The organism is Terriglobus aquaticus (assembly GCF_025685415.1).
GTDB classification, from domain to species: Bacteria; Acidobacteriota; Terriglobia; order Terriglobales; family Acidobacteriaceae; genus Terriglobus; species Terriglobus aquaticus.
On record NZ_JAGSYB010000001.1, the window covers coordinates 2,297,173 to 2,354,843 of the forward strand.

Sequence of the window (57,671 nt, forward strand, 5' to 3'; positions counted from 1 at the left end):
TTCAGCCTGCCACTCGTGTTCATAGAGCTGTAGACGAGCTGATTCCCGCGCCACTCCAGAGAGTTGAGTCGGCCCGGCAGGAAGTTTTTCGCACGCAGAGAGAAAAAGGCGTGGGTGGGTGCGACTGTGCCAGTGCTGGCAGAGGCGATCCACCAATCCAGGCAATCGGGAAGAAGGCCCGGCGCCAAACAGCCTGTCAGCAGAATCGCCCGCCCGTTCGAATTCCAAACGGGGTACCGTGCATCCTGGAACTGGGCTGCCACGAGCTGGGGAGCACCACCGGCCAAGGGCAGCAGAAATGCCCTTCCGGAAGGCGTGCTGGAATCCGGATCGCCGGTCCAGTAGAGGAGGCTCTTGCCGTCGGGTGAAAACTTGGGATCGCGGCCACCCCTGATCAGAAGACGAGGAGACTGTTCTGGCGCTTGTGTCGATGCCAGATAGATGCCGCCGCCGTCACGCTCCGATCGAAACGCCACCTGGCTTCCATCGGGAGAGATGCTTGGAACGGTGTCTCGTGCGCCGTCGCGGGTCAGCCGAATGACGGGTCCGGAGGGAAGCTTCTGCACAAAGATGTCCAGGTTGCCAGGCTCGGCGCGATCTGAGGAATATGCCACGAAGCGGCCGTCCTGCGAGAGGGAGGGTGTCTCCGACTTATCCACGTCTGGAGTTATCTGCACCGTATTGCAAATCACGCAGGCGACGGGAGGCACCCTGGCGTGACGTTTCCAGAGCAGTAGTCCTAAGCCCGCCGCTAGCAGGATTGCCGCCGCTTCAACCCAGATCATGCGCGTGCGCACGGGTGCGGGCAGAAGCGAGGACCTGACCGCAGCCATGTCGGGGAAGCGGTCGTCGGGTGCGGGTGCGGTGCAGCGTTGAATCACCCGCAGCCACGTCTTTGGATACGCGATGTTCCGTGAGTCGATGGACAGGTTACCCGTTGCTGGCGGCGTCTGACCCGTCATCATCTCCCACAGCACCACGCCGAATGCGTACTGGTCCGCCGCAGGTCCAACCACCTCACCGCGCTTCTGCTCGGGCGACATGTACCCCGGAGTTCCGCGTGCGATCAGGTCGCTTCCGTTCGTGACGCCCGGCGAATTCATAATGGCCAGACCGAAGTCGGTGATCACGGCGCGCACCGGAGAGCCAGGCATGTCGAGCAGCATGACATTACCCGATTTGAAGTCCCGGTGAACCAGACCACGCGTGTGGGCGGCCTGCAGCCCCGAGAGCATGGCAACGGCAAGGTGCTCTGCAGCAGTGCGCAACAGCGGGCCGTGCTCACGAATGTGGGCCAGAAGAGTAGTCCCACGTAGCAGTTCCATGCTCAGGAACCAGATGGGTGGTCCCTCAGCCGGCTCCTCGCAGAAGAGCTCGTGCACGCGGCAAATGTTGGGGTGGGACACCTCGCGGGCAAGCCGCACCTCCTGCTTGAAGCGCTCAATGACCGCAGGATTCGCTGAGATGTGAGGAAGGATGGTTTTGAGGGCAACGGCTTGGTTCAGCTGGCTGTCCCACGCTTCGTATACCTCGCCCATACCGCCGCGGTTGATGTAGGACCGTATTTCAAAGCGTCGAGCCAGAACGGCGCCCACCACGAATGCAGGTGAGCTGGAAGGCTGCTCCAGTAACTCGCCAAATAAGTTGCTGGCACCCGCTTCCAGGAAGTCGCTTAAAGCAGGGACAGCCCCCAGGAGGCGCAGTACTTCCGCTTCCAAGGCCAGGTCGCCGTCGCAGGCCGCATGCACAAGCGCCATGTGGCGAGATGCCGGCTCATCCGCGATCGAATCGAAGATTTCTTTGACCCGACTCCACCGGTCCGGGCTCATGTCTCAGCGGAGCCGCGCGCCAATTCCGTGTAGAGCCAGCTTTTTGCCAAGACCCAGTCGCGCTTCGCGGTTCGGAGCGAAATACCTTGCGCTTGCGCGATCTCTTCAAACGAAAGCCCGCCGAAAAATCGCATCTCCACGGCTTGCGCCAGACGCGGATCAAAGGCGGCCAGCTTGTCCATCGCTTCGTTCAGAGAGAGGACATCGATCTGCTGTTCGAACACCTGCACGCGCGAGTTGAGTTCCACCTGCTCATGCCCGCCGGGACGTTTCTGAGCTTTCGCCGCCCTCGCATGGTCGACCAGCACACGCCGCATCGTGTTTGCGGCAAGAGCAAGAAAATGGGCTGTGCTCTGCCAATCGATCCGTTCTGTTTGCAACAGTTGCAGGTAGGCTTCGTGCACCAGAACCGTCGGCTGCAACGTATGACCTGGGCGCTCGCGGCGCATGGCGGCCTCTGCCAGGCGGTGCAGCTCGCGATAGAGGAGAGGCACCAGTTCTGACGCAGCATGCTGGTCACCCGCATGCACCTGATGAAGGAGCTGCGTAACCAGATGCTGTTCCGCACCGAATTGCGATTGAGGGGACGACAAAGCCATATCGTTCAGCCTTTGCGTGTCGGCAACAGTTTAGCCGGTGAGTTCGTGTTCATGGCAGCACAAATTCTTTTTTTGTGATGGCACTTTGTCCGGCGCGTTTCCGCCTTATCCAGTGAGGGCTGAAAAAGCCCCAAACCAAGGACAAAGTATGAACAACTCTCTTCTCCCAGGTCTGATGGCGCGCCGAAACATGGCACGCCTTGGTTCTCTCGTTCTAAAACTCGCGATTTTCCTTCCGCTGCCGGCATTTTGCCAGGGCAGGACGGTTTCCGTCGCGAAAATCCCCTTCCGATTTGCGGCGAATGGCCACATTCTGCCTGCTGGCGAATACTTCCTTCACCGCGACAGCGAAAACATCTACTCCCTGCGAACGCGAAGCGGCGCAACGGCCAGCAGGTTCATGGTCTATGGGGATACCTCTTCCACAAGCCAGCAGAGGAGCAAGCTCGTCTTTCGCGTCAGCGCGACCGGCTACTACCTCGATAGCGCATGGACCGAGGGCTCACGCGATGGCATTCGAGTGGTGAATCCGCGGCCCAAGAAAGAAGTGGCCGCCGTGCCAACCGGGAACGATACCGCCATGGTCGCCTCGGAAGTACAAATCCCGCTGGAAAAGTGATCGCATCTGCATTGCCGGCATCGCCGGCAGGTTAGGTCGCGGCGCCACCCAAACTCTATCGGGCGAACGCCTTCCCCGCATCCGCGCCACAGAAAGAGGGGCTCCACATGTACATGTCAATGAAGGAAGGTATTCGGCAAGGGATTCCGCCGTTTGCGTTGTGTCGGTTGCTTGCCCGCCAGAAGCGCATTCTTCACGCCTGTTCGCGAGAGGTCAGGGCCTCCCAGCGGATTGTCGGGAGCCGCGGCTTTACTCAGCCATATGGGGCGCGAGTTCCAAGGTTCGAACTTCTGTCGAGTGGGCCGGGGAGGTTGCTGGAGAATGCTTCACCTGCGGCAACGCTAAGTTCGGCTACCCAGCCCTTGTCCCAAGCTGAAGTGAGCAGATCACTGGACCTTGTCGCTATGCCGAATATTTCGAACTGAAGTAAGCGAAGCTTCGAAAGAACAGGCAAGGCAAGCGCGTGCGCACCCTGGCTGTCCCCACCAGGGTGAAGCACGGCGTCGGCGCCCGGCACACTGCAGCGGAGATAGAAGAGGCTGTGAGCCAGATCAGTCACTAGGGCTCGAGTGCATACGGCGCGTCAATCAAAAGTTGGAGGAGGCCGAAGGCGCCCTTGGTCTCCTGCTGCATTGGGCAGTCTTGAACAGCGTGCTGCCTCGGCTCTACGCACGGATAATCAGTAGCTTCCGGGCAGATGTGACCTCACGGCGCTCGCGAGTTCATTCGACTCCAAAATCTTGTCAGGATCAGAACGAGATGTCAGCGACCAACTTCCACAACGTCTCGGTCTCAGCTTGCACTGCATGCTGTGTTGACGATTGCTGTATACGGCATTGATACTCGCTCGCAACTCAAACTAACTGCTTCGGGGCGCTCTGAAATCTCCGGGCAGCATTGCTTTTTGCGAGGCTTATGCGTCGATCGTTACTGTGCATTGCGGCACTCACAGCTATTCCGGCTGCGGTGCTCGTCCATCCGTTGGCGGCACAAACCATTTTTGGCCAGATCTCCGGCACCATTTCGGACCCGAGTGGGGCAGCTGTTCCGAACGCGACCGTAACCTTGACCAACACGGGCAAGCAGTTGACGCGCACGGTCACGACTGACAGCAGCGGCAACTACACTGCAACAACCCTGCCGCTGGGCACGTACACCGTTGCGGTCACCGCGCCTGGCTTCAGCACGGCTCAGCAGCAGAACGTGGAAGTGACGGCCGACGCCAGAGTCACCTCGAACCTGACGCTGCAGGTAGGCCAGAGCAGCGAAGTGGTCGAGGTGCAGGGCGGTGCCGTTGAATCGCTGAACACGACCAATGGTTCTCTGGAACGCGTGATCGATGCACGGCAGGTTGATAATCTGGCCCTGAACGGCCGCAATTACACGCAGTTGCTGACGCTGGTGCCGGGCGCGGTGGTGACCAATCCGGACATCTTCTCTGTTACCACCTCGCTTGCCTCGAACAACCAGACCATCAACGGTAATCGCAGCGACACCAACAACCTGACCGTGGACGGCGCCTACAACCAGGTAGCCGGTTCTAACGGCTCGCTGATGAACAACGTGGGGCCGGACTTCATCGCCGAGGTAAAGATTGATACTTCGAACGCTTCGGCAGAATTTGGCCGCACTTCGGGGCCGACCTTCAATATCGTCACCAAAAGCGGCACCAACCAATTCCATGGCGGCGCATTCGAGTTCCTGCGCAACAGCTACCTGGACGCGACGAACTACATTGCGCGCCGCAAGACCCAGTTGATCTACAACGACTTCGGCTTCTTCGTTGGCGGCCCGATCATCAAGGAGAAGCTGTTCTTCTTCGTTGGTGAAGAGTGGAAGCGGCTGCGCCAGCAGGCAACGGCCCAGACCTTTACGGTGCCTACGAGCGCGATGCTGGCGGGTGACTTCTCTGGCCTCTGCACGGCAGGCTTCGTCAACGGTGTGTGCACCAACGCCACACAGCAGTTGTATATCCCGGGCACCAGCACCCCCATCGCCAACAACAACATCGCCAGCCGCATTACACCTGACGGTCGCGCGATCGCGAACGTTTACCAGACGATCATCAAGGGTGGCCTGAGCTATCGCGATGGGCAAACGGGTACACCCAGCAACAACCTGACCCTGGCGCCCTCGAACCCGCTGAACTTTCATCAGGACCTGGTGCGCTTCGATTATGTCATCAATCAGAAGCATTCTCTGTTCGGTCGCTGGATTCACGATCAGAACTCACTCATCGATCCTTTCGGCACCTTCTCCAACAGCGGCATCCTGAACACGACGCCAACGCAGCGCAACCGTCCCGGACAGAGCTATCTGCTCTCGGAGACCTGGCTGATCCACCCCAACCTGATCAACCAGGTACAGGGCAATGCAAGCTGGGCAGCGCAGCGCATTCCACCCGTTGGAAACAACTGGAAGCGTGAGACCTACAACTTCCAGTACCAGAAGCTGTACCCGGGCGTGGGTACGTACCCGAACGGCATTCCGATCGTGAACGTCACGAATTTCGCCGGCTTCCAGGGACCGAACTTCGGGCTGCTGTCGCCGTCGACGGACATCCAGGTCGCGGACAACATCACCTGGGTCAAGGGTGACCACAACTTCAAGTTTGGCGCTGCGTACATCCGCGATCGCGTGGACCAGAACGGTCGCTCGAACTACACGGGTACTGCGACTTTCAACTCTCTGCCGACAACCAGTAACTGCCGCAGCGCTACGGGCAACACCACCTGCTACTCACTGGCCGACGCGTTCCTGGGTAACTTCCAGAGCTACTCGGAAGCGAGCGCCGATCCTGTGGGTCACTTCCGCTTCAACCAGATTGAAGGGTACGCGCAGGATAGCTGGCGCGCCACGCGCAAGCTGAGCCTGGAGTACGGTCTGCGCTACCAGTGGATCCAGCCGTTCTACCTGCAGGGAAACAACGCGACCAACTTTGACCCATCGGTTTACAACGCGGCAAACGCGGTGACCGTGACGCCGAGCGGCGGCCTGGTGGCTAACTCCGGCAACCTGTACACCGGTCTGATCCGTGCCGGCAACGGCGTTCCGAGCGATCAGCAGATCCGGGTGCCGAACGTGAACACGGCGCTGTTCCCGCTGATTCCAACTGGCGCACCGCGCGGCTTTTACAAGATGAACGGAGCCGTTGGACCACGCTTCGGCTTCGCCTATGCTGCCAATGACAAGACGTCCGTGCGCGGCGGCATCGGTATGTACTACTACCGTCCACAGGGCAACCTGATCTTCAGCCAGTTGAACCTGCCGCCCTTCCTGAACAACACCCAGCTCGGCATCGGCAACCTGGGCACCATCTCAACGCAGGCTGCCGCGGCTCCGGGACTGCAGGGAGGAATCAGCGCGATCGATCCGCGAAACAAGAACCCCTATACGCTGCAGTACAGCTTCGGATTCCAGCGCCAGTTGCCATCGAGCGTGCTGCTTGAGGTGAACTACGTCGGCAACGTAGCGCACCACCAGTTGCGCCAGCCCAACATCAACTTCCCTGACCTGGTCAGCACCGTCACCAATCAGAACTCGGCAACTCCGTACTCGTCCACGGCCATCTTCAACCCGTACCGCGGCTATAACGCGATCAGCAGCAACCGGTTTGATTCCAACTACAACTACAACGCTCTGCAAGTCTTCGCTTCCAAGCGCAAAGGCGTAGTGACGGCGACCCTGGCATACACCTATTCCAAGGCGCTTGGTGATTCGTCCGTGAACAACATCACGCTCGAGAACTGGCAGAACCTGCAGTACAACTACGGTCCCCTTTCGAACGACCGACGCCACGCCTTTGTAGCCAGCTTCGTCATCCAGGCACCGGAACTTCGCGGCCACAACTTCGCTGTCCGCGAAGGCATCGGTGGCTGGCAGGTGAGTGGTGTAGCCCGGCTGCAGAGCGGTGCCTACTACAACGTTCAGGCAAGCTCGCCAGTGCAGTTCGGAACCGTTCGCGCGGATCAACTGCCTGGCACGAAGATCTACGGCAACGGCCACGCCGGTCTGAACGGGTACCTGAACAACACGGCGGGTAATGTGCAGACCATCAACCCGGTCACGGGCGCGGTGGTCAACACGCCGACGCGCGGCGCGTTCCTTGCACCGCCGAAGACGGTGTACCGGTTCGGCAACTCGGGCTATGGCGCAATCGTCGGCCCGGGGCTCGCACAGACGGACATGACCCTGTCGAAGTTCTTCCCAATCCACGAGAGCGTCCGGCTCAAGTTCCAGTGGGATGTCTTCAACGTCCTCAACCGCACCAACTTCAACGGCATCAACCTGAACGCAAGCAACAGCAACTTCGGCACCTTCTCCTCGGCCTTCCCACCGCGGCAGATGCAGTTCGGTCTGAAGCTGCTGTTCTAACCACCAGCAAGCAAGCGGGCCCACCTTCTCGCATTGAGAGGGTGGGCCGTTTCTTTGCTAGCCACGAGGATGGGTTGTGCGGATCAGCTACTCCGCTTTGACCGGCGGGTTCTCGGTATACGTCTTGCGGACCAGCTCCACACTTTGCTTCGGCTGCATCGTTTCAGAAAACAGGCCTTTGCGGTTATACCCGTTCTGCAGCTTAGGAATGTTCCGCGTGGACGACCGGAAATCCATCAACACCCATGGCGTGGTTCCCCGCATCTGCGGAATGCGACGGATCATGGCGAACTGATGCTGTAGAACGTTCACTTGCTGCTCTTCCGTCCAGCGATCGTGCGCTCCGCCGTGATTGCCGGGCGTCGCCTCGGCGCCGAACTCCGACATGATGAACGGCTTTTGTGGTAGCACCCAGGTCTTCCGGTCGGCGTCTTCCGCCGTGCCTTCGTACCAGCCGATGTATTCGTTCTGACCTACAACATCCAGCGCCGGCATCAACGGATCATCCTGCACGATGCGATCTTCACTTACGCGCGGACCGATCAGAGCGCTGGTGATCAGGCGCGTGGAATCGGTGTGGCGCGCTTCGTTCGCAAGGTTCGTCAGAAAGCGTGTCCGGTCGGCGTTGTTCGGCGTTTCGTTCGACACAGACCAGAAGATTACCGACGCTTTGTTCTGATCGCGACGGATCATCTCGTGCAGCATGGTCACGGCCTTGGCGTAGACCTCCGGACTGCTGAAGGTGATGCGCTGCCACAGTGGGATCTCCGACCACGCCAGGATGCCTGCAGCGTCCGTCGCGCGGGTCATCCGCTCGTCATGCGGATAGTGGCACAGCCGCACGAAATTCGCGTTGATGGCATGCAGCATCTTGACGATGTTCTGCATATCGGCATCGCTGTATGCTCGGCCACCGCGCACAGGAGCCTCCGCGTGCATGTTGGCACCGAGCAGCGCTATCGGTTTGCCGTTGAGCAGGATGCGTGTGCCGTCCACACGAACGTCGCGGAAGCCGATCTGGTCTGCCACGTGATCAGCCCCCGCGCTGATCTGAACGGCATACAGCTTTGGATTGGTGGTGGACCACAGGTCGAGGCGTTTCGCCTCTGCCTGGAAGGACGCCTGACCGTTGCCGTCTGTCGTCGCCGTGGCGTCAACACCCGCTTCCGGAATGCGGATATTCACCTTGGTTCCGGCTGCGGCGCCTTCCACGTGAACATAACCGGCAACGGTGCGCGCCGCGGCAGATCCAGGAGCGAAGCTGGCTCCGTGCTGCAGTTGAACGCGGTAGTCGTCGATGAACTCCGTTGGCACCGTGATCAGCGACACGTCACGTGTGAGGCCGCCATAGTCGTAGAAGTCGTAGAGCAGCGATGGAATGTCGTCCTGGTGACGCGTTGAGTCCACCGCCGCCACGACGAAGTTGCTGCCCGGGTGCAGCAGCGCGGTCGCGTCACAATCGAATGGCGTGAAGCCACCCTCGTGCTCACACAGGCGCTTGCCGTTCACCCAGAACACCGAACGGTAGTTGGCCGCGCCAATGTGCAGGAAAGTGCGCTGGCCCGGCTGTGGCGTGTAGTCGAAGTCGCGCTGATACCAGACCACGCCTTCAAAGCGCAGCAGCGTCGGATCCTGCGTGTTCCAGTCGCCCGGCACTTTCAGCGTAGGCGCGGTGCTGAAGTCATACTCGGAGTTGTGCGGTCCACTGCTGATGTTGGGATGCGTGTTCAGGGCATAGCCCGTGTCGCGAATCTTGCCTTGCGAGTCATAGAGCTCACGCGCGGGCGGCTGCTCCACCAGGTAGTGCCAGTCTCCATCTAGAGACTGTGCCGGCCGGCGGTCGGCACCCACCAGCAACGTTCGAAGTGGTGTCTGTTGAGCGGCGGCACTGGCGGTCAACACAAGGCAGGCAACGGCGGCAAGCGGCTTGCTGCAGGAACGAAGGCGCACTGGCAGAATCCTCGCGACAACTCTATCGCACGCACAATACCTTCGGCTTAGGACTGCGGTCCCATTCGTTAGCGCCAGGCGTCATCCTTGCAAGAAAAGGCCGTGCGAATCTCCCCCAATCTCAGGCGGCGACCTTGCTCACCAGGCCACTGGCATGCACGTGCTGCGGGTTCGTGGATCGGTCGGCCAGACGTTCTGCGAGCAGGATGATGCACACCGCCGTGTAAGGGCATAGCTCTCCGTAGATCCGCGTCTCCAGAATGACGCCCGTATAGAACATGATGGCAAACCACGGAACGACGATCCAGATGTAGTTACCGAAGCGGACCGGCTCGATGCGTCGCCAGAAAAGAAGCACGATCGGGAACAGGTAGCCGCAGATGTTGAGCAGAGCCGGAACCAACCGGATTTTAAGCCTGCCCGCGTTCTCGGCGATGCGAATGTAGTTCTCGGATTCGTCGTTGCCGTTGAAGTGGTAGGACAGCCACAGCTTGATGGCGAGCCAAACCGCACAGAGCAATCCTGCCCGCAGCCACGGGATGCGACGCCAGTCGAATCGCTCCTGCAAGGGCGCGTCCGCTTCCGGGTTCCTGCTTACAGCATCCAGCACAAAGATGCCCGCAAGAAACAGCGTCGTTTCACGGTTCCACGTCCCGACGGCAACAGTCAGCAGCAGTGGGAGAAAACGCCTGGTGTAGACGCAGACCAGGCCCACGGTGAAAAACGCGAGGCTGATCATGTCATACGGGTAGGAGTAGTTCGCTTCCACGTGAATGGTGTACGTCCACATCACCGTGAACAGAAAGAATGGGAAGACGAACATCGACAGGGAGCGCCGGGGGCTGACGGCTCGGTACAGCAGTTGGGTAAAGACGGCGGCCACTGCGAACGCGACCAGGCTGACAAGAAAGAACGGAGCGCGCGACCACGGGATAACGCCGTTTGCATGCGAAAGACGATGCATCAGCCACGGCGATGCATAGATAGGTTTCAGTAGAAAGATCGGCAGGACCCGCTCCTGAAACGGCAAGCGTTCGTGACCGGAGAGATAAGCCGGCAATCGAAGATAGAAGTCCGTGCTTCGCGCATAGAACCGCACGAACTGCAGACCCGCGCAGGCGTACAGCAGCACAATAACTGCGCGAGAGATGCGGTGGCGAACAGCGGTCATTGCGGAAAGTATGAGCGACGAAGCGGACCTCGACACGCTACACATCGACTGGCAGCGACAGCATCGGCACAAGTGGCAGAGAACGACATCCGAACGTTAGGGACGGCAGCGGCGGGCAACGAACTTTGCCGGGCGCGGCAGGAGAGCTTCGGTCTTAACTACGTAGAGGAGAAACATGCCACGCCTGCCGTTCATGCAGCACAATGCGCTTTCTGAAATCATTCGTGGTCTTCTGCTGTGTCTCGCAAGTTCCGCCGGGCCGCTGTTTGCGCAGGACGGGTTGCGGATCACGTATGGCCAGCAAGGCATACAGACCCTGGCTTACCGCGGCCAGGTACTCGAAGACGTAGGCCGCTATCCCGAAGACGCTTTTCACATCTGGCACATGAAGAGCACGGACCTGGCGGGCCGCCCATTGAGCGACGGCGAGCATGGCTGGGGAGAAGCGACCAAGCGGCGCACCTGGAATGCAGCCACGCACACCTCCACCTATGAGTTCGGCTGGGGAACCATCGTTACTGAGTTCAACCAACAGGGCGACACGCTCAACGTGACCGTAACGGAGGTGAACCACACCGGGAGTGGCATCCGCTTCGCCGGCGCCACGCTGTATCCGTTTGCGTTGCATTTTCCGCGGCTGCCGGCGGGCTTTGCAGACGCACGCAGTCACCAGTTCGCATTCAACACGACAGGTCCGAGCGTCACCGTCGCGGACTTCGGTGACGGTGAGGTTGCCGCCGTTGTTCCCGAGGTGACGAAGCCCCTGTACAGCGGCTTTCAGCCCCTTGCTACACCCAACGCATACACCGCGCTTGTCAGTTCCACCGCCCCGGATTCGTTGGCTGTGTTTGAACCTCACCGGGACAGGTCCATCGAACCCGGGCAGACGGATCGGTTCACCGTTTCGTTCCGCTTCGCACCCTCGGGAACGCCCCGGGCGACGATCGGTGCTGACGCGTATGCGGCATGGGCGGCGCATTGGCCAGCCCGCCTGCACTGGAGCGATCGCCGCATCGTTGGAACGGCGTACTTGGCAAGCTCAGCGCCCGGCGACCGCAGTCGACCGGCTGGGTACGCCAACAACCCCCGTCGCTACTTCAACACCGGCGACAGTCATGACTTCGACATTCGATCTGCTGACGGCATCGTCAAGTTTCAGCGCAGAGTTCTGCAACAGGCGGCCGACATCGTCACCAATCTCCGCCGGCTACACGCACAAGGTGTCATCACCTGGGACGTGGAGGGCGAAGAGTACCCCATGAACACTAGCTATGTGTGCGCTCCCGATCAGATCGCGACGATCGCGCCGGAGATGGAAGCCGTCGTCCAGGATCCACAATCGAAGTTCCAGGGTATGCGGCTGGACGATGCCTACTTCCGAACCATTCGAGACGCAGGCTTCCGAGTGGGTGTGTGCGTTCGACCGCAGAACTTTGTGCGGAGCGCTGCCGGTTCGGCGGAACAGGTCTCGCTTTCGAGCCGGGCAGACATTGCTGCTTTGCTGATCCGCAAAATGCGCTTCGCCCACGATCGCTGGGGTGCGACGCTCTTCTATCTCGACTCCACGGTGGATCCGCGTGGAGCTGTACTAGACGCGTCCATTGTGCAGCAAGCCGCGGCGGCCATGCCCGATTCCCTGCTGATTCCGGAAGAAAGCACGCCTGCCTTCTACGCGGACACCGCGCCGTTTCAGAGCTTTTTGTTCCACGGCGACCTGGGCACACCCGCGGACATTTACGCGATGTATCCATCGGCGTTCAGTGCCAACCTGGTGAACGACGTTGGCGCCGCGCAGCTCGAGGCACATCGCGCGGAGCTAACCGAAGCGATCCGCCGCGGCGACATCCTCATGGTGCACGCGGACTCCTGGCACCCCAACAACGATGTGGTGCTCCGCATGGTTGCGGACGCGGCGGACAGCGGAAAGCGGCATCGCGCAGGAGCGGCACCACACAGCACCGGCGCGCCTGCGAAATGAACGGAACGCACGCGTCACTTAGCGTTCCGGCACGGCTGGCAATCGCCGTTCCAGAGCGGTCTGCATGGTCTGCGCGCGAACCTGCCACGTGTTGCGGTAGCTCTCTTTCCACCGCAGCGCCTCGTGGCCGTCGCAGAATCCAGATGCACGCAACACTTGCAATGCAGCGACCAGGTCGTTCGCATCAGAGACGAGCCGAACCAGCGGTTCCTTGCGCAGCAGTTCCGCGAATCCGCGAGTGGCAATAATGGGCCGACACGACGCCAGGTGCTCGTAAAAGCGCGTGCTGGAGCCAGAGAAGGTAGGTTCCCGCTGAAAGTATGGCAGGACGGCAACGTCTATGGCGCGCGCGTAGTGCACCAGATCGCCATACGGCTTAGCCCCGACAAAGCACGCGTTGCGGCAGTACTGCACCTCCTGCCGAGCGTGCAGGTGCTCCGGGTCGTCCACGTCGTTGCCCACCGGACCCACAAAGAGCCACGTGAGCCAAGGCGTTCGCTGCACGGCTTGCAACAGCAGCAGCCAATTCACATTGCTTCCCATGTTGCCCAGCACACCAGCCACTGGCCGCTTGCGATGCGATGCCGCCTGTGGCAGCTCGCGAGCCTGCAGCAAGGGTGCAGGCAGCAGGTGGGCCGCACGCACTCCGTTGGGCAGCACCTGGATTTTAGCGGTGTCGCATCCAGCGTCCTCCACCAGGTAATCCCGCAGCCGATCGGAATTAGGGCAGACAAGGTCGGCCCTGCGGCACAGCCGTCGATCCAGACCGCGAACATCAATGCGACCCGCACTGGTGTAATCGGCGATGCGGTCAGTGAGCCAGTACACCACTGGCCCTTGCCAGCGCTCCGCCACGGGTGCCAGGAACGGTGTGGTGCAGACAAGAACGTCACGCTGCGCATCGGTGGCGTGTGAAGCGATTCTGCGGCACACGCTGGGTCCGAGCCGTGCCAGCGCGGACAGATGGGGCCTCGCATAGCCGGGCATGCGGCCGAAGTGTTGAATGTGGAACGTCGGTGTACGGCGCACCGCGGGCTTTTTGGGCAAGTCGATCCATCCCGCCAGCCAGCGCGCTTCAGGCTTCCACCCAAGAACCGGGACATACTCCGAAAGCGCACACGCGAGTTCCTCGTCCAACGCCGCGGAGAGTTGCAGCAGGTGCCAGGTGCGGCATGCCTGCCGGGGCGCAAGCGTTTCAAGCTGCATCGCGATACGCCACCGGCTCTGCATCCAGTTGCAGGCGTTGCGTGTCGTACCTGCGAAGTGGCGCCAGCGCCCTGGTCAGGGCCTCGGGTGCAATATTGATTGACCCGATGAGCACGATCCAGCACTCTTCGCCCAATCGCACGTGCATGGTGCACCCCGGATCATTCAGGACGCGAAAGCGATGCGTTGCGAAGCGGCGTTCTCCCAGCTTCAACTGCACGCTCGCGATGTCGAGCTGATCGCACGCTCGGCGAACCAGCTTCCAGCAATCTTCGGCGTTCGCAGCACGCATCAGACCCCGGTGCATGTCTTCCAGGTGAATCTGCTGACGAACCGCGCGGCGTATTAGCGTGTGCGAGAGCATGCGCTGCGCTACGCGAAACTCCACGTATTTCAACTGGTGCACACCGGCCCCGACCATGGCCACGAACAGCACCAGAAAGACAAGCGCGGGCCAGTGCGGCAGTTGAGACTGGACGACTGCAAGGCATGCGAACAAGGCGCAGCAGCCGTACAGCAGAAGCGCGGCATGCCGCGTAGAAAGGCCCAGGTCCTGCACGCGGTGATGGATGTGGCCATGATCACCCTGCGTGATCGGGGCTTCGCGCAGCAGCCGCCGGCCAATGGCAAGTGTTACGTCCACCAGCGGCAGACCCAGCGTGAACAGCGGCCCCAGCATGCCCCAGCCGCCTAGATGCCCGCTCCACACCAGCCCCAGACATCCCAGCAGAAAGCCGATCGTCAGGCTGCCGCTGTCGCCAAGAAATACCGATGCCGGCGCAAAGTTGAATCGCAAGAACGCCAGCAGCGCTCCGGCAAGTGGTGCGGTCGCAATGGCAAGCCCGGTGTTTCCGGTCAGTAGCGCCACGCTCAGCGTCGTGAATGTAGCGGTCAGGCCAACGCCGGTCGCCAGACCGTCCATGCCGTCAATCAGGTTCACGGCGTTGGTGCAGGCCAAGAGCCAGATCACGCTCAGGACCCATCCGATCCACACCGGTCCGTGGTGCAGCGTGAGCCGCGCACCCAGGCTGACGGCAAGCACCGCAGCCACCGTCTGCCCCATGAACTTCTGCCGCGCCCTCAGGTTCAGCAGGTCATCTGCCAGCCCCACCAGGAAAATGAGCAGGGTTGCGGGAAGCAGTGCCGTGAACAACGGCCGATGCTGCACATACAGCGAATAGCCACGCGGCAGCAGCAGGTACGCAGCACCCAACGCCGCAAAGTAGGAAAGGACCACGCCGATGCCTCCGCACCGCGGCACCGGAACCGCGTGCAGCTTGCGGTCCGTATCAGGCTCGTCGACCAGACCCTTGCGCAAGAACAGGTCCCGGCACGACGGTGTGAGCACGATACAGAAGACAAAGGCGAGCACAGCGAGCACAACGAGCATTCCGAAATTCATGCATGCTCTCCTTCGCAGGCGCGCGCCACCGCAGGCAAGGAAACCTCAGACAGGCTTACCTCAGACAGGCGAGAGTTCTTTGCCTTGCTGGTGGCCGTCGCTTTGACAGGCTGTTGTTCCAGAATGCGCGCGATGCGTTCCGTCCCCTGCGGCAGGTCATAGTGCTGCAGTAGCGCGGCCCGTGCACGCCTGCCTGCTTCGAGTACTTCGTCGCGATGTTCCGCCAAGTGAAGCAGGAGGCGTGTCAGCCCGGCGTGGTCGCCGCCGTCCACCTGCCAACCGCAGCCATGTTCGCGAATGTGCAGCGCCGGTGTGGCATCAGGCGGTCCCACAAACAGGATGGGCCGCCCGGACGCCATGATGCCGTACACCTTGCTCGGCACCACCAGGCCCGAACATGCGCTGTCCTGTAGCACCAGCCCGATGTCGCCCAGCGCAAGGCCTTCGCTCAGCCGGTCGCGCGGCACATAGCCGCGTTCCTCCAGCGAGTGAATGTCGTACACCGCGAGGTATTGCTTCAGCTCTTGGCGACGTCCTCCACCACCGACAAAGATGAAGCGAAAACGCGGATCCCCGCTCAGCGTCAACATGCTTTGCTGCAGCGTCTTCACTTCGTGCGCCAGGCCCAGATTTCCTGAGTACAGCAGGACCAGTTCCCGCGACGACCCGGGCCGTTCCATGGGCATAATCGCCGCGCTGTTGGACCAGTTCTCTGCGATGTGGATGTGCTCGGCAGGAATGCCACGGCGCACCAGCCGCAGCTTCATGCACCGGCCCAGGGAAACAATGCCGTCCGCGTGCCTGCGCGCGCTGTCCGCGACCGCTCCCACAACGCGGTCGATCACGCCGCCTGGCGCTACCTTGCCCAGCTCGGTTGCAACATCGGGATAGATGTCCTGCTCCCAGATGTAGTGCCGCGATCCACGCAGGGTCTTGGTCACCTGCCCGACCATTGCGATCAGCGGCGGTGTCGTCAGCGATACCACTACGTCCATGCGCGGCAGGCTGAGAACGCGAAGAAAGGCGAGCGGATAAAAGCTGACGTAAGAGAAGAAGCGCTGCAGCTTTCCGCGCGAAAACGCCAGGCTGCTCAACCGGTGGACCGTTACGGGAGGCGCGTCCGTCGCAGCCGCCTCGGCATACCCGCCACGGCTGGAGACCACGTGGACCTCGTGCCCGCGATGCGCCAGCGCGGTAGTCAGATCGGTGAGCTGCTGGCTCGTCGCGGAGGAGTCGGGCCAGAAGAATTGATTGATGAACAGCATCTTCATCGCGCCACCTCGTTTCGGGCCGGAACGGTTTGCTTCAGCACACGCCGCCGGACAAACGTAGCTGGGTTGCCGGCAAAGATTTGGTAATCCGGCACAACGCCAGTGACCACTGCTCCGGCAGCAGCCACGGCACACACACCGAGCGTTGCGCCGGGACCGAGAACGCTCTTCGCCCCTGCCCACGACCCATCCATACAGAGCACAGGAGCGATACGCAGGCCAAACGCCGGGTCGCTCCAGTCGTGATTGCCGGTGCAAAGATACGTGCCCTGCGATAGGCAAACGTTGCTGCCGATGCGCACCGTGGTCAGATTGTCGATCCAGCAGTCCTCGCCGATCCAGGTGTGGTCTCCGACCACCAGAAACCAGGGATACTTCACGCGCACGCCTGGCTTGATCACCACGCCGTTGCCGATCACCGCACCGAATAGGCGCAGCAGACTTACCCGGAGTCCGGAGCTCGGCAGGCCCGATCGAGTAGCTCGATAGCCCACCATCAACCACAGAGCGCGCTTCCAAAACGGTCCAGGCTCGTACCAGGCGTTGTCGTAGCTCGAGAGTCGAACATCGCAAAGGTTCACTGCAGCACCTCCACGCTGGCCGGCAGGGAGGCCCCGCCCAGCCACAGGTACACTTCGGCCATCTGGCGCGCGATCGCAGACCACGCGTACCGCCGCAGCACCAGGTCACGGCCGCGTTGACCGGCTTGCGCGTTCATCGATCTCGTCTGGCTAAGCACGGATCTCAGGACGTCGCTCAAGACGTCTTTACGCGGCTCTGTCAGCCATCCACACTGGCCGGTTTCGATCTCCGGCATGTTGCACTGCGGAGTTGCAATCACGGGCGTGCCAGAGCCCAACGCTTCCAGGATAGCCACGCTGAAGCCTTCGGAATGCGACGGCAGAACGAAGCATTCCGCGGCGCAGAGAGCCGCCCACTTCAGCCGGCCCTGCAGCATGCCGGTGAACGTGACGGAACCGCGCGCGCACTGTGCCGCCGCAAGAGCGTGCAGCGCGAGTTCATATCCGGGCTCGCCCGCACCAGCGATCACCAGGTGAGCGTCGGGACATTCGGCCTGCACCCGCGGCCACGCACGCAGCAACACGTCCGCGGCTTTCTTCGGGTGCAGCCGGCTTAGAAAGAGCACAATGCGCCTGTCCCGCAGTTCCGGATAAATCGCGAAAAAGTGCGCTGCCGCAACATCGCCTGGAACTTCCACTCCATTGGGCACAACGATAACCGGCACATCTCGGGTGATGGCGCGGTAGCTTTCCGCCTCAGACCGTGTCAGCGCATGCAGGCACGCGGCTCCTCGCAGCACGCGGTGTTCGATCAGCGCGGCATAGCACTGTTTGCGGAATCGATGCTGCCGCAGCGACCACGGCTCCAGCATGCCGTGCGCGGCCACACACAACGGTTTGCCGGCGTAGCGGGCTGCACGCAATGCAACGTGCGACGCCGCAGTCCACAAGCCGTGTACGTGCGCACCGTCGCAGAATCGCATCAGCTCCCGCATGTCCGCGTCGTGCCTGCCGCCCGGCAACCACGCTCCGCGCGCCCGGGGAAAGAAGTGGATCTGATCCGGTTCTGTCTGCCAAGGCACGGTTTGCTCATCCGCCCGGCACAGCGCGGCGATGGGAGCGTCCAGCCCGCTCCAGCGCAACGCGCGCGACAGCTCCGGAACGGCCGCGCTCACACCGCCATAGCGAGGATGGATATCGGTGAGCACCTGCAGCCATGTGGCAGCTGTCGGGGCCGCGTCCGGAGCTTCGCAGGCATGGAGCCCGGTCTCGACCACGGCGTTCATAGCGCCTCCTCCTGCGGCCAGCGCTGAGCGTGTGCCTGGATGCGATCGACCACGCTCGCAACTTCAAGCCCAAAACGCCATGGGCTGAAGTCCCGGATACGCTCGCGCGCTGCCCGCGCCATCGCTGCACGGGTTGCCGGCGTATGCTGCGCCATGCGGTGCAACGCCAGGGTGAGCGCAGGCTCGTTCCCGACGGGAACGATCTCGCCACATCCGCTATCCCGCAGCAGGTCGTTAGCGCATCCGCAATGGTCGGTCGCGATCACCGGCAGCCCGGATGCCATCGCCTCGTTGACAACCAGTCCCCACGGCTCGCGCGTGCTTGCCAGAACGAATGCACTCGCAAACGCATACAGCGGCAGGAGCTGCTTTGCAGTACAAAGTCCGGTGATGCGGACAGAGTCCCCGATCTCCGAACGGGAGAGCGTCTCTTCCAGCAAGAGGCGCTCCGGCCCATCACCCGCCAACACCAGGTCCCACGTGCCGCCCTCTGCACGGTACTGCAGCCACGCTCGCAACAGGCCCGCCACGTTCTTCTCGGGTGCGAGCCGGCCGACGTAGAGAAAGTAGCGTTCCCGCAGATTGTGCTGCTGCGCGGACGAGGCACGGCGTGCCTCCGCCGCTCCCGCTGCGAAGTAGTCGTTGTCCACTACGTCATAGAAGCGTGAAACACTCTCCGGCGCGAAGCCAAGCTGCCGCAGGTATTCCGCGTGGTCGCGCCCTCCAACCACGGCACGATCAAACAGGGCGCGCAGCATAAGGCGTTTCAGCAGTTCCCGACCCGGACGCCGCGCGTGGTCATAGGCCGCACTCTCCGTCATCAGGATGCTGATACGACCGTGCAGGCGCGCCCACAGCGCCGCTGCGATGCCAGGCAGCGTGTAGTATCCGGGCACCAACACCGCCTCCGGGTTCAGCCGGTCCAGTTGACGCCACAGCATCCACGCCAGCTTCCAGTGGTTCGCGGTCGACCAGTTCCCTTCCGGCATCAGTGTGGTCACCGGCAGGTCGCCGGGCAGATCGGCGCGGAACTTCAATCCCGCATGCACACCTACGCCACCGACCAGTTCCACTCCACTCACGCGTCCGCTGAGGGTAGGTGCAGAACACAGGCCCTGCATTCGCGCCACGTGGTAGGGGTACCAATCGATCCAGATCACCGCGACGCGGCACGCCCCGCCACCGCCGCTCTGTTTGAGATCAGGCATGCTGGACCTCCTCATGCCTGATCGCCGCAAGGCGACTGCGAGTTCCCGGGGCGGGTTCGCCGGCGGAGCGGTCTTCGCGAGCTGCCCAGCGCCACGCCAGCCATGAAGGAATGACCAATTCCAGCGTGCGAAAGATCACGGCTTCCATCGTTTGCATCACCAGGTAAATCGACAACGCGGCAAGCGCGGTGTAGAACCCCATCCAAGGTCCCTGCTCCGTGATCGATTTATGCCAGACCGCACCGTAGCACCAGCCGATCAGGCCAAAGAGCGGAACCGCCAGCCACCAAACCTCCAGCCACAGATCGGCGATGATGCCGGGTGCCGAACCCGGAGCGCCATTCCATCCCAGCGCATCGCCGAAGCCTTCGCCTGTGCCGGCGTTGTACAACAGTTCCGGCACACCGAAATCCGCGTACTTGTTGGGCCAGATCGAGGTAGGCACCGGACGCACAAAGATTTGTGCAAGATACCGGCGCATCCAGAAGTAGTGGTCGCGCTGCTCCGCGCTCAACACGGCACCGCTGCCGTAGATGTACTCGTTCCCGGACTGCGGCTTTTCGAGGATGTCACTGACATCGCTGGTCATCTCGCGATCCGACCCGAGATAGATGTTCTGGCGATTGGTGACCAGCAGAAGCACAAAGAAAGCAAGAGTTCCTGCAATCGCAGCGGACGCCAGAATGGGCGGTCGCGTGCCGCGTGGAAGATACCAACTGAGCAGCGCAATGACCGCCAGGCCAAACGTGGGGCCGCGCCGCCCCATCAGCAGCGCGCTCGCCAACCATGGCAGGGCGAAGCCGGCGATCAGCAGGAACGACGGCAGCCGTGGAGCTCCGCTCGCTCGCGCCATCACCGCTAACGAAACACCGATCAGCAGCAGCATTGCGCCATCGCGCACATACCCGTTGTCATCCCAGCCGCCGCTGTAGGCCGCACTGAAGGCATTGCGAAAGCCGCCCACGTTGATGATCGTGACCATCCAGCACGACAGGCCGACCGTCCCCAGCACCCCAGAGGAAATGAGTAACCGCTTCTGCATGCGAGTTGGTATCGGCGCCGATGCAGGATCCGCTGGCCGTGCGCGCGTGCCGGCCAGCAGACATCCGCATATGCACGCCACGGTGCCCAGCAGGTACAGCGTTTGCACATGGACCAACTGGTCGCGGTCAAAGAACGCATCCAGGCCGCCGCTGCTCAGCAGCTTGAACGGCATCCACGCATACAGCACGCCCATCATCGGCGCCAGCAGAAACATGGGGTGCAGGATGTCGCGACTACCGTCGTAGGCAACGGCCATGCCGAGCACCAGCACAACTGCGGTACAGCACAGCAGAAGCTCAAACATGCGCGCGCTCCTTCTGCCGGATGCGAAACACGCGATCCCGCACTTCCAGCAGTGCCGACCGGGATGGAATCCAGTGATGCCGTTTGCCTAGTGCCGCCAGCCATAACAGTTGCATTGCCGCCAGCAGGATCATGCAAACCGTGAGCGGACCGGTGTACCGCGGCTGCCACGCGCGAAGCAGCGCCAAGCCTGCTAGAACGCTGGCGCCAAGAGACCCGAGATAATACGCGGTACGCATCCCCGCTGGAACATGATCCTTGCGCTGCAGCGAAGTGAGAACCAGCGTGGCCGAAATCAGGTGCGCCGCCAGCAGGATCGCCAAGCCTTGCCACGCTCCGCCTCCATGGAAGAGCAGCAGCGTCGCAGCAGCTCCCACGCACACCGCCCAAGCCGTGTTGATCAGGCCGGCCCACCGAATGTCCACAATGGTCAGCCGCGCCGAAGCGGGAGCGTTGCTCATGTGTGCCACCGCCAAGGCCAGCGCCACCGCCAACGCACCCTGCGCGGAAACATACGTGCGGCCATACAACAGCCGGAGCGCCCACGGAGCGATCACAATTCCAACACACGCGATGCCGAGCCCGACCGCACTGGAAGCGAAGCTGGCCAGCGCCATGACGCGATGCTGTGATCGCTGCTGCGCCGCAGAATCCATCTCTTCCGGCGCAGCCATCACGGCATAGCTGCCCTCGGTGAGCAGGCCCGGCACCACGCCTGCCAGGTTGCGCATCTGGCTGGCAATGGCGAAGAACCCCACCTGCACCAGAGTGCGGTCCGAGCGCGCGATCAGCGTAGTCAGCCACCAGCCCGCCAGGTTCGCCGCGACCATGCCGGAAAGCTGCACCGTGCCGAAGCCCCACACCTCCCGCAGCATAGTGCATAGCCGGCCTCGCCGGCTCACTTTGCCACGCAAAGCGAGCGTTCTGTTCAGCAAGAGGCACACGGCAACCGCCGCGAAACATACACCTGCCTGCAACAGCACCATGCGTGCAGCGCTGCCCTGCCGCGCAGCCATCGGCAGAGCCAACAGAAGGCCTGCCCCTACCAGTACCGACAGCAGCAGCAGCGCGGCCACACGCCGCTGGCCTACAAAGAAACCCCGCGCGCACTCCAGAACAATCATGCCCGCGGCAGACAACGAAGCCCACCGCAACAGCCCCGCAAGGCCGGGCTTTTGCAACAGGTGTGCCAACGGCACCGCGCCCGCCCACAATGCAGCGGTCGCCATCGCGGCCGAAACCAGCGCCACAACCGCCAGCGCGCGAGCGAGCGATCCGTACTCGTGCGAGCTATGGGGATATTTGCCGGAGAAACGCGTCGCGGTGGCACCTATGCCGCCCGCCGCATAGGTGCTCACGTTATTCGCTGTGCTGATCGCCAGCGAGTACGAACCGAACACCGCCGCGCCGCCCAGGCGTGCCGCCAACACGTTGGCTAGCAGACCGGTTCCGCGCTCGACCATCAAGGCGGTGGTCAGAGCTGCTGTGCCTTCTACCCAGTGCTGCTTGGTAGCTGCCGACAGCGCGGGCACTGCCGGCATGGCAGCCGCCGGTTGCACAGCGCCGATCGCCACGCCCGGACCCAACAACGGCTCGCTGACCGTTGCCTCCGCTACCGCTGCGCCGCCGATCATGCGGCCGCCACCTTGCTGCCGTCCTCGTCACCTTGATAGCGCTCGTAGGACTTGTAATAGTCACGAAGACCTTCGCGCGTCGGCGTAAAGCTATTCAGGATGGTGCCCACGATCGGGATGCCGTCGCTGTCGAAGATGTCGCGAGCCGCCTGCGCTTGATCCACATCAGTTTCATGCGCGCGTACCACCAAGATGCCTCCGTCGCAACGGACCGCAAGCACGCGCGCATCGGCCATGTGCAGCATCGGCGGCGTGTCGACCAGGATGATGTCAAATTCAGTCCTTAGCCGGTTCAGCAGCTTCTCCACATTGGGCGAGTGCAACAGCTCCACGCTGTCTTCCGAGCCGCCGCCCGCCGGAATGATCGAGAGATTGTGGATCGGTGTTTGCCGGTACAAACTTCCTGGCGCGGCCTCCGTAACATCGATCTCGCCGCGCAAGAGGTTCCGCAGACCAAAGTCCATGCGCATGCCGAAGGACGCGTGCAACCTGGGCTTACGCAGATCGCCATCGATCAGCAGAATGCGCAGCCGTGTGCGACTCAACGCAACGCCCAGGTTCGACACCACGGTCGTTTTTCCTTCACCATCGCTTGCGCTGGACACCGCGTAGACCTTGCTCTTCTTCTGTGCGTCCGCCAGCAGCAGCGAGAATCCCGTGCTGCGGTAAGCCTCCGCGGTGATGGACGAGCGGTCCTCCCATCGTGTCAGCGCGACCGCTTCGCCCACCTGCGGCATAGCTGTGTCCGCAGTGCGCAGCGATGGCACTAGGCCGTACGACGGGCGCGTTCCCGCCACCGTGGTCCGCGTCGCGTGCGGAATCACGCCCAGTTCCTGCACCTGCAGCAGGGCCTGGGTTTCGCCCGGCAACCGGAACACGCGGCGTGTCCGGTCTCGGTACAGAAACATGCCCGCGCCCAACACACCCGCCAAGGCGAACCCGGCTGCTCCATCTGCGGTACGGTTCGGCGAAGCAGGATTTAAGGACGGGCGCGCCGGATCCACGATACGCACCGTAGAGCCCTGCATCGCCGAAGCGAAACCTGCCTCTTTCGCGCGCTGCAGCATGGTCTGGTACAACTGCTGCTCGCTCTCGAGCTCCCGCCGCAGCAGGCTCACTTGCGCAGCCTTTTGCAGGTCTGTCGAAACCGTCGCGAGTTGTGCGTTGTAGGCGGCCCTCAGCAGGTTCTCCCGATGCTGTGCCGCGGTCAGCTCGCTGCTTTCGCGGCTGGTGCTGCTGGACCGCGACGCCGCAAGGCCTTCCTCCGCTTCCTGGATCTGCGACCGCAAATGAATCACCTTCGGATTCTGTTCGGTCAAGGGCGGAACGATCTCCGCCAGCTTTCCGCGCAGCTCTGCCAAGCGCGTTTCGTATTGCCGATAGGTAGGGCTGTCCTGCACGCCGGGCAGGCTGTCGATGGCTGCCGTGTGTGCAACCGCGATGTTCGCTTCGCGCTGCATACGATCTGCCTGCGCCTTGACCAGCTCCTCTTGCAGCTCGCGCAGCCGCTCTTCACCTGTGCTGGAAGTCTCCTGGCTTAACATCAGGCCGTTGCCGCCCACGGCTGCTTGCAGCTTGCGTTGCGATTCCTCTGCCTTTGCTTTCACGTCAGCCAGTTGACGGGTCAGCCACGCGCTGGTCTTCTGTGCCTCCTCGGCCCGGGTCTCGATGTCTTCGGTCTCGAATTCGCGGATCATCTGGTTGCAGAAACGCGCAGCAATATCGGGCCGGGTGGATTCACAGGAGAGCTCGACCAATCGCGTCATGCCCAGCGGCTTCACCTTGACCCGTTTGGAGGTGTCGCGAACCACATCTTCAAACCGCAGTTGCGAATGTCCAGGTACGTGCAGGCGCTGCGCCGTTCGTTGCAGCACATCGGAGTTGGTTGGCGTGACACTCTCACCCTGCGCGAGCAGACTCTGAATGGTGCTGTCGATCAGCGTGTCGCTCTGCAGCAGCTTGATCTCCGTCTGCTGCTTCACCTCATTCGGCTCAGCGGTGCTTCCATCCGTGCGCGCCACGGCACGCATGTTCATAAAGTCGCCGTTCAATCCCTCGATGTCGACCGATGCGCGTGTGCGGTAGAGCGGCCGCTGCAGAAGCGAAAGCGCGAGCGCCACCACGCACCCGGCGACTGCGCAGCTGAGAATCGCCATCCAGTGGCGACGCAGCACCTGCACGTACTCCATCAGAAGGCTCGACTTAGGATCTGCCGAGGGTACCGGGATTGCGCGTGCCGGTGCGGCGTCGCGGATCCGCGACGTGGGCGACAGAACAACGTGATTGGATTCTGAGGTAATGATCTCGCCCATCCTTGAGTTCCGCTTCAATGTGTCGTCAGTTCAACGCCGTCTGTGCAACACCGCAAGGCGCATCAGCGGTAAATCAGCATGCCCGTCGAGATTCCGATTGCCGCTTCGATCACCCGCTTGGACGAAGCCTTCATCGCGCTGTTCGGAATGAACAGAATGTCGTTTGCCATGAGTGGCTGATCCGCAGCTTTGCCAGCCAGAATGCGGTTCGCGTCCACTTTGATTTCGAGCGGCGTTGCATTGTTCTCCACGCGTCGGAGAATGCGGGCGTGGCTGGCCGCGGCATCCGGCGTAAACCCCTGGGCCAGTGACACAGCCTGCGCCACCGTGAGCGCACTGTTCTGGTTCAGCGCAAACGCGCCGGCGTGGCGAACATTGCCGACGACATATACCAATTCGGCACGGGGCACTGCGATCACATCGTCCGGCATCACCAGGATGTTGTCGCCCGGAACCTTCCCGGACATGATGTTGTTGATCGGGATCGAAACGCTGCTGTCGCCACCGGCGAGCGAGGTACTGGCACCCGGCGCGCTCACCTTACCCCACTGCTGTTTTCGGGTCACCACCACATCTGGCCCCGCATCCACCGCGGCGCCTCCCGCCAGCGACAACACCTCTGCGAGTCGTTTCGGACCCTGCATCTGGTACACGCCCGCGTGAGCCACAGATCCCAGCACCGAAACCGGGCGGCTCTGGTACTCCGTCACGTTCAGCGTGACCTCTGGCGACTGGATGTACTTGCTATAAGCCGCGGTCAGCTTTGCCTTGATCTCTGTAGCGGTCATACCGGCCACATGAGTTGTGCCGATCATGGGCAGATCCAGGTTGCCGTTCGGGTCGATGCGGATCGGCTCTTTAGGCAGCTCGTCCAATTCACTCACGCGCAGCACAATCTGATCTCCCGAACCTAACGCCACTTCGGGCTCAGGAGCATCGCGGCGTTGCAGCGCCGGCTGCGCCATCGCACTAGGCAACAAGCACAGGAGAAGGAGTGAAGCAGAGATGCGGAGCAGCCTGGTAGTTATCCCAGGTAGGTTTCTATCCTGCATATGGTCCTTATACCTACATCGGCTTTCTACTTATGTCGCCCACGTCCATCGTGCGTGTGGCCATCAGCGACAGCGTTGTAGGCACACACCGCGCATAGTTATGGATAAGTTGTGCACTTCACTCTGGAGCGGGAATGATCGGATCGACCCTGGAGTTATCTGGTGACGACAGAACCTCGACCGGCACACTATCACCGTCGGTCCAGCCGGATCACACGAGGCCGCTGAAGCTGCTCGCGTACGTACACCTCCGCAACATTCACGGGTCTACCGGCGCCGGACGCACCGCGCGACAGATCGTGGAGCACCTGGCCGTGCGCAACGACACAGAGTTGCGCGTGCTGGCAGACGCAAATGACGCGAAGCGCATTCTGCCGCTGGTGCAGAAGCCCTGGACCGAATACAGCTATTCCCTCTTTTCCGCGGACACTAGCCGTCAACAGGCGCGTTGGTTCTTCCTGGACCGCCCGAGAGCCGAGGCGTACTGGCCCGATGCCGACGTGGTGTTCTGCACAGGCGAATCGTATGTGCCGGCCACAAAGACTAAGCTCGCCATGACCGCGCACGATGCCGGATACTTCGAATCGGCAGCGCACATCCGCGACTGGACTTACTGGAAGACACGCCTCAAATGGGAACTGCTGTACAAGAAGCTCGAGCGGCGGGTCGATATGTTTCACACCGTGTCCGCTTTCTCAGCGGAGCGACTGGCGCACTATTTTCCCCAGATCAAGTCACGCATCCGCTGGGTTTACAACGGTGTAACTCCTCACTTCTTCGAGCCGGTGACCTCCGCTGGCCGCGCCTACATGGAACAGAGCGGGCTGCTTGATGACACCTATTTGCTTATCCCTGGCGGACTGCATTTTCGCAAGAACGCCGAGCTGATTCTGCAAGCTGCTCCGCTTCTGCTCAAGCGCTTTCCTCGCCTGACGATCGCGGTGGTGAACCACACCAACCCCGTCTACGCACAACGCAGCCAGAGCCTAGGACCTCGCTTCCGCCTGCTCGGCTTCGTTTCCGACGACGCTCTGAAGGCGCTGTATTCGTGTGCCGGCGCAGTCTGGTACCCCTCGCGGTACGAGGGTTTCGGGTTGCCCATTGTGGAGGCCATGGCATGCGGCGCGCCGGTGGTTGCCAGCAACAGCACGTGCATCCCAGAGATTGCTGGCGACGCCGCGTTACTTGCCGACCCGGCCTCTCCGGCAGCGCATGTGAAATCTATCAGCCAACTGCTCACCGACGAACGGGCACGTCTCCAGTTTGCGCACGCGGGCATTGCACGCGCTCAGCAGTTCACCTGGCAGAAGTGTGCGCGTGAACTTCGGGGCCACTTCGCGTCGCTTCTCTAATTCGAGCCATGCAAACTCACCCATCCAACCAGTGGCAGTTCGTACTTGTCCACGGCGGCGCCCGCGACAGCTACCAGGTCGCCCTCGCGCTCCATGAGGCAGGCCTGCTGCGAACGCTCGTTACCGATCTGTTTGCTTCAGAAACGGCTCTGCAGCGTTGGTCCAGGTTCATCCCTCCAGGACTCCGCTCGCTGCTGGAGGCGCGCTCCGCTCCGCTGCCGTCCACACACGTTCAGCAGCACGCGATCGCAGGGCTGCTGGCGGTCGCGCTCGAACGTTGGCGGCACGTTCCGTTCGCATTGCGGCGTTCGGCTCGCCGGCTCTCAGACCGCCGTCTTGGAAGAGCGGCGGGTCACCTCGCCGCCAGCACCGGGTCTCGCCTGCTGGCGTACAGCTACTTTGCCGCGCCCGCCTTTAGCGCGGCTGGCAGCGCCCCCTTGCTGTTCCAGGTGCATCCGCATCCACTCACCGTCCGTCGCATCCTGCACGACGAACGCGCGCTGCATCCGCAATGTGCATCCTCGCTAGATCAGGAGTGGGAGCTTGCATTACCCGAGCACGATCTAAAAACTCTGATTCGCGAATCGGAAACGGCGCACGCGTATATCGTTGCCTCCAGCTTCACCCAGAACAGCCTGATTGAGCACGGCGTACCAGCACACCGCATCACGGTCGTGCCCTACGGTGTCGATCTGCAACGCTTCCATCCCCGGCCCGCGCCTCGACTGCACGACGGTATCCTGCGCCTGCTCTTCGTCGGGCGCATAAATCAACGCAAGGGCCTGCTGTACCTTCTGCAAGCGCTGTCTCAACTGAGCGATGTCAATCTGCACCTGACCATCTGTGGCCGCGTCGTAGATGATCTTCAGCTCTTCCGCCCCTTCGCCGACCGCATCACCCTGCGTCCGTCCGTTTCGGCAAAAGAGCTCGCGGCCGCCTACCAGCAGGCGGACCTCTTCGTTTTCCCCTCTCTTGCAGAGGGCTTCGGCCAGGTGCTTCTGGAAGCGCTCGCCAGCGGCCTGCCCATCCTTTCCACTACTCACACCGCAGCTCCCGATCTGATCGAAGACGGTGTACATGGATGGATCGTTCCACCTCGTGACGTCGATCAACTGGCCCATCGGATCCGCTGGGCAAGCGAACATCGTGACGATCTTCATACCATGGCTGCGGCCGCGCGGAGCCGAGCGGAACTCTACACCTGGCAGCGCTTTCGCGCGGGCGTAGTTCAGTTCGCCCTGCAGCATGCAAGGGCAACGGTCGCCACATCTCCTGCTTCCGATGCGGAACTGGTGCAAGTATGATCTACGACCTGCTGCAGCAATCGCCGGCAGCAGCGCCGCACCGCAGCGACGTGTGCATCGTGGGTGCCGGCGCGGCGGGCATCAGCCTCGCCGTGCTGCTGAGCCGCGCTGGCAAACAGGTCACCCTTCTGGAAGGAGGCGGCATAGCGCCAGACTCCGAGAACGACTGCTTCCAAGCAGGCGTGAGCGGCCTAGCCTATCGCGGCATCCGAGAGGGCAGAACTCAAGGGCTCGGCGGAACGACCGCGTTGTGGGGCGGTCAGATCCTGCCCCTGGGCGACATCGACTTCGAGCATCGACCTTGGATTGCCGGTAGTGGATGGCCTATTTGCAAGGCAGACCTATTGCGCTTCTACCAGCAGGCCCTTGAACTCGAAGGGTTGGCGAACACCGTCGCCCCGGATGCTGCAGTCTGGGCCCGCATCGGTGCGCAGCCACCCGCTTACCCCGGCATGCGCACATATCTTTCGCGCTGGTGCCCGGAACCCGACTTCGCCGTGTTGCATGCCGATGCTCTGCGGCACGATCGCATCCGCGTCTGGATGAATGCCCGCGCCGTCAGTCTTCATCGTTGCGGCGAAGCAGTGCGCGGAGTTACTGTCCGCACACCGGCAGGCGCCGAGCATACCTTCCGAGCCGAGCAGTTCATCTTCTGCCTTGGAGCGATCGAATCCTCTCGCTTCTTCCTGCAGGAGCAAGAGGGATCGTTACCGTGGAATCAGAGCGGTCTGTTGGGACGGCACTTCCAGGATCATGTCGATTGCGACGCCGCAACCCTGGTACCCCGCGACCCCGCCGCACTCAGCCGATCGTTCGACGCCATCTATGTGCAGCGCCAGAAGTATCTTCCCAAGCTGCGGCTTTCCGAGTCCGAGCAGATGCGTCGCTCTTTGCTCAACGTCGGTGGCACCGTCTACACGCCACAACAGCAGGACTCTTCGCAGCCGTTGCGACAAGCGGCGGGAAGTCTCCTTCGCGGCAAGTCACCCAAGGAAGGTCTGCTCTTCTCCGTACGCCACCTGGGCCAAGCTCCATCTCTCGCCCGCCAATCGTTTCGCTATCTCGTGCAGCATCGGGGATCGCTGCAGACCCGGAGGCCGCTTACTTTGCGGGTTCACTGCGAACAGGAGCCATGCGGCAACAGCACCATTCGCCTTGCGCACACGAAAGATCGGCTCGGCATGCAGCAGGTTGAGGTGCATTGGGTCATTGCCGATCGAGAGTTGCAAACAATCCGAGGCTTTGTGCAGACGGTTGCGCAGGCGCTCGCGCCGATCGCGATTGTGGAACCTCATCGCGACCTTTTGCGGAAGACGGCGGATTTCCGTACCCACTGCCAGGACAGCTTTCATCACATGGGCGGCATGCGCATGAACGCCTCCGCGCACGCGGGCGTGGTGGACACCGACCTGCGCCTGCACGGAACGGCGAACTGCTTCGTCTGCAGCACGGCCGTGTTTCCAACCTCTGGATTTTCCAATCCCACTCACACACTGCTCGCGCTGACCGCCCGTCTCGCCGAGCACATCTCGCGGTGACCATGCAGACGCTTGCGCTCCCGGGGACCGGCCAGCAAACCACGCGCCTAGGCTTCGGGTGTTCGGGGATCGCCGGCGGCACGGATCGTCGGCATTCCCTGCTGCTGCTTGAAACAGCATTCGACGCGGGCATCAGGCACTTCGACTGCGCTCCCATGTACGGATTCGGAACCGCCGAGGGGGTTCTCGGCGAGTTCCTGCAGCGCCATCCGGGCTGCGTCACCGTCACCACCAAATTCGGCCTCCTGCCAGGCCGCCAGCATTCCCCTGCCCGCATCGCGCGCTCTGTTGCACGGCGGGCATCGCGCGTGCTGGGCGGGTCCAAGTCATCGCAAAGATTCGCAGAGCCCTTGCGCAAGGCACGGTTCAATGGAGAAGCAGCCGCTCGCGCGCTCGCCACCAGCCTGCGGCAGCTCCGTGCGGAACACATCAATCTCTATCTGCTGCACGAAGCGACATCCGATGATTTGCGCGACGAGTCTCTCCTTCACTTCCTGCAGGAACAGGTGCGACAAGGCTCTATTGGCGCCTTCGGTGTGGGGAGTGCGCGATCCGAGCTCAATGCACTGCAGTCCCAGCAGCCCCACTACTGTGCCGTTGTGCAGTCGGAATGGTGCCCGGGCGAGCCAGCCACCGTTGCCGACGGCTCGTTTCGCATCACACACCGTGGTCTACAAGGCAGCTGGCAAGATATCTATCGCCGGCTGGTTCAATCGCCGCGAACACTCTCCGCCTGGTCCATTGCGGTGGGCATCGATCTGGCCGAGCAGGCAGTCTGGCCCCGCCTACTTCTGCGTGCCTGCCTGGCGGTCAACCCTTCTACTCTTGTCCTCTTCTCCACTCGATCGCCATCTCATCTGCTCGCAAATGTTGCCGCTGCGCAGGACTCCTCATTGACACGGCCCGCCACTTGCTTGCATCGGCTTCTGCAAAGTAACCGGGGTGACTTACTCACAATAGTAGATAGTCGGCAGGCTACAGTGTCGCTCGCGAGCGGAAGAACCCCATAACTTCACCAGGCGGCGGGTCTAATATGAGAGTCCTTATTAGCTCTGACTGGCTTCCGCCACATCCCTTCCGGAGATACGTCCATGACGATCACCTCTTCTCTCCCTGCTTTTATCCCAGTAATCCTCGCGGGTGGCAGCGGCACGCGGTTCTGGCCCCGCAGCCGTCGTGCTCGCGCCAAGCAGGTGCTTGCCCTGGATGGCGAGCGCACAATGATCCAGCAGACAGTAGATCGCCTGCTGCCTTTGGCTTCGCCTGATCGTATGTGGGTCGTCGCCAACAACGGCGTTGCAGAGGCGATCAGCACGCAGTTGCCTGACCTTCCAAGGACGCGGCTGCTATGTGAACCAGTCGCCCGGAACACCGCACCGGCTTGTGGCTTGATGGCTTTTATTGCGCTGCGCGAAGATCCCGATGCAGTCCTCGGCGTTTTTCCGTCCGACCAGGTTATTCGCGGAGAAGCTGACTTCGTGAACACCCTTAAACGGGGGATCGCACTTGCAAGCTCCGGGCCTAACATCGTCGTTCTTGGGATTGATCCAACTCATCCGGAAACCGGCTATGGTTACATCGAGCTCGGCTCAGCGCAGGACCTCCACATTTCGGGAGCGCGCCCCGTCCGTTCCTTCACTGAAAAGCCGGATCTCGCCTCCGCACAGCAGATGCTCGCCAGCGGACGCTACGCCTGGAACAGCGGAATGTTTGTTGCGCGGGCTCAAACGCTGTGCCAGGCGATCGACGAGCATGCTCCGCATATCTCCGCTACGCTCCAGGCGATCGCCGATGCATACGGCTCTGCCGAGTTCCCGGAGATATTCGCCGCGCTCTATCCTTCCTGCCAAAACATCAGCATCGACTTCGCGGTCCTCGAACCGCAGTCCCGCAAGCGCGACCACTCACACATGTACTGCTTCCCCGCGAGCTTTGAGTGGAAGGACCTGGGTTCGTGGTCTGCACTGCATGAGCACCGCAGCGCCTGTGCCTGGGGCGACGCCGACCACAACGTCGTAGAAAGCCCAGCAACCAGCGCCTTTCAGTCCCGGGGTAACTACGTCTATGCACCCGGGCGCCATGTTGCCCTGCTTGGGGTGCAAAACCTTGTCGTTGTACTTACCGACGACGCCGTACTCGTGACGACCAGGGAACGTTCTCAGGATGTCGCCAGTGTGGTTCGGAGTCTGTCCGAGGCTGGACATACCAATCTCTTGTAACTCTGCGGATCAGAAAAAAGTCAACTTGTAACAAAGAACTAGGTGATTACCTAGTCGTGGGATCGACAAAACGTGGTCTACTCTTTTCACTCAGGCAAAAGATATTCCAGAACAAGCCTACTTCCAAAGGAGATGATGAATGCCGATCCCCCGTCTGCCCTATCCTCCACCAAGTGGCCGCCCCAACGGGCTACCACCCACAATGGTGCCGACCTTCACACCGCAGCCATCTACTGTCCTTGAAAGGCCGCTTCCGCGCGATGTTAGTTCTCGCTTCGGGGTCCGGCTACGGGAACTCCGCCGTCAACACAACATGACGCAGTTGCGGATGGCTACCGTCTTTGGCATCGACCGCAGCTTCATCAGCGACGTTGAGCGTGGCAGAAAGTCGATCTCGCTCCCCATGCTGGAAGTGATTGCATTGGGAATGCGCATCTCTCTGTCTGACTTGCTCCGCGACCTGTAAATCCCCTATGCAAAGGGCATCCCTGCACCAGGGCTGCCCTTTGCTGTTCCGCCACCATCCATCGGCCCTCCCGGATGAGCTACAAAATTGCAAGCTCTTAGAAGAGCTTCTGGCCTGCCCGTCCTAGCGTCCGCAATTAAACCACCTCCCCTCTGTGGGGAGGGTAAGTGCCAGCTGCGATACTTACTCGAATTCGCCAGGCGTATCTAGTGCGAGTTACTGCGCGAGTGATTGCATCGCTGAAGCGTTTTTAGCGGATCTGCAAATCTCCAACGAGTGGACCTGACTTGGCCTTTCAAGAGCTAACATCATCGTCTAACGCCGATCTTGCATGGGCGTTTTTATGGCTCACCCTAGAGACAACTCCAGTGCCCACGCACGACAAATCCCGCTAACTTTGAATTGTGTCTCTGGTATCGGCGATGGTTCCACTCGCCGAGCTTTCACCAACGAACCATCGCATCAGGCGGGGCCCTATGAGCACAGCAGACGCAATTTCTCCATCGACGATCCTGCAGGTGTCCAACGATGCTGCGCTTGCGGAGAGCCGGTGCCTCCTTCTGCGATCCGCAGGCTGGAGCCCCGAGACGCGTAGCTCCCAGAGCTTCAACCCCACGGACCTCAGCCGCTGTCACGTTCTGCTTCTGTGCCAAACCGTGTCTTTGCAGACGCTCGGTGCGATCACTCGATCGATAGACGCGTGCAGTCAACTCAGGCCGGCGGTCGTACGCATCGCGTGGGGCAGCGAAGCAACCTACGACGTCCGCTACACGACCCTGCTGGCACCGGTCGCACCCGCTGAGTTGCTCGATGTCATCCAAAGGGCACTGGCCGCAGGTGGACGTTCCACGATCCTTCTGCCGCGGCCGTCGCAAGCTCTGGCCCAGGCACGTGCCTTGGCGTCCGCTCTGGTCGAAGTCTCAACCGGCCCTCCAGCGGCTCACAACCACTCAGCGTGGTTGGGTTGAAACAGGAACCCGGACCACCACGGTGGTCCCCTGGCCCGCTCGCGACACCAGTTCCAACGATCCGCCGACCAGGCGTGCCCGTTCCTGCATGCTGATCAAGCCCAGCCCACCCCGGCCACGAACGTCCTGCACAGAGAAGCCCGGTCCATCATCCCGCAGATGCATCAGCAAGCGGTCAGTCCCCTGCAGCAGTTTCAAGCACACCGAAGCCTCCGGCGCGTGCTTCAGGACGTTTTGCAGTGCCTCCTGCGCAATGCGGTACAACGACGTTGCCACATCCTGCGAAAGCCCCGTCGCCGGAGCCACGTGAGCTCGGATGGTCAGACCCAGTTCTCTGTATTCACTGATCAAGGATTGCAGTGCCTCCGCCAGACCCAGGTCCGACAGGATCGACGGATGGAGCCGATGAGAAATGCCGCGCATCTCGCTCGCCAGATCCTGCAGGGCATCCCGCATGGCCTGAACTTTCGCCTGCGCTTCCGGCGGTACCATGTCCGGCAGCTCCGACATCTTCCAGCTCAGCAGCGCCACGCGCTGCCCGAAGTCGTCGTGCAGTTCTCGGGCGATCCGTCCGCGCTCTTCTTCCTGGGCCACCAGCAGGTGACGCGAGAGCGCCTGCAACTCCTCCCGCGTCTGTCCCAGGGCTTGGCTGGTCATCTCAACCTTGGCCTGCAGAGCTTCCTGCTGCTCCTGGACCATCTGTTCGGTCTGCAGCAGCGCGCTGATCTCCACAAATGTCGTGACTGCCCCCAGAATCTGCCCTCGCTCCATGATGGGTGAGGCTGCGTCCTCCACCGGCAGCATCCGTCCATCTTGCGTCGCCAGCAGAAAACGCCGTTTCGGAATGGACGAACGCTCGTGAATCGCCTTCCGAAGCTGGCATTCTTCCAGCGCCTTGCCGTCCATGCTCGATAACGGATAGATCTCCTCGATGTCGCGCCCCAGAGCCTCAGCTTTCGTCCATCCTGTCATCCGCTCCGCCGCTGGGTTCAGGAACCGGACCCGACCTTCCGGATCCGTCGCGATGACACCATCGCTCAAGCTGCACATCGTCGTGGAGAACCAACTGCGTTCCGCAAACAGAGCCCTCGTCAGGTTGTGCTGATTCAGGGCGATGCTTACGGCGGCATCCAGCTCTTTCGGACGGAACGGCTTATTCAGAAACCCATACGCACCCGACGCTTTCGCCCGGATCAACGTCTCGGTATTGGTATTGGCCGTGATGAAGATGACCGGAGTCCCCCACCGTTGCCGGACTTGATCCGCCGCCCACAAACCGTCTCGGTCGCCGCGCAATTGAATGTCCATGAGCACCAGGTCAGGCTGGTGACGCTCTGCCTCCCGCAACGCTACATCTGCGGAATCCGCAACGGAGGTCACGATGTAGCCCAGTTCCTGCAAGCTGCTCTCGATATCCATGGCGATCACACCCTCATCCTCCACGATCAGGATTCGCGCGCCGGCGTCGTCGTCCGTGTGTCGGGTGATGTGTGTTCGTACCATGTCTCTTGCTTACTCCTGGCGCTCGGCTGCCGACGTGGGTGCATTCACCGAAGGGTCAATGCCCGCACCTTTTCATATGCCCATCTAGGCACCCGCTACAGTGAGACGATTCCGTGCGCGATCGCATACCGAGTCAGCTCCGCCGTCGTGCGAAGGCCGATTTCATTCATCAACGCCGTCTTGTGGAACTCCACGGTCTTGGGCGAAATGTTCAGCGCCATTGAGATTTGCCGCGTCGTTTTCCCTTCTGCGACCAGTTGCAGCACCTCGCGCTGCCGCGCCGTCAGACCGTCAGTCCTCTGGCGCTTCTCCTCGCGCAATTCGGAAACGGGTGCAAAGCCCACCAGCGCCTCCAACGCCGGAGTCACATAGGTCAGCCCTACGGCAGCACGGCGGATCGCAATCAGCAGTTCATCACTGGCCGACTGCTTTGATACGTACGCCGAAGCACCGGCCCGAAAAGCCGCTCGCAGGTACTGCGGATCGACCTGTTGCGTCACAAACACAAGCTTTGTTTGCGGCAGCGCCCGGTGAATTTGTGTAGCCGCCTCGATTCCGTTGAGTTCGGGCATGCTGATGTCCAACACGACCAGCTCCGGGCGCTGCCTCATGGCCTCTTCCACCAGTTGCCTGCCGTTCGACACCAGGCCGATCACGTCATACTCGGCACGCAACAGGCCCGCTATCCCCTTGGCCAGCAGAGCATGGTCATCCGCAATCAGAACACGCTTCATCGCCGGATCCCCCGCGCAGCGCTTCAGTGTCTGTCAGCAGTCGTACATAGCTGTGCGCGCGTACCCTTATGTATCAGCAATCCAGCAAAGAAGAACCTGGGAAATTCCCTAGGTTACCCCGGCCGCCATGACCGGAGCTCTGATCCTTGATTGAGGACAGCTCTACCACTGCGCCACGCTGGGCACGGCGTCCGGGCAGACCCTGCCCGCGGAGGTTCCGCCTCAAAAAAGGCCGCCGCCCCGTACGCACTGGGCAGCGGCTTTCACACCGGACCGCGTCAGAGAGACGCGGTCCAGCATCGACTTGAATCTTGCTCAGGCTAGCAGCAGCTTGTCCGGCGTAATCGGATATTCCCGTACACGCTTTCCTGTGGCGTTATAGATAGCGTTTGCCACGGCCGCGGCCGCACCGGTGATGCCAATCTCGCCCACCCCGCGCGCCCCCGTCGGCGCAAACTTCGTATCCGGAATACCCACAACACTAACGTCCATCGCAGGTACATCCAGATTCACTGGCACGTGGTACTCCGCCAGGTTCGAGTTCACGATACGACCGTTCCTGCCGTCCGGGATCCCGTGCTCGTGCGTCGCAAATCCGATGCCCCAGGTAAGACCACCCATCAACTGGTTCATGCCCGTCTTCTGGTTCAGCAGAACGCCCACGTCGTACACCGCAACCATCCGGCGCACCTTGACCATGCCGGTGTAGCGATTCACCGCCGCCTCTACAAAGACGGCGCCCCAGGACTGAGTCGTCATAGCATCGTGGCTTTCGCCCGGCTCTGCGGAGCCCTGCGCTTCTACGGGCTTGTTGCCGTTGCGGGCAATCAGAGCCGTAAGGTCGTCGGTCTTGCCCGGCTGGGACTTCGAGACCAGCTTACCGTTCTTCACGTCGCAATCCGCGGCCTGAAGCCCGTGCATAGGCGATTTCGGATCCTGCAACGCCAGATCAACCAACTTCAGCTTCAACTGCGTCGTAGCGTCCTGAATCGCCGGCAGCACCGAAGCCGCCGATTGCGATCCACCCGAGACCGGCGCCTTGGGCAGCGTGGAATCGCCCAGCTTCACTTCCACCAGCTTCGGATCGATGCCCAGACCTGCCGCCGCCTGCTGCGCCATGATCGTGTAGGTTCCGGTGCCCAGATCCTGTGAGCCAGAGCCGACAAACATCTTACCGCCGGGTAGCAGCCGCACCACAGCCTGAGCCGCGCTCCGGTTGGCCGGGTAGGTTGCAGTTGCCATGCCTTGGCCGATCAGCCACTCGCCTTCAGCACGGCTTCCGGGCTTCGTGTTACGGCTCGCCCAGCCGAACTTCTCCGCACCCTGGGCATAGCACTCTTTCAGGTGCTTGCTCGACCACGGACGGTGGCTTTCTGCCGGATCATCTTCCGCATAGTTCTTTAAACGGAATTCGATCGGGTCCATCTTCAGCTTTTCCGCCATCTCGTCCATGGCGATCTCGAACACTGCAGTGCCAGACGACTCACCCGGAGCGCGCATGAACGTGCTCACACCCAGGTTCGCCTCCACTACCTTGGCCGTTACGGAGTTCGCTCCGCTCTGGTACAGCTTCTTGGCGACGTCTTCCGTGTGCTCCACGAAGTCTTCCAGCACCGAGGCGTTCATCACGTTGTCGTGCTGAATACCCAGCAGCGTTCCGTCCTTGGCCGCTGCCAACCGGATGTGGTTGATCGTGGATGGCCGGTTCCCCACCAATCCAAACATCTGCTCGCGCTCCAGCACCAGCTTGACGGGCCGGTTTGTAGCCTTCGCCGCCATAGCGCACAGCGGCACATGCGACCACATGGAACCCTTGCTGCCGAAGCCACCACCCACTACCGGGTTGATCACGCGAACGTAGTCCGTAGGAATGTTCAGGGTCTTGGCCAGCGACATCTTCACGCCGGAGATGTACTGCGTGGCGTCGTACACCGTAACTTTGTCGCCTTCCCACCAGGCGATGGTGGCGTGCGGCTCCATCGGGTTGTGGAACTGGATAGGCGTCACATAGGTGTTGTCCACGACCACCGAGGCCTTCTTGAAGGCTGCCTGGATATCGCCGCGGTGATTGTCCGCCGGATCTTTGCCCGGGTTCTTGGGCCAGCGTGCCTCGCCCAGCCGTTTCTCCCATTGCAGCTTCGGCGGCTGCGGAGCGTAGGTGGTCTTCACCAACGACGCCGCCTCCCTGGCCTGATCCAGCGTCTTCGCAATCACCAGCGCAATCGGCTGCCCGTTGTAGGCCACGTCCTTGTTTTGCAGCAGCGTCAGGCTGCGGCGTGCCGGCGGTTGCGGCGGTCCCTGGTTCAGCTTCGGCGCGTTGAAAGGCGTCATCACCGCGATTACGCCCGGTGCCTTGCTTGCCGCCGCAATGTCCATGCTCTCGACCGTGCCGGCCGGGATCGTCGCCTGCACGATGTACGCATACGCCAGGTCCGCCTTTGGAAACGGTCCGTCGAACTCGGCGGCGTACTTGGCCTTGCCGGTCACCTTGGCGATGCCCTCGTAGCGATAGTCAAGCTGCGGGCTCAGCTTTGGAGCCTGGTCCTGTTCCTGCTCAATGCCGATCATGCGATCTCCGACGTGCCCTGGCTGGCAAGCGTAAGCGCGCGAACGATCGTCTGCTTCGCAAGCTCTACCTTGAACTGGTTGTATTCATAGCCGTGCGCTCCACGCAGCAGCACCTCCGCCGCGCGTCCGAACGACGCAGCATCTGCAGGTTTGCCCGCAAGCGCCGCCTCTGCCTCCGGCACGCGCCACGGCTTATGGGCCACGCCACCCATCGCGATACCGGCCGAGCGGATCGTGCCACCCTCCATCTCGAGCCCGGCCGCAACAGAAACCAGCGCGAACGCATAGCTGTTGCGATCGCGCGCCTTCAGGTAAAAGGCATTCTTTGCAAAGCGTGGCTTGGGCAGCGTCACCGCCGTGATTAGTTCGCCCGGGCGCAAGGTCGTGTCCAACTGCGGCTCGCTGCCCGGCAGGCGATGGAACTCCGCAAACGGGATCGACCGCTTGCCCTGCGCGCTCTGCACCTCGACCGTCGCCTCCAGCGCGGCCATCGCAACGTTCATGTCCGACGGGTTCGTCGCGATGCACGTCTCGCCGCTCTCCGGCCCCTTGTCGGTCTGCCCCACGATGGCGTGAATGCGGTTGTACCCCTGCAGAGCGTCGCAACCCGAACCGGGCTGCCGCTTGTTGCAGTGCGCAAAGCTCACGTCCATAAAGTAGTAGCAACGCGTGCGCTGCAGCAGGTTGCCACCCGTGGTCGCCATGTTCCGCAACTGCGGCGAAGCTCCGCTCAGCAGCGCCTGCGACAACAGCGGGTAATTCGTCCGGATCAGCTCATGGTTCGCCAGGTCGCTGTTGCGAACCAGCGCGCCGATCGACACACCGCCGTCCGGAGTCTGCGTCACCTGCGCCAGCGGCAGGTGGTTGATGTCGACCAGCTCCGTGGGCTGTTCGACACGGTACTTCATCAGGTCGACAAGGTTCGTTCCGCCCGCCAAGAAGCTGGCATTGGGCGCTTTCACTTCATCCAGCGCCTGCGCGCTTGACGTGGCGCGGCGATACGCGAAGCTGTTCATGCGGACGCTCCTCTGGCCGCGGCACGCACGGCTGCAACAATGTTGGGGTAGGCGCCGCAACGACAGATGTTGCCGCTCATGCGTTCGCGAATTTCGTCGTCGGAAAGCTCCGGACGATCCGAGTGGCCGCTCTGCCAGCTCACCTGCGACAGCTCACCCTTGGCGTGCTCGGTCAGCACCGCGGTTGCAGACATAATCTGACCCGGCGTGCAGTAACCGCACTGGTAGCCGTCGTGCAGCAGAAATGCCGCCTGCACTGGGCTCAAATCGTCGACCGTCTTCGGATCGGCATTCTTCGCCAGTCCCTCGATCGTGGTGATTTCGGAACCTTCCGCCGCCATCGCCAGCGTCAGGCAGCTGTTCACGCGTCGGCCGTCCTGCAGCACCGTGCAGGCGCCGCACTGGCCGTGGTCGCAGCCCTTCTTGGTGCCGGTCATGTCCAGCGTTTCGCGCAATGCATCCAGCAACGAGGTCCGCGGATCCAGCGTCAGCGCGTGCGACTTGCCATTGATCCGCAACGTAACCGGTCGCGAGTTCGGCGCGACCGTCCCCTGCGCCATCGCCGGTGCATCCAGCGCCGCAGCCGCGGCCAGGGCACTCGTACCCTGCAGGAAGCGCCGCCGGCTCACCTCGGCTGTCAGGCCAAAGCGCTGCAGCAGACCCGACTCCTCATCGGCATCCTCCCGCAGGTTCGAGCCGCATGGTGCGCCACCGCGTCCCAGGTTCACCGGCTCAGAAGCTACGGCAGCCCCGCCGGAGCTTTCCTCGATTTCGCTGTCAAAACAAGCCCTTTTGTGCGTCGAGCTCATGCTGTCCCTCACCCTCACATCGTATGCCCGGCGTACTTGGACAAATCTGTGCAGTTCAAATCGTTACGCCATACCAGGACGGATCGCGTCCATAGTAGTAAGTAGCAAACGGTAGGATGCAGCAAACATGTGGCGTGAGCGACGAGATCTGATCGAGATGTGGCGGGCCGGTCGCGCTGCCGCTTTGGCAACACTTGTCGCCATCGATGGCTCAAGTTATCGCAGGCCCGGAGCCCGGCTCATGATCGCGACCGACGGTGGCTTTGCCGGCTCCATCTCCGGCGGCTGCCTGGAAACCGAGATCGCCCGCAAGGCCCGGTGGCTGGTGCGTGACGGTGCCACCGTCGAACGCTACTCCACCGCTCTCGACGAGAACGACATCCCATTCGGCCTGGGCTGCGGCGGCACCGTGCACGTGCTTCTGGAGCCGGCCGGCACACCGGAGTTTGAGTCGCTCATGCTTGCCCTTGAGGGCACGCTCCAAGGGCAGGCCGCAGATGTGTACACCACGCTGCCGAGCGAGGGCCGCGCCTTTTCCCGCATCGTCCTGCCGCAGACCGGCATGCCGCTGCAACACCCGGCCGATCCGCTGGCCCATCATGAACATCTCGCTTCGCCGCCGCGCCTGCTGATCTTCGGTGCCGGGAACGACGCGCAGCCGCTGGTAAACATGGCGGCCCTGCTTGGCTGGCGCGTGGTGGTGATTGATGGCCGTGCGCAGTGGGCCAGGCCCGAGCGGTTTCCCGCGGCCGAGCGCGTCGTGGTCGCCAGCCCGACCTCGCTGTCGTTCGCGATCGCGCCTGACGACTTCGCCGTCGTGATGACCCACAGCTTTGACCAGGATCGCGACTGGCTTCAGGCGCTGCTGCCGCTGCACCTGCCCTACCTCGGTCTCCTGGGCGCTCGCCATCGCAGCGCACGCCTTGCCGGCGATCTCGCCACCTTGTTGCAGTGGCCGCTCGATACGGTATGTGCATCGCTTCGCGCGCCAGTCGGCCTTGATCTCGGGGGCGACGGTGCCGAGGCCATCGCTCTATCCGTAATAGCGGAGATACAGGCCTGCGCCGCCAACAAGTCTTCTCTCTCCCGTCGCATGAGCGCCGACGCCGCGCTCCAGGAGATCGCCCGTCCCGACCGTGCAGCCTTCATTCCTTCTTCCTGCGCGATCTAAGCTGCGCGTCTCGCGTAGATATGCCGGGGGGCAGACTACGCTTCAGCGCGTCAACGGTCCGTCGCGGATGCTTAGCCCACCGCGCCTCGGCATTCGCTAAACCCCGACGCCGGCGCAGGGTTGACGCCAGTTCAAGCAACCCGCCTTATCGCGCATCTCGTCGCAATGGTCTTACCCCGCATCAGAGTTCAGAGTTCGTCAGGATAAAAGGCATATGAAAGTCGCAGACGTACTGCTAGGCAGGCCTTTGGCAACCGCAGCAGAGCACGACGAACACATCGGCGTCGCTGCCGGCATTCCCATCTTCGGCCTGGACGGCTTGACCAGCGCGGCATATGGCCCGGAAGCCGCCATGACGCTGCTGATCCCGCTCGGCTTTGTCGCCGGCGTTCAGCACTGGTTGCTGCCCATCTTCGCCGCGATTCTCACACTGCTGGTCATCCTCTATTTCAGCTACCGCCAAACAATTGAGGCTTATCCCAATGGCGGCGGGTCGTTCACTGTCGCTAGTGAAAACCTGGGCGACGGTGCCGGCCTGCTGGCCGCCGCGGCGCTCATGATCGACTACATCCTGACCGCGGCGGTCGGCATCTCCGCTGGCGTTACCGCGCTGGTCAGTGCGCTACCGGCGCTGCATCCGCACCAGCTCCTGTTGTGCCTGCTCATCCTGATGTTGATCGCCCTGATCAATTTGCGCGGCGTGAAGGAGTCGGGCTTCGCGTTCATGCTGCCGACGTTTTTGTTCGTCGGTACGCTGATCGCAACCATTGGCGTGGGCGTCTTTCAATACTTCACCACCGGCGGCCATCCCGTTCCGGTGTCGGCCCCGCCACCGGCCATTCCCGCGACCATGCAGTTTATGACCTTGTGGCTGCTGATGAAAGCCTTTGCCAGCGGTTGCGCGGCCATGACCGGCGTTGAGGCCGTTTCCAACGGTGTGACGGCATTCAAGGAGCCGAAGTCGAAGCACGCCAACCAGGCGCTCACCATCATCATCGGCATCCTGATCGTTCTTCTGTTCGGCCTCTCCTTCGTGGCCAAGGCGTACGGCGTCAGCGCCATGGATCCCGACGCCAGCAACTACCAGAGCGTCTTATCCATCGCGGTGGCCGCCGTGTTCGGCCGCGGCTGGTTCTACTTCCTCACCATGGGCTCAGTGCTCGCTGCCCTTTCGTTCAGCGCCAATACCGCCTTTGCCGACTTCCCGCGCATGGCCCGCGCTATCGCGCTCAAAGATTACTTCCCGCACGTCTTCATCCTGCGCGGCCGCCGTCTGCTCTTCTCGCACGGCGTCTACGCGCTCACCGGCTTTACCGCGATCATCCTCATCATCTTCAAGGGAGTTACCGATCGCCTCATCCCGCTTTATGCCATCGGAGCGTTCCTTGCCTTTACGCTGAGCCAGGCCGGCATGGTGCGGCACTGGATGAAGTGCCCCGACGAACGTGGCCGCAGTCTGAAGCTCTTCCTCAACGGGCTCGGAGCCATCGCCACCGGCACCACGCTTGTGGTCGTCCTGGTTGCCAAGTTCACCGCGGGCGCATGGCTCACCGCCCTGCTGGTTCCGCTGCTTATCGCGATCATGCTCAGCATCAAGAAGCACTACACCCGCGTTCGCGCCGAAACGGCAGATCCAACGCCGCTGCGCACCACTGGCCTGCAGGACCCGATCGTTGTCATTCCCATGGCCCGCTGGGACAAGATCAGCGAAAAGGCCATGCGCTTCGGCATGATCATGAGCAAAAACATCAAGGTCGTCCACGTGGCCAGCGACGAGCCCAACCTGTTGGAACCGGCCTGGGAATCGCAGGTGCTCACCCCGGTGCGCGCCAGCAACCTGCCGGAACCGGAGCTGGTCAACATCGCAAGCGATTACCGCTATGTGGTGTCGCCCATCATGGACTACCTCCTCAAGCTGCAGCAGAAAAACCCTGGATGCAAGATCGCCGTTCTTCTTCCGGAACTTGTGGTCGATCACTGGTGGTGGAATTTCCTGCACAACCAGCGCGTCTCCATCCTGAAGCTCCTGCTCCTGGTCCGGGGAAATCAACGCATCGTAGTCGTCAGCATCCCCTGGTATCTCTAGTCACGGCTCCACAAAGAGAAACGCCCTGCCATGAACGGCAGGGCGTTTGCTCATCCGTGTTCGGGCAGCATCACGGATACAGCCGCTCCGTTTTCCAACCATCCCCATCCCGCAAGAAGACCACTCGATCGTGCAGCCGGTCCTTACCATCGCTCCAGAACTCCACCCGTCGCGGCACCAGCAGAAATCCTACCCAACGCTCGGGTAACGGCACCTCCGCTCCGCCCAGCTCCTGTTCGTATTGCTTCACCGCTGTGTCCAGCTCCGCTCGCGATGCGAGAGGTTCGCTCTGGTGAGACACCGCTGCCGCGATCTGGCTTCCACGGCTCCTGCTGTGGAAGTACCGCTCGGACTCCTCCCGGCTCAACGGCTCCATGCGTCCGGCAAAGCGCACCTGGCGTCGCTGCGATTTCCAATGTAGGCACAGCGCCACCTCAGGGTTGCCGGCGATCTCCCGCCCCTTCTGACTATCGCGATCAGTGAAAATACTCAGGCCGCGATCTTCCGCTCCTTTCACCAGCACCATTCGCACGCTGGGCAAGCCGTCTCGCGTTGCGGTGGCCAGCGCTGCTGCGTTGGCGTCGTTCGGCTCCGAGGTCTCCGCCACGGTCAGCCACTCTCGAAACATCGGCATCGGTTCGTTCGGCAGATTTGCAAACAGGTCCATGGCGGGTAGGACGGCGGCTGCGGCCCGCCTTCCGTTCGAGCAAATGGCACACTGTGGCGAAGTCAAAGAGTCTTCGCCGTACTGTTGAGCAGAGTAATCCGGATCGCACAGGTCTATCCCGACGCGCCATCCCGCCTCGGTTCCGTCTACCACCCGGGCGAGAGATAACAGAGGTTGCCTTCGCCGCCCCGCTTCGTCTCACCTTCGGCGTCACACTCCTCGCTGCCGCTCTCGCGGCTACCCGAAGCACGCCCGTGTGCGCCACAGCGCATAAGGATGTCATAAGGAATTTACCCGCTTGCCAGCGGATGGGGCATCATTACAAAGTGGAACAGATTCGACCCGTACCTCTCTCCGGGAGTGCGCTGCGCCGGAAAATTGCGCCGCCATGGCTTGCGTGCATCACAGCGGCGGCGATGCTCCTGCCCGTCTCGGGCTGCCACAAGGACGAGGAAAAGCGCGAGGCCGCAGAGGCTCCGCCTGCCACGCCACAGGTCGTGCCCAGCGGGTCGGACAACCTGATCCAGGTCCCCACGCCGAAACAGTTTCCGCTCGTCGCAGTTCGCCTTCAGCAGGTCTACGACACGCTCAACGTGACCGGCTCCGTGCAGCCCGACGTTTCGCGCGAGGTTCCCGTTCTTTCCATCGCCAATGGCCGCGTCGTTTCCCTTCACGTGGGTCTGGGCCAGACTGTGCATAAGGGCCAGCTCATCATGGACGTGCAGTCGCCCGACGTGGCCCAGGCATTCCTCGCTTACACCACTGCGCTTTCGAACGAAAACCTCACCAACACCACGCTCACCCGCGACAAGCTTCTGTACGACAAGGGAGCTATCGCGCAAAGTCAATTGCAGATCGCGCAAAATGGCGAGGAGGATGCGCGCGCTGCCCTGGTGGCCGCCCAGCAGCAGCTTCGCATCCTCGGGGTCGACAAGAACCACCCCAGCGACACCGTGCACGTGTACGCTCCCATATCCGGCATTATCGTCGCGCAGAACACCACCGCCTCCGGAGCCGCCGGCATCAACCTCGCCGGCGTGGGCGGATCGTTCACCATCGCCGACCTTTCGCACGTCTGGGTCATCTGCGACGTCTACGAGAATGACCTCGCCCAGGTGCATCTCGGCGAACAGGCCGAGATCCGCCTCAACGCATTTTCTGGCAACGTCCGCACAGGCACCGTGTCAGACATCGGTGCCATCCTCGACCCCTCGCTGCGCACCGCCAAGGTCCGCATCCAGGTCAACAATCCGGACAATCTTCTGCGCATCGGCATGTTTGCCACTGCGACCTTCCACGGTAAAAACGCCCATGCCGCGGCAGTGATTCCGAGCACGGCCGTGCTTCACCTGCATGACCGCGACTTCGTCTACATGCCGTCCAATGCGTCGGGCACCTACCGCCGCGTCAACGTACACGTCGCACAAACCATGCCGGACGGCAATGTTGAAATCTCCAGCAGCCTTAACGCCGGAGACCAGGTTGTCAGCAATCCACTGGAATTGCAGAACACGGCGGCACAGTAATGATTCGCAGGCTCGTCGACTTCGCGCTCGACAACCCCTTCATCATCGCCGTCGTCGCCATCCTGCTATTTGGCTGGGGCATCATCTCGTTCCACAACCTGCCGGTTGAGGCGTACCCGGACGTCGCCAACAACTACGTCAATGTCATCACGCAGTGGCCCGGCCGCGCCGCCGAAGAGGTCGAGCAGCAGGTAACCGTTCCGCTGGAGATCGCCTTCGCCGGCATCCCGCACATGACCAGCCTGCGGTCCACCTCGCTGGCCGGCCTGTCCAGCGTCACCATGATCTTCGACGACGACAGCGTGAACGACTGGAACCGCGAAAAGGTCGTGGAGCGCCTGACCCAGGTCACGCTACCCAACAGCCTGCAGCCGCAGATCGGGACGGACTGGAGCCCGGTCGGCCAGATCTACTGGTACACGCTGCAAAGCACCAATCCCGCCTACGACACCATGGCGCTCAAGAGCATTGAGGACTGGACGCTCGAAAAAGACCTGCGCACCGTGCCCGGCGTCGTCGATGTCTCCAGCTTCGGCGGCCCCACGCGCGAGTACCAGGTCCGCCTCGACCCCGACAAGCTCATCGCGTACGGCCTGAACATCGCGCAGGTGAAGCAGGCGCTCGCTGCCAACAACACTAACGCCGGCGGCAGCTTCATCGAGCAGGGCGCGCAGCAGATCAACGTGCGCGAAGTCGGCCTCTATCAATCCGTCGACGACATCGGCAACACGCCCATCAAGGCGCAGAACGGAACGCCGCTCCGCGTCCGCGACATCGCCACCGTCCTGCAGGCACCCAAGATTCGGCTCGGCCAGATCGGCCAGACCGTTCGCCGGCCAGACGGCAAGCTGGCCGACAACGTCGATGCAGTTGAAGGCATTGTCGAACTGCAAAAGGGTGCGAACTCCGACGAAACGCTCGAAGGCATTCACGATAAGGTCAACGAACTGAACACCCGCGTTCTGCCCAAGGGTGTCAAGCTGGTACCGTTCCTCGACCGTTCCAACCTCTTGCACCTGACCACGCACACGGTGCTGCACAACCTGACCGAGGGAATCATCCTCGTCGTCATCATCCTCTTTCTGTTTCTTGGTAACCTGCGCGGCGCGCTCATCGTTGCGCTCACCATCCCGTTCTCGCTGCTCTTCGCTTCCATCTGCCTCGACCTGCGCCACATCCCTGCAAACCTGCTCTCACTTGGCGCGCTCGACTTCGGCATGGTGGTCGACGGCGCCGTGGTCATGGTCGAAAACATCGTTCGCCACCTGAGCCACAATCGCCGCCACGACATGACGGTGCGCGAACAGATCCGTATGGCTGCGCACGAAGTCCAGCGGCCCGTCTTCTACGCCATCGGCATCATCATCACCACGTACCTGCCCATCTTTACGCTGCAGTCCGTAGAAGGCCGCCTGTTCAAGCCCATGAGCTGGACCGTCGCCTTTGCTCTGCTGGGCGCCCTCATCTTCTCCATGCTGCTGGCACCCATGCTCGCCAGCTTCCTGTTCCGGAACGGCACCTCCGAGTGGGAGAATCCGATCCTGCACTGGGTCACCCAGCGCTATCGTCACGCTGTGCAGTGGGCCATCGAACATCGCCGCATCACTGTGGGCGCCGGCGTGCTCGTCCTCGTCACCTCGGCGATCATCCTCTTCACCGGTGTGGTCGGTTCGGAGTTTCTGCCCCACCTCGACGAAGGCGCAATCTGGGTGCGCGGCACGCTCGCGCCCTCCACCGGGCCAGAAGAAAGCCTGAAGGTCGCAAATCGCACACGTGTCCTGCTCTCGTCCTTCCCGGAGGTCAATCAGGTCGTCAGCCAGATTGGTCGCCCCGACGACGGCACCGATACCACCGGCTTCTTCAACACCGAGTACTACGTCGATCTGAAGCCCAAGAACGAATGGCGCCCCGTCTTCCGCGAGAACAAGGAAGAGCTCATCGGCGCGATGAACCGCGACCTGAGCCAGCTTCCTGGCGTTATCTGGAACTTCTCCCAGCCCATCTCCGACAACGTCGAAGAAGCGGTCAGCGGCGTTAAAGGCGAGCTCGCCGTGAAGCTCTACGGAACCGATCTGAAAGAGTTGGAAGCCAAAGGCGACCAGATCGTGCAGGCGATGAGCACCGTTCGCGGCATTCATGACCTTGGCCTCTTCCGCGTCATCGGCCAGCCAAACCTCAACTTCGTCGTGGACCGCGATGCGGCCGCCCGCTTCGGCATCAACGTAGCCGACGTGCAGGACGCCATCGAAACCGCTGTCGGCGGCGCGGTGACCACGCAAGTGCTCGACGGCGAAGCCCGCTACGACGTCACTACCCGCTACACCGTGCCCTACCGCTCCACGCCGGAAGCGATCGAAAACATCCGCGTCGTTGCGCCCTCAGGCGAACGCGTCTCGCTCGCGCAGATCACGAAACTCGAAACCCGCGACGGCGCCGAAGAGATCTACCGCGAAAACGGACTGCGCTATGTGGCGATCAAGTACTCCGTGCGCGACCGCGATCTCGGCTCCACCGTCGAAGAAGCCATCCGCAAGGTGAACCGCCAGGTGCAACTGCCGCCCGGCTACAAGCTGGACTGGGCCGGTGAATACGAAAGCCAGAAGCGTTCCTCGCGCCGTCTGCTCATCGTTCTGCCCATCACGCTACTCCTCATCTTCATCATCCTGTACACCATGTTCGGATCGCCGAAGTGGGCGTCCCTGATCCTGGCGAACCTTTCCATGGCGCCCATCGGCGGCCTGCTCGCGTTGTTGATCACCGGAACGCACTTCTCCGTCTCTTCCGGTGTCGGTTTTCTCGCGCTCTTTGGTGTGTCGGTGCAAACGGGCATCATCATGATCGAGTACATGAACCAGTTGCGCTCCAACGGCAAGCCGCCCGAAGAGGCTGCCATTGAAGGTGCCGTGCTTCGACTTCGCCCCATCCTCATGACCATGCTGGTGGCCACGCTGGGCCTATTGCCCGCGGCGCTTTCACACGGTATCGGTTCTGACTCGCAGCGCCCGTTCGCCATCGTCATCGTCGGCGGCCTGGTGGGCGCGCTCATCATCAACGTTTTCCTGCTGCCTACGCTTTACGTGTGGCTCGCCAGTAACGAAGACCAGCTTCCCGCGCCGGACGAGGAGTTCGCAGCATGAGTCGTTTCCGCTCACTCTCCCGCCTCGCCCTCGCTGCCGTCCTCATCGCGACGGCTCCTCTAGCCTGCGCGCCCGCATGGGCCCAGGCAGGGGGTGCCGGCGGAGCGGGTGGTGGCGCAGGGTCAGGTGGTGGTGCAGGCTCTGGCGGCGCTAGCGGCGCAGGCAGCGGTGCCGGAGCGGGTGGTTCCGCCACCACCGGAACCACAGGCGCAGCCACCGCGGGCGGCAACGCAACAGGACAGGGTGCCAGCGCCGCTGGCAGCCGCGGCACGGGCGCCAGCAACACACAATCCAACGCCGCCCAGTCCCCGCAAAGCTACGCAGCCTCCGCCGCTCCCGGTGCCGATCCACGCAAGACGCCGCCCGCCAAACCGGGCGCGCTCACCCTGCAACAGGTGCTGGAATCCGCACGCCTTCACAATCCCACTCTCGCTGCGGCCGAGCAGAACCTCCGCGCTGTTCGCGCCCAAGAGATCCAGGCCGGCGTTCGCGCCAACCCCTACATCGGCATCTCGGCCAACAACGTTTCCAACGGCGCCAGTTCCAACAACCCCTACTTCTACGCCGCGCAGGTATCGCGCCTTTTTGAGCGCGGCAACAAGCGCGAGTACCGCCTGGACGCCGCCCGCTCCACCACGGCTCAAACCGCGGCACAACTCGCCGACAGCATCCGCCAGACTGAGCTCAGCGTCCGTCAGGCCTTCACCACCATGCTGATCGCCAAGGCCGCCGCGGATCTTTCGCGCGCGCAGCTCGCCGACTTCCGTCATGAGGTCGAGCTCAGCTTCGACCGGTACCAGGCCGGCGACCTTGGCAAGCTGGATTACGAGCGGCTCGATCTGCAGCTCGGCTCCTTCGAGTCCGACGAACAGAACGCAGAGATCGCCTTGGGCCAGGCTTCCGATCGGCTCCAGACCCTCATGGGTCGGGCGTCCGCCTCCCCAGACTTCGACATCACCGGTCCTATCGTTCCGATAGCTATCACGCAAACCCGTGAAGCCCTGACCGCTCTCGCGCTGCAGCAGCGGCCGGACGTACGCGCCGCAGATGAGGGCGTCCGCGCGGCCGAAGCCAACGCCCGCCTCGCCATTGCGAACGGCACCGCCGACCCGACCCTGGAAGCCGAGTATGACCGCGCCGGCACGGAAAACTCAGTCGGCTTCAACGTCAACCTGCCGATCCGCATCTTCGACCGCAACCAGGGCAACAAGGAGACTGCACGGTACCAGGCGCAGTCTGCGCGCCTGTCTGCCATTGCCGCGCGCAACCAGGTCACATCCGATGTGAACCAGGCCTGGATCGGGTATGAGCATGCGTTCGCCATCTCCGACCGGTTCACGCAGCACTACCTGGATGAATCGGCAGACGTGCTTTCCATCGCGCGCTTCGCCTTTGAACACGGCGGCCTGGCCCTCATCGACTATCTCGACGCTCTGCGCGATGCACGCTCCGCCACCAGTGACGCGTTGAACGCCTACTCGCAAAGCTGGATGGCGCTGCACGCCCTCAGCGCCGCGGCCGGTACAGACCTCACTCCATAGCGTCTCAGGCCAACGGATCCCATCAACGAACGTTCCGCTCACGCTGCCCACAACGGCTCGGGGAAGTGTCGCCGCGACATCACCGCTACGCTCCGACCTGAACCTCTCGTGTAGTCAATCGACTACCACAAAGTTTCCGTCGCTCACCCCAAGGTGGAAGTGTGCCGTGTCGCATTCCGGGTCAAGATTCCTATGTAACTGTCGATGATGTTCAAAGGTGAGGCAATAACTATGCGCCATCTCAGCATTACATTTCTGTTACTGACTCTGTGCGCGATCTTCCCTTGGCGCACGGTTGGAGCTTTTCCCGACTCGCACCTTCAACATCAAGATGCCAGCGCTCCTCATGCTGAATCCGTGCGCGAACCGAACTCTTTCCCGCTCCGCACACAGGCCTCACCCGTTCGTACGTTTCACACGGTCTCCGTGCATTCTGTTGCAGTTACCGGCAGCAGATTAGGAGCGGTTCATACACAAGCAGTGCGAACGGTAGTCGAAGTGCCACATTCCACTACAGCCAGCCCGTCCGGCTCAGAACAATTCGCCCTTCAGCAGTAAAAACGCCTCACCCGATGCAGAAAGTTGTTCCGTTGTAGATGTAGTCCAAGACCAATACAGTAGGAGTTGTACGAGTAAACCTGTACGTCCTTCTCTCATCTGCTGTGTAGGTGCCGCCCAAGTTAGAAACAGCGGCTGCGCCTCCAAGACAATTTGCACGCGCCGTACCTGACCTGTTCTACGCCAGGCCCATGAGACCTGGCCAAACAGCAACGTCCCCGGCTGCGCTTACCGCATTTCGATTCGGAAATGTGCGCCCATTTGTGCGCTCTTTTTCCGAGATCGACAGCCCGCGCAGCCCAAACACGATGGAGAGAAAAAACTGATGTTCAACCGGAATAGGAACACGTTGTTCGGAGCAAGTGCTGTGCTGTTGCTCGCCGTGCTCCAGGGATGTGGCGCCGGAATGCCGAATGTCGTGGAAGCCGCGGAGCAGACCGCGTCCTCAACCGCCCTCACGGTGCAAACCCCAAATACCGTTCCCGGCGTGCAGCTCGGTAGTGGTTCGATCACGGTCACTGCCATGGCGGGCCAGAGCTTTGCGTTCCCAATGCAAGTCATCGGCGGCAAGAGCCCGTACCAGTGGAGTGTCATCTCCGGCTCTCTGCCGACCGGCATTTCCCTCACCAGCAGCGGCAACGTCAGCGGAACTCTCGCCGCTCCGGGCACCTGGACCGCGACCATCCAGGTCAGCGACAGTGCCAAGCCGCCCAAGGTGCAGCAGGAAATCGTCACCTTTAAGGTAGCGCCCCGCGCGCTTGCCGTGACGACCACTTCCGTCCCGGGTGGACAGGTGAACTCTGCCTACAACGCGCCTCTGAAGGCCGATGGCGGTACCCCGAACTTTACATGGTCCCTTGAGTCGGGCAGCCTGCCCACAGGTCTCTCGGTCAGCCCCAGCGGAGCCATCATCGGAACCCCGACCAAGGCGATGACCACCACCTTCTCCGTTGCGGTATCGGACTCCGGCTCGCCCGCGCAGAGAAAGTCGCAGAGCATGACCCTCGCGGTCACAGAGGCTCCGATCGTGGTCACCTCCACCAGCCTGGGCAACGCGCAACAGAACTCCGCGTTCAGCGCCACGCTGCATGCCACCGGTGGCGACGGCACCTTCGCATGGTCACTCAACTCTGGTTCTTTGCCCGCCGGTCTCGTCCTGAATAGCAACGGCACCATCACCGGCACGCCCACCAGCTCCGGCCCGTCCAACTTCTCCGTCGCGGTACGCGACGCGGCGCAGCGCACCACGGCCAACCTGTCGCTGGTCGTCGCACCGGCCCCGCCGCCGCTCACGGTCACAACGTCCAGCCTCAGCTCTGCCACCAACGGCAACGCGTACAACGCCGCCCTGGCAGCCACCGGCGGAACGCCCTCGTATACCTGGAGCCTCGGCTCCGGCAGCCTGCCTGCGGGCGTCACCCTCAGCAGCTCCGGCGTGCTCAGCGGAACTCCGACCGTTTCGGGCAACTTCACCTTCACCGCTGCCGTAGCCGATCAGAGCTCGCCAGCCCTCCACACCTCCAAAGCGTTCACCTTGGCTGTCGCCAATACTCCGCTCACCATCAACACCGGCAGCTTCACTGCAGCACAAAACAACGTCAGCTATGCCGCTCAACTGTCCGCCACCGGTGGCACCCAGGGTTACACCTGGTCCATCAAGTCCGGCAGCCTGCCCGCAGGCCTCACGCTGCAAGCCACCACGGGCGCCATCACCGGCACCCCGTCCAGCAATGGCAGCTACACCTTCACCTACCAGGTAGCCGACAGCGGAAGCCCGCAGCAGACCGCCTCCGCCAGCGCCACCATCACCGTGGGTGCAGCACCCGCCGCACTGACCGCCGGCACCACTTGGTTCGTTCGCCCCGATGGCGGCAACCGCTACGACGCCTCGCTTTATACCCTTGGCCAGTGCGACGGCAAGGCCGACGCTCCGTACCCTGGACACGGCTATAACCAGCACTGCGCTTTCTCTGACCTCCGCTACATGTGGATGGTTGGCACCTACGGCAACGCCGGATGGGTCATGCAGGGCGGAGACACCCTGGTGATCGAAGGCTGCAATGCCCTTCCCTCTCAGCAGAACCCGGACGGGACTCACTGCCGCATCGGCTGGGACAAAGCAACCGGCAACGATTCACAGAACTTCTGGGGCGCCGGCGTCAGCGCATGGTGGGGTCTCTCCATGCCGCCACCGCCCAGCGGTACGGCCACGCAACACACCCGCATCCTGGGTGCCTGCGCCTACGGCAACTACTCCTGTAACCCGGTCAACACCTACCCGTACACCAACAACAACCTGACCCAGATCTACGCCAGCTTCGGGTCCAACATCGCCATCTTTCTGACCGGCTCGCAGTATGTCGATCTTGAAGGCCTGGAGATCACGACCCACAACGGCACATGCGCCCGCTACGGCACTACCAATCCGCTGCCCGGCTGCAATACTGGCGCCAACCGGCCGCTGAGCGATCAGGCAGACCAGGCAATCGCGACCGACAACACCAGCGCCAACATCTTGTTGCAGGACATTTACATCCACGGCTTCAGTTCCAACGGCATCGGCGGTCCCATCGGCGGCAAGATCGTTGCCAACCGCGTCAACATCTCCTTCAACGCCTTCGCCGGCTGGAACTTCGACGACGGGCACTCCACCAACAACGCTCCCGGTTCCTCGCTGGAACAGCACTACGTCACCATGGTCGGTAACGGCTGCCAGGAGGAATACCCTATCGTTCACACTCAGTTCCCTGCGAAGGGTTGCTGGGACACCACCAGCGGAGGCTTCGGCGATAGCTGGTCCGGTCAGCAGGGTGGCATGGATTCCTTCTCCTGCGACCACTGCTACATCGCGTACAACAGCAAAGACGGCGCGATGGGACCGCATACCCTGATCGGAAATCTCTCGCTCACGAACTCGGCTTGGATCGGCAACATGGGTCAGAGCGGAAAGTGGGGGCAGGGTTCGAACGCAACCTTCCTCTTCCAGAACAACGTCGTGATCGGCAACTGCATGCGAATGTCTCAATACCTACCGGGAGCGGCTCAGAACTTCGACTCGCGGACAGGACTTACTGGGTCTGGGCTGTCGGGCTACTGCCGCGCAGCAGGACCGCTCATCGACTACTTCTCGGGCGCCAACTCGACGGTGCAGTTCGATCACAACACGGTGGTCACCTATCAGCCGACGATCTTTGAGCCTGGCTGCTTGAACCCGGGAACCTGCGGCACCTCGCCGATCAACTTCACCAACAACATCGTTCTGGCTTACACCAGCAGCTACGGCATCTCGCCCTTCAACCCCGGCCAGCAGCCTGGACTCTTCTACAAGGACGACAGCAGCGTGCCGATCCAGTCCTCTCACAACATCTGGTACGGCATCAAGAACGACTACAGCACCTGCGGCAACAACGGAACGCTTTGCACCGATCCGATGCTCGCCGGCGAACTGCCCCAGGGTGGCTTCACCACGGTTGAATCGGCCCTGGACAACTTCAATTTCCGCCCCGCTCCTGGCAGCCCGGCGATCGCTCAGGGCGTCATGAATGCGCTCACACCGTTGCTCGACTTCTTCGGTGTGCAACAGACGGCAACGCCAACCATCGGCGCGGCAGTGCAGTAAAGCTCCACCGATTTCGCCCAGCAACGGGCCTGTATATACCATTGGCCTCGGGATCCTAAACGATCCCGAGGCTTTTCCTTTTCCGAGTCACACCCGAACTTGCTCAGCCCATGAATCTGTCTGGCCTCAAATCTGTCTTCCTCAGAAGCTCGCCGCTCACCCGTGCGGCCGTGCGCCTCATGGCTGGCCCCGGCCCCATCACCATGCTGCTTCTGGTGCGTGATGAATCCGACATCATCGCCGAGAACATCCAGTTTCACCTGGGCCGCGGCATCCAGACGTTCGTGGTCACCGACAACGGGTCCACCGACGGAACGCGCGACATCCTCCGCGATTTTGAACAGAGTCTCGGCAGTTCCTTTCTCGTCCTCGACGATCCGGAACTCGCGCATCTGCAGGCGCAGCGCGTCAACCGCATGATCGGCCTTGCCCGCGAACGCTTTCATCCCCGCTGGATTCTTTCGGCGGATGCGGACGAATTCTGGTTTCCTGCCAGCGGCAGTTATGCCTCCGAGTTCGACGGCCGGGCAAACATCCTCGACTGCTACTGGCACAACTTCCTGCCGCGGCCAAACACCGCATGGCAGGACTTCTCCGACATCGGGGAGATGCCCGGCTATCATGGCCGCATGAAGAAGACGCTCTGCCTGGCTCGTGGCCTGCTCGGCATGTACGCCGGCAATCATGAGGCACGCACCATTCCGCACGTCGAGGCGCGATCGGAAAACATTCGCGTCTACCACTATCCCGTCCGCAGCTACCAGCAGTTCGAACGCAAGGTCATCCATGGACATCGCGCCACCGTGAGAGCCGCCGAGCATCAGAACGTCGCGTGGCATTGGCGCGAGTACTACCAGGCCTGGCAGGAGGGCCGGCTCCCCGAGATGTACGCGAGCCTCGCCGCGAACAACCGTGTAGCGGAAGACAGCACGATGGCTGAGCTCTTCGGCAAACTCAAGCCAGGCGGACACCCAAAGGCCTAAATGCCGGGCTGATACGCTTGGTACGTTCTTCACTCAGGAGTTGCACCTTCATGGGGTCAGCGCGGCGCATTCTTCTTGTCAGCCTTTTCTCGCTTTTCGCCCTGCCGGCTTTCGCCAAGACCTGGTTCGTCCGGCCCGACGGAGGCAATCGCTACGACGCGAAGGAGTACACAGCAGGCCAGTGTGATGGCAGGGCCGACGCGCCGTATTCCGGGCACGGCACGAATCAGCACTGCGCCTTTAGCGATGTACGTTACATGTACATGGTCGGCACACCGGGCAACGTTGGGTGGGTAATGGACGGCGGAGACACGGTTGTCATTCACGGTTGCCGCGCCCTCAAGTCCCAGGAGCACGGCGATGCTCCTCACTGCCGCATCGGGACGGACACGGACAGGCTCTCCCGCGATCCGGACGATTTCTGGTGCAACAACACCCAGACCTGCTCGATCCCGTCGCCACCCAGTGGCACACCGGCTCAACACACACGCATCCTTGGCGACTGTGCCTACGGAACGTATCGCTGTCATCCCGTCGACAAGTACCCCTACACCGACAACAATCTCACGCAGCTCTTCGGTGGTTATGGCCTGGGTGTCACCTTCTACCTGAATGGAAGCAAGTACATCGACATCGAAGGCATCGAGGTGACCACGCACAACGGGAAATGCGCCCGGTATGGCACGATGCACCCGTTGCCGGGCTGTGTTCGCAATCCTCCCTACAGCGATCAGGCCGACCAGGGAATTACCACGGACGAGAAAACTTCCAACATCCTGCTGCAGGATGTCTACGTGCACGGATTCAGCAGCAATGGAATGACCGGCGCGATCGGTGGCCCGATCACGCTCAACCGCGTCAACATTTCGTTCAACGCCTTCGCTGGCTGGAACTTCGATGATGGCAAGCCCACTCCAAATGGCCCGCACTCCTCCGTCGAGCAGCACTACGTGACCATGGTTGGCAATGGTTGCCAGGAGGAATATCCCATCGTGCATCCGCAGTTCCCGGCAAAGGGCTGCTGGGACTCACAGACCGGCGGCTTCGGTGATGCCTGGTCCGGGCAGCAGAGCGGAATGGATTCCTTTACCTGTGATCACTGCTACATCGCCTACAACACCAAAGACGGTGCCATGGGTCCACATACGCAGATCAAACAGATCGCTCTGACAAACTCTGTTTGGATCGGCAACATGGGCCAGTCAGGCAAATGGGGACAGATCGACGACTCATCGTTCCTGTTCCAGAACAACCTCATGGTCGGCAACTGCATGCGAATGGCGGAGCAGTTGCCGGGTGCGCCGCAAAACTATGACCACAACACCAACCTTCCTGGTTCGGGCCTCAGTGGCTATTGCCGGGCCGCGGGACCCCTCTTCGACTACTTCTCTGGCTCACACTCGAGCGTGCACTTCAACAACAACTCCATCGTCACCTACCAGCCAGTCGTCTTTGAGCCTGGATGCCACGATGCCAAACATTGCGGCACCTCTCCTCTGTATTTCACGAACAATATCGTTCTCGGTCTGATCGGATCGGCGCCATTCGGTAGCGGAGAATCGCCCTCCCTGTTCTACAAAGACGATGACAGCGTCACCGTGATCGGCTCTCACAACATCTGGGATGGTGTGCGAAACGACCTTGGCACCTGCGGTAAGGGCGGAACTCTATGCAACACCGATCCGCAGTGGGTCAACCAGCCAAAGACGCTCAAGCTTGCTCGGCAGACTCTGCTGGACAACTTCGACTTTCGGCCATCTGCCACCAGCCCTGCGAATCGCCGTGGCGTACCGGTCCCCGGTCTCACGACAGACATCCTGGGAAAACCTCGTCCAAATCCGCCTTCCATCGGCGCAATCGAGAGCCACTAACCTGAAAGTGGCAGGGTTCGCTGCCGCGCGCTCGTCCACAATGGATTGGACTTCCCGCTCCAGCGATGCTGGGTGCGCACGCGATCATTGGTAGATTGGATAGAGCATGACTGCAGATAACTCCCAGCTCGGCAAAGGCAACTGGGCTAACTTCTCCATTCCCATGGAACAGATCCAGACTGCCGCCCAGGAGTGGCGCGAAACGCTGAAGGACACTCCCAAGCCATGGCTCTGCTGGCACGTCAGCGATCGTTGGTGCGCTCTGCAGCAGAACCT

At 61.9% G+C, this 57,671-nt stretch carries 39 protein-coding genes (2 of these 39 only partly in view); 19 read left to right on the forward strand and 20 right to left on the reverse strand.

All coding sequences use genetic code 11. From position 1 onward, the window contains the following. Nucleotides 1-1,829 carry the 5' portion of a serine/threonine-protein kinase gene (locus OHL12_RS09680; protein ID WP_263413618.1) on the reverse strand. Its footprint begins 1,021 nt before the window's first position, so 1,829 of the gene's 2,850 nt are visible here — the first part of the coding sequence; the start codon lies at nt 1,827-1,829; its stop codon lies off the left edge, out of view. Beyond that, on the reverse strand, nt 1,826-2,359 hold the full coding sequence (locus OHL12_RS09685; protein WP_263415110.1) for an ECF-type sigma factor: 534 nt from the start codon (nt 2,357-2,359) through the stop codon (nt 1,826-1,828). Before OHL12_RS09685 ends, OHL12_RS09680 begins: the two co-directional genes overlap by 4 nt. Here OHL12_RS09685 and OHL12_RS09690 point away from each other — a divergent pair. From OHL12_RS09690 to OHL12_RS09700, 3 genes are all read left to right on the forward strand, one after another. Continuing rightward, nucleotides 2,339-2,506 carry a hypothetical protein gene (locus tag OHL12_RS09690; protein ID WP_263415160.1) on the forward strand — a complete coding sequence of 56 codons (168 nt, stop codon included), beginning with the start codon at nt 2,339-2,341 and terminating at the stop codon, nt 2,504-2,506. The genes OHL12_RS09685 and OHL12_RS09690 overlap by 21 nt on opposite strands. 70 nt (nt 2,507-2,576) lie before the next feature. After that, the gene (locus tag OHL12_RS09695; protein ID WP_263413619.1) at nt 2,577-3,047 is read left to right on the forward strand and encodes a hypothetical protein; all 471 of its coding nucleotides are present in this window, start codon (nt 2,577-2,579) and stop codon (nt 3,045-3,047) included. 915 nt (nt 3,048-3,962) lie between these two features. Continuing rightward, nucleotides 3,963-7,421: a Plug and carboxypeptidase regulatory-like domain-containing protein gene (locus tag OHL12_RS09700; RefSeq protein WP_263413620.1), complete on the forward strand. Its 3,459-nt coding sequence runs from the start codon at nt 3,963-3,965 to the stop codon at nt 7,419-7,421. 87 nt (nt 7,422-7,508) lie between these two features. On the opposite strand, the gene OHL12_RS09705 is transcribed toward OHL12_RS09700, so the two are convergent. Both OHL12_RS09705 and OHL12_RS09710 read right to left on the reverse strand, forming a co-directional pair. Continuing rightward, on the reverse strand, nt 7,509-9,371 hold the full coding sequence (locus tag OHL12_RS09705; RefSeq protein ID WP_263413621.1) for a glycoside hydrolase family 2 protein: 1,863 nt from the start codon (nt 9,369-9,371) through the stop codon (nt 7,509-7,511). A 121-nt stretch (nt 9,372-9,492) separates the two neighbouring features. Then, nucleotides 9,493-10,542, reverse strand: a complete 1,050-nt coding sequence (locus OHL12_RS09710; RefSeq protein ID WP_263413622.1) for a hypothetical protein — start codon at nt 10,540-10,542, stop codon at nt 9,493-9,495. Nucleotides 10,543-10,717: 175 nt separating this feature from the next. On the opposite strand from OHL12_RS09710, the gene OHL12_RS09715 reads away from it, so the two are divergent. After that, nucleotides 10,718-12,520, forward strand: coding sequence for a hypothetical protein (locus tag OHL12_RS09715; RefSeq protein ID WP_263413623.1), 1,803 nt, complete (start codon nt 10,718-10,720; stop codon nt 12,518-12,520). 18 nt (nt 12,521-12,538) lie between these two features. Here the strand turns inward: OHL12_RS09715 and OHL12_RS09720 are convergent, their stop codons facing one another. The 10 genes from OHL12_RS09720 to OHL12_RS09765 form a co-directional block, all read right to left on the reverse strand. Further along, complete coding sequence (locus tag OHL12_RS09720) at nt 12,539-13,726, reverse strand: glycosyltransferase (protein WP_263413624.1); 1,188 nt, start codon at nt 13,724-13,726, stop codon at nt 12,539-12,541. Continuing rightward, the gene (locus tag OHL12_RS09725; protein ID WP_263413625.1) at nt 13,716-15,128 is read right to left on the reverse strand and encodes a glycosyltransferase family 4 protein; all 1,413 of its coding nucleotides are present in this window, start codon (nt 15,126-15,128) and stop codon (nt 13,716-13,718) included. The genes OHL12_RS09720 and OHL12_RS09725 overlap by 11 nt, the downstream gene beginning before the upstream one ends. Further along, nucleotides 15,125-16,399 carry a glycosyltransferase family 4 protein gene (locus OHL12_RS09730; protein WP_263413626.1) on the reverse strand — a complete coding sequence of 425 codons (1,275 nt, stop codon included), beginning with the start codon at nt 16,397-16,399 and terminating at the stop codon, nt 15,125-15,127. The genes OHL12_RS09725 and OHL12_RS09730 overlap by 4 nt, the downstream gene beginning before the upstream one ends. Further along, on the reverse strand, nt 16,396-16,980 hold the full coding sequence (locus OHL12_RS09735) for a WcaF family extracellular polysaccharide biosynthesis acetyltransferase (RefSeq protein ID WP_263413627.1): 585 nt from the start codon (nt 16,978-16,980) through the stop codon (nt 16,396-16,398). Before OHL12_RS09735 ends, OHL12_RS09730 begins: the two co-directional genes overlap by 4 nt. Continuing rightward, on the reverse strand, nt 16,977-18,206 hold the full coding sequence (locus tag OHL12_RS09740) for a glycosyltransferase (protein WP_263413628.1): 1,230 nt from the start codon (nt 18,204-18,206) through the stop codon (nt 16,977-16,979). The genes OHL12_RS09735 and OHL12_RS09740 overlap by 4 nt, the downstream gene beginning before the upstream one ends. Further along, nucleotides 18,203-19,414 (reverse strand): glycosyltransferase, encoded by a 1,212-nt coding sequence (locus tag OHL12_RS09745; protein WP_263413629.1) that lies wholly within the window; start codon nt 19,412-19,414, stop codon nt 18,203-18,205. The genes OHL12_RS09740 and OHL12_RS09745 overlap by 4 nt, the downstream gene beginning before the upstream one ends. Continuing rightward, on the reverse strand, nt 19,407-20,762 hold the full coding sequence (locus tag OHL12_RS09750) for a hypothetical protein (RefSeq protein ID WP_263413630.1): 1,356 nt from the start codon (nt 20,760-20,762) through the stop codon (nt 19,407-19,409). Before OHL12_RS09750 ends, OHL12_RS09745 begins: the two co-directional genes overlap by 8 nt. Further along, nucleotides 20,755-22,395, reverse strand: coding sequence for a lipopolysaccharide biosynthesis protein (locus tag OHL12_RS09755; RefSeq protein ID WP_263413631.1), 1,641 nt, complete (start codon nt 22,393-22,395; stop codon nt 20,755-20,757). The genes OHL12_RS09750 and OHL12_RS09755 overlap by 8 nt, the downstream gene beginning before the upstream one ends. Continuing rightward, nucleotides 22,392-24,707 carry a GumC family protein gene (locus OHL12_RS09760; protein WP_263413632.1) on the reverse strand — a complete coding sequence of 772 codons (2,316 nt, stop codon included), beginning with the start codon at nt 24,705-24,707 and terminating at the stop codon, nt 22,392-22,394. The genes OHL12_RS09755 and OHL12_RS09760 overlap by 4 nt, the downstream gene beginning before the upstream one ends. Nucleotides 24,708-24,769: 62 nt before the next feature. Continuing rightward, a complete protein-coding gene (locus tag OHL12_RS09765; RefSeq protein ID WP_263413633.1) occupies nt 24,770-25,672 on the reverse strand; it encodes a polysaccharide biosynthesis/export family protein in 903 nt (300 codons plus the stop codon). 221 nt (nt 25,673-25,893) lie between these two features. On the opposite strand from OHL12_RS09765, the gene OHL12_RS09770 reads away from it, so the two are divergent. The 6 genes from OHL12_RS09770 to OHL12_RS09795 all read left to right on the forward strand — a co-directional run bounded on the left by OHL12_RS09770 (nt 25,894) and on the right by OHL12_RS09795 (nt 32,638). Next, nucleotides 25,894-27,111 (forward strand): glycosyltransferase family 4 protein, encoded by a 1,218-nt coding sequence (locus OHL12_RS09770; RefSeq protein WP_263413634.1) that lies wholly within the window; start codon nt 25,894-25,896, stop codon nt 27,109-27,111. Between the two features lie 8 nt (nt 27,112-27,119). Then, nucleotides 27,120-28,415 (forward strand): glycosyltransferase family 4 protein, encoded by a 1,296-nt coding sequence (locus OHL12_RS09775; protein WP_263413635.1) that lies wholly within the window; start codon nt 27,120-27,122, stop codon nt 28,413-28,415. Next, nucleotides 28,412-29,953 carry an FAD-dependent oxidoreductase gene (locus OHL12_RS09780; RefSeq protein ID WP_263413636.1) on the forward strand — a complete coding sequence of 514 codons (1,542 nt, stop codon included), beginning with the start codon at nt 28,412-28,414 and terminating at the stop codon, nt 29,951-29,953. The genes OHL12_RS09775 and OHL12_RS09780 overlap by 4 nt, the downstream gene beginning before the upstream one ends. Nucleotides 29,954-29,955: 2 nt before the next feature. Next, nucleotides 29,956-30,963, forward strand: a complete 1,008-nt coding sequence (locus OHL12_RS09785; RefSeq protein WP_263413637.1) for an aldo/keto reductase — start codon at nt 29,956-29,958, stop codon at nt 30,961-30,963. A gap of 81 nt (nt 30,964-31,044) precedes the next feature. After that, complete coding sequence (locus OHL12_RS09790; protein ID WP_263413638.1) at nt 31,045-32,172, forward strand: mannose-1-phosphate guanylyltransferase; 1,128 nt, start codon at nt 31,045-31,047, stop codon at nt 32,170-32,172. Nucleotides 32,173-32,374: 202 nt separating this feature from the next. Beyond that, the gene (locus OHL12_RS09795) at nt 32,375-32,638 is read left to right on the forward strand and encodes a helix-turn-helix domain-containing protein (protein ID WP_263415111.1); all 264 of its coding nucleotides are present in this window, start codon (nt 32,375-32,377) and stop codon (nt 32,636-32,638) included. A gap of 950 nt (nt 32,639-33,588) precedes the next feature. Here OHL12_RS09795 and OHL12_RS09800 read toward each other — a convergent pair. The 5 genes from OHL12_RS09800 to OHL12_RS09820 all read right to left on the reverse strand — a co-directional run bounded on the left by OHL12_RS09800 (nt 33,589) and on the right by OHL12_RS09820 (nt 40,086). Continuing rightward, complete coding sequence (locus OHL12_RS09800) at nt 33,589-35,109, reverse strand: response regulator (RefSeq protein ID WP_263413639.1); 1,521 nt, start codon at nt 35,107-35,109, stop codon at nt 33,589-33,591. A gap of 95 nt (nt 35,110-35,204) precedes the next feature. Beyond that, entirely contained in the window at nt 35,205-35,843 is a 639-nt protein-coding gene (locus OHL12_RS09805; RefSeq protein WP_263413640.1) for a response regulator, read from the reverse strand. 315 nt (nt 35,844-36,158) lie between these two features. Then, nucleotides 36,159-38,411: a xanthine dehydrogenase family protein molybdopterin-binding subunit gene (locus tag OHL12_RS09810; protein ID WP_263413641.1), complete on the reverse strand. Its 2,253-nt coding sequence runs from the start codon at nt 38,409-38,411 to the stop codon at nt 36,159-36,161. Next, entirely contained in the window at nt 38,408-39,427 is a 1,020-nt protein-coding gene (locus tag OHL12_RS09815; protein WP_263413642.1) for an FAD binding domain-containing protein, read from the reverse strand. The genes OHL12_RS09810 and OHL12_RS09815 overlap by 4 nt, the downstream gene beginning before the upstream one ends. Next, a complete protein-coding gene (locus OHL12_RS09820) occupies nt 39,424-40,086 on the reverse strand; it encodes a 2Fe-2S iron-sulfur cluster-binding protein (protein ID WP_399262202.1) in 663 nt (220 codons plus the stop codon). Before OHL12_RS09820 ends, OHL12_RS09815 begins: the two co-directional genes overlap by 4 nt. A 307-nt stretch (nt 40,087-40,393) precedes the next feature. Here OHL12_RS09820 and OHL12_RS09825 point away from each other — a divergent pair, with 307 nt between their 5' ends. Together OHL12_RS09825 and OHL12_RS09830 are read left to right on the forward strand one after the other, a co-directional pair. Continuing rightward, nucleotides 40,394-41,407, forward strand: coding sequence for an XdhC family protein (locus OHL12_RS09825; protein ID WP_263415113.1), 1,014 nt, complete (start codon nt 40,394-40,396; stop codon nt 41,405-41,407). Nucleotides 41,408-41,621: 214 nt separating this feature from the next. Next, on the forward strand, nt 41,622-43,493 hold the full coding sequence (locus OHL12_RS09830) for an APC family permease (RefSeq protein WP_263413643.1): 1,872 nt from the start codon (nt 41,622-41,624) through the stop codon (nt 43,491-43,493). A gap of 70 nt (nt 43,494-43,563) precedes the next feature. On the opposite strand, the gene pdxH is transcribed toward OHL12_RS09830, so the two are convergent. Further along, entirely contained in the window at nt 43,564-44,160 is a 597-nt protein-coding gene (gene pdxH / locus OHL12_RS09835; protein WP_263413644.1) for a pyridoxamine 5'-phosphate oxidase, read from the reverse strand. 416 nt (nt 44,161-44,576) lie between these two features. Between pdxH and OHL12_RS09840 the strand changes: the two genes are divergently transcribed. The 7 genes from OHL12_RS09840 to OHL12_RS09870 all read left to right on the forward strand — a co-directional run. After that, nucleotides 44,577-45,686, forward strand: coding sequence for an efflux RND transporter periplasmic adaptor subunit (locus OHL12_RS09840; protein WP_263413645.1), 1,110 nt, complete (start codon nt 44,577-44,579; stop codon nt 45,684-45,686). Beyond that, a complete protein-coding gene (locus OHL12_RS09845; protein WP_263413646.1) occupies nt 45,686-48,823 on the forward strand; it encodes an efflux RND transporter permease subunit in 3,138 nt (1,045 codons plus the stop codon). Before OHL12_RS09840 ends, OHL12_RS09845 begins: the two co-directional genes overlap by 1 nt. Next, nucleotides 48,820-50,364 (forward strand): TolC family protein, encoded by a 1,545-nt coding sequence (locus OHL12_RS09850; RefSeq protein ID WP_263413647.1) that lies wholly within the window; start codon nt 48,820-48,822, stop codon nt 50,362-50,364. Before OHL12_RS09845 ends, OHL12_RS09850 begins: the two co-directional genes overlap by 4 nt. 907 nt (nt 50,365-51,271) lie before the next feature. After that, complete coding sequence (locus OHL12_RS09855) at nt 51,272-54,541, forward strand: Ig domain-containing protein (protein ID WP_263413648.1); 3,270 nt, start codon at nt 51,272-51,274, stop codon at nt 54,539-54,541. Nucleotides 54,542-54,651: 110 nt separating this feature from the next. Further along, nucleotides 54,652-55,524: a glycosyltransferase family 2 protein gene (locus OHL12_RS09860; RefSeq protein ID WP_263413649.1), complete on the forward strand. Its 873-nt coding sequence runs from the start codon at nt 54,652-54,654 to the stop codon at nt 55,522-55,524. Nucleotides 55,525-55,574: 50 nt separating this feature from the next. Then, complete coding sequence (locus OHL12_RS09865) at nt 55,575-57,395, forward strand: hypothetical protein (RefSeq protein ID WP_263413650.1); 1,821 nt, start codon at nt 55,575-55,577, stop codon at nt 57,393-57,395. Nucleotides 57,396-57,501: 106 nt separating this feature from the next. Further along, nucleotides 57,502-57,671, forward strand: the beginning of a protein-coding gene (locus OHL12_RS09870) for a hypothetical protein (RefSeq protein ID WP_263413651.1). 685 nt of this gene lie beyond the right edge of the window; only the first 170 of its 855 coding nucleotides appear in the window; it begins with the start codon at nt 57,502-57,504; the stop codon falls past the right edge of the window.

What these genes read in the sequence shown, in the direction of transcription:
- OHL12_RS09775 (WP_263413635.1), top strand. Translation starts at nt 27,120, where the DNA reads ATGCAAACTCACCCATCCAACCAGTGGCAGTTCGTACTTGTCCACGGC.
- OHL12_RS09850 (WP_263413647.1), top strand. Translation starts at nt 48,820, where the DNA reads ATGAGTCGTTTCCGCTCACTCTCCCGCCTCGCCCTCGCTGCCGTCCTC.
- OHL12_RS09765 (WP_263413633.1), bottom strand. Translation starts at nt 25,672, where the DNA reads ATGGCGCAGCCGGCGCTGCAACGCCGCGATGCTCCTGAGCCCGAAGTG.
- pdxH (WP_263413644.1), bottom strand. Translation starts at nt 44,160, where the DNA reads ATGGACCTGTTTGCAAATCTGCCGAACGAACCGATGCCGATGTTTCGA.
- OHL12_RS09825 (WP_263415113.1), top strand. Translation starts at nt 40,394, where the DNA reads ATGTGGCGGGCCGGTCGCGCTGCCGCTTTGGCAACACTTGTCGCCATC.
- OHL12_RS09730 (WP_263413626.1), bottom strand. Translation starts at nt 16,399, where the DNA reads ATGAAGATGCTGTTCATCAATCAATTCTTCTGGCCCGACTCCTCCGCG.
- OHL12_RS09810 (WP_263413641.1), bottom strand. Translation starts at nt 38,411, where the DNA reads ATGATCGGCATTGAGCAGGAACAGGACCAGGCTCCAAAGCTGAGCCCG.
- OHL12_RS09715 (WP_263413623.1), top strand. Translation starts at nt 10,718, where the DNA reads ATGCCACGCCTGCCGTTCATGCAGCACAATGCGCTTTCTGAAATCATT.
- OHL12_RS09840 (WP_263413645.1), top strand. Translation starts at nt 44,577, where the DNA reads ATGCTCCTGCCCGTCTCGGGCTGCCACAAGGACGAGGAAAAGCGCGAG.
- OHL12_RS09860 (WP_263413649.1), top strand. Translation starts at nt 54,652, where the DNA reads ATGAATCTGTCTGGCCTCAAATCTGTCTTCCTCAGAAGCTCGCCGCTC.
- OHL12_RS09725 (WP_263413625.1), bottom strand. Translation starts at nt 15,128, where the DNA reads ATGAATTTCGGAATGCTCGTTGTGCTCGCTGTGCTCGCCTTTGTCTTC.
- OHL12_RS09830 (WP_263413643.1), top strand. Translation starts at nt 41,622, where the DNA reads ATGAAAGTCGCAGACGTACTGCTAGGCAGGCCTTTGGCAACCGCAGCA.
- OHL12_RS09800 (WP_263413639.1), bottom strand. Translation starts at nt 35,109, where the DNA reads ATGGTACGAACACACATCACCCGACACACGGACGACGACGCCGGCGCG.
- OHL12_RS09690 (WP_263415160.1), top strand. Translation starts at nt 2,339, where the DNA reads ATGCTGGTCACCCGCATGCACCTGATGAAGGAGCTGCGTAACCAGATG.
- OHL12_RS09750 (WP_263413630.1), bottom strand. Translation starts at nt 20,762, where the DNA reads ATGTTTGAGCTTCTGCTGTGCTGTACCGCAGTTGTGCTGGTGCTCGGC.
- OHL12_RS09745 (WP_263413629.1), bottom strand. Translation starts at nt 19,414, where the DNA reads ATGCCTGATCTCAAACAGAGCGGCGGTGGCGGGGCGTGCCGCGTCGCG.
- OHL12_RS09695 (WP_263413619.1), top strand. Translation starts at nt 2,577, where the DNA reads ATGAACAACTCTCTTCTCCCAGGTCTGATGGCGCGCCGAAACATGGCA.
- OHL12_RS09720 (WP_263413624.1), bottom strand. Translation starts at nt 13,726, where the DNA reads ATGCAGCTTGAAACGCTTGCGCCCCGGCAGGCATGCCGCACCTGGCAC.
- OHL12_RS09805 (WP_263413640.1), bottom strand. Translation starts at nt 35,843, where the DNA reads ATGAAGCGTGTTCTGATTGCGGATGACCATGCTCTGCTGGCCAAGGGG.
- OHL12_RS09785 (WP_263413637.1), top strand. Translation starts at nt 29,956, where the DNA reads ATGCAGACGCTTGCGCTCCCGGGGACCGGCCAGCAAACCACGCGCCTA.
- OHL12_RS09755 (WP_263413631.1), bottom strand. Translation starts at nt 22,395, where the DNA reads ATGATCGGCGGCGCAGCGGTAGCGGAGGCAACGGTCAGCGAGCCGTTG.
- OHL12_RS09780 (WP_263413636.1), top strand. Translation starts at nt 28,412, where the DNA reads ATGATCTACGACCTGCTGCAGCAATCGCCGGCAGCAGCGCCGCACCGC.
- OHL12_RS09790 (WP_263413638.1), top strand. Translation starts at nt 31,045, where the DNA reads ATGACGATCACCTCTTCTCTCCCTGCTTTTATCCCAGTAATCCTCGCG.
- OHL12_RS09760 (WP_263413632.1), bottom strand. Translation starts at nt 24,707, where the DNA reads ATGGGCGAGATCATTACCTCAGAATCCAATCACGTTGTTCTGTCGCCC.
- OHL12_RS09845 (WP_263413646.1), top strand. Translation starts at nt 45,686, where the DNA reads ATGATTCGCAGGCTCGTCGACTTCGCGCTCGACAACCCCTTCATCATC.
- OHL12_RS09710 (WP_263413622.1), bottom strand. Translation starts at nt 10,542, where the DNA reads ATGACCGCTGTTCGCCACCGCATCTCTCGCGCAGTTATTGTGCTGCTG.
- OHL12_RS09700 (WP_263413620.1), top strand. Translation starts at nt 3,963, where the DNA reads ATGCGTCGATCGTTACTGTGCATTGCGGCACTCACAGCTATTCCGGCT.
- OHL12_RS09740 (WP_263413628.1), bottom strand. Translation starts at nt 18,206, where the DNA reads ATGAACGCCGTGGTCGAGACCGGGCTCCATGCCTGCGAAGCTCCGGAC.
- OHL12_RS09815 (WP_263413642.1), bottom strand. Translation starts at nt 39,427, where the DNA reads ATGAACAGCTTCGCGTATCGCCGCGCCACGTCAAGCGCGCAGGCGCTG.
- OHL12_RS09795 (WP_263415111.1), top strand. Translation starts at nt 32,375, where the DNA reads ATGGTGCCGACCTTCACACCGCAGCCATCTACTGTCCTTGAAAGGCCG.
- OHL12_RS09865 (WP_263413650.1), top strand. Translation starts at nt 55,575, where the DNA reads ATGGGGTCAGCGCGGCGCATTCTTCTTGTCAGCCTTTTCTCGCTTTTC.
- OHL12_RS09770 (WP_263413634.1), top strand. Translation starts at nt 25,894, where the DNA reads ATGATCGGATCGACCCTGGAGTTATCTGGTGACGACAGAACCTCGACC.